Origin of the sequence: Roseomonas sp. CCTCC AB2023176 (genome assembly GCF_042259275.1) — a bacterium.
GTDB lineage: Bacteria > Pseudomonadota > Alphaproteobacteria > Acetobacterales > Acetobacteraceae > Roseomonas.
This window is the reverse complement of sequence record NZ_CP170086.1, coordinates 3,147,816-3,203,956: the sequence shown is the minus strand read 5'-3', so window position 1 is coordinate 3,203,956 and position 56,141 is coordinate 3,147,816. Positions and strand designations below refer to the sequence as shown.

At 70.7% G+C, this 56,141-nt stretch carries 55 protein-coding genes and 1 tRNA gene (2 of these 56 cut by a window edge); 32 read left to right on the top strand and 24 right to left on the bottom strand.

The features are described 5' to 3' along the window. The 3 genes in view from ACE7GA_RS16025 to ACE7GA_RS16015 are tightly spaced (at most 17 nt apart) and all read left to right on the top strand, a layout consistent with a single transcriptional unit that may run on beyond the window. Positions 1–938 carry the 3' portion of a beta-ketoacyl-ACP synthase gene (locus ACE7GA_RS16025; RefSeq protein ID WP_376088393.1) on the top strand. 316 nt of this gene lie to the left of the window's left edge, so only the last 938 of its 1,254 coding nucleotides appear in the window; its start codon lies off the left edge, out of view; its stop codon occupies positions 936–938. After that, positions 935–1,996, top strand: a complete 1,062-nt coding sequence (locus ACE7GA_RS16020; RefSeq protein ID WP_376088390.1) for a zinc-binding dehydrogenase — start codon at positions 935–937, stop codon at positions 1,994–1,996. The genes ACE7GA_RS16025 and ACE7GA_RS16020 overlap by 4 nt, the downstream gene beginning before the upstream one ends. Positions 1,997–2,013: 17 nt before the next feature. After that, positions 2,014–2,901: a lipid A biosynthesis lauroyl acyltransferase gene (locus ACE7GA_RS16015; protein ID WP_376088387.1), complete on the top strand. Its 888-nt coding sequence runs from the start codon at positions 2,014–2,016 to the stop codon at positions 2,899–2,901. A 69-nt stretch (positions 2,902–2,970) separates the two neighbouring features. On the opposite strand, the gene ACE7GA_RS16010 is transcribed toward ACE7GA_RS16015, so the two are convergent. The 4 genes from ACE7GA_RS16010 to ACE7GA_RS15995 all read right to left on the bottom strand — a co-directional run bounded on the left by ACE7GA_RS16010 (position 2,971) and on the right by ACE7GA_RS15995 (position 6,697). Then, on the bottom strand, positions 2,971–3,948 hold the full coding sequence (locus ACE7GA_RS16010; protein ID WP_376088384.1) for a dienelactone hydrolase family protein: 978 nt from the start codon (positions 3,946–3,948) through the stop codon (positions 2,971–2,973). A 44-nt stretch (positions 3,949–3,992) separates the two neighbouring features. Then, on the bottom strand, positions 3,993–4,883 hold the full coding sequence (gene mmsB, locus ACE7GA_RS16005; RefSeq protein WP_376088380.1) for a 3-hydroxyisobutyrate dehydrogenase: 891 nt from the start codon (positions 4,881–4,883) through the stop codon (positions 3,993–3,995). A gap of 70 nt (positions 4,884–4,953) precedes the next feature. After that, the gene (locus tag ACE7GA_RS16000) at positions 4,954–6,048 is read right to left on the bottom strand and encodes an FkbM family methyltransferase (RefSeq protein WP_376088377.1); all 1,095 of its coding nucleotides are present in this window, start codon (positions 6,046–6,048) and stop codon (positions 4,954–4,956) included. A gap of 175 nt (positions 6,049–6,223) precedes the next feature. Then, positions 6,224–6,697 carry an Lrp/AsnC family transcriptional regulator gene (locus tag ACE7GA_RS15995; RefSeq protein WP_376088374.1) on the bottom strand — a complete coding sequence of 158 codons (474 nt, stop codon included), beginning with the start codon at positions 6,695–6,697 and terminating at the stop codon, positions 6,224–6,226. 124 nt (positions 6,698–6,821) lie between these two features. Between ACE7GA_RS15995 and phhA the strand changes: the two genes are divergently transcribed. Next, positions 6,822–7,685, top strand: a complete 864-nt coding sequence (phhA, locus tag ACE7GA_RS15990) for a phenylalanine 4-monooxygenase (RefSeq protein ID WP_376088371.1) — start codon at positions 6,822–6,824, stop codon at positions 7,683–7,685. A gap of 37 nt (positions 7,686–7,722) precedes the next feature. Next, positions 7,723–8,832, top strand: coding sequence for a 4-hydroxyphenylpyruvate dioxygenase (gene hppD, locus ACE7GA_RS15985; RefSeq protein ID WP_376088368.1), 1,110 nt, complete (start codon positions 7,723–7,725; stop codon positions 8,830–8,832). Between the two features lie 45 nt (positions 8,833–8,877). Here hppD and ACE7GA_RS15980 read toward each other — a convergent pair whose 3' ends face one another. After that, complete coding sequence (locus ACE7GA_RS15980) at positions 8,878–9,855, bottom strand: Bug family tripartite tricarboxylate transporter substrate binding protein (protein WP_376088365.1); 978 nt, start codon at positions 9,853–9,855, stop codon at positions 8,878–8,880. A gap of 162 nt (positions 9,856–10,017) precedes the next feature. On the opposite strand from ACE7GA_RS15980, the gene ACE7GA_RS15975 reads away from it, so the two are divergent. Further along, positions 10,018–11,061: a Gfo/Idh/MocA family protein gene (locus ACE7GA_RS15975; RefSeq protein ID WP_376088362.1), complete on the top strand. Its 1,044-nt coding sequence runs from the start codon at positions 10,018–10,020 to the stop codon at positions 11,059–11,061. Here the strand turns inward: ACE7GA_RS15975 and ACE7GA_RS15970 are convergent. The 3 genes from ACE7GA_RS15970 to ACE7GA_RS15960 form a co-directional block, all read right to left on the bottom strand. After that, positions 11,051–11,725, bottom strand: coding sequence for a TetR/AcrR family transcriptional regulator (locus tag ACE7GA_RS15970; protein ID WP_376088359.1), 675 nt, complete (start codon positions 11,723–11,725; stop codon positions 11,051–11,053). The genes ACE7GA_RS15975 and ACE7GA_RS15970 overlap by 11 nt on opposite strands. 528 nt (positions 11,726–12,253) lie before the next feature. Beyond that, positions 12,254–12,691, bottom strand: a complete 438-nt coding sequence (locus ACE7GA_RS15965) for a hypothetical protein (protein ID WP_376088356.1) — start codon at positions 12,689–12,691, stop codon at positions 12,254–12,256. Positions 12,692–12,693: 2 nt separating this feature from the next. After that, positions 12,694–14,007, bottom strand: a complete 1,314-nt coding sequence (locus ACE7GA_RS15960) for a FliI/YscN family ATPase (RefSeq protein WP_376088353.1) — start codon at positions 14,005–14,007, stop codon at positions 12,694–12,696. Positions 14,008–14,147: 140 nt separating this feature from the next. Here ACE7GA_RS15960 and ctrA point away from each other — a divergent pair, with 140 nt between their 5' ends. Next, the gene (gene ctrA, locus ACE7GA_RS15955; protein ID WP_376088350.1) at positions 14,148–14,867 is read left to right on the top strand and encodes a response regulator transcription factor CtrA; all 720 of its coding nucleotides are present in this window, start codon (positions 14,148–14,150) and stop codon (positions 14,865–14,867) included. A gap of 29 nt (positions 14,868–14,896) precedes the next feature. Here ctrA and ACE7GA_RS15950 read toward each other — a convergent pair whose 3' ends face one another. Continuing rightward, a complete protein-coding gene (locus ACE7GA_RS15950) occupies positions 14,897–15,487 on the bottom strand; it encodes a histidine phosphotransferase family protein (protein ID WP_376088346.1) in 591 nt (196 codons plus the stop codon). A gap of 178 nt (positions 15,488–15,665) precedes the next feature. Between ACE7GA_RS15950 and ACE7GA_RS15945 the strand changes: the two genes are divergently transcribed. The 6 genes from ACE7GA_RS15945 (at position 15,666) to crcB (ending at position 19,995) form a co-directional block, all read left to right on the top strand. Then, positions 15,666–15,860: a DUF3553 domain-containing protein gene (locus ACE7GA_RS15945; RefSeq protein WP_376088343.1), complete on the top strand. Its 195-nt coding sequence runs from the start codon at positions 15,666–15,668 to the stop codon at positions 15,858–15,860. Then, complete coding sequence (locus ACE7GA_RS15940; protein ID WP_376088340.1) at positions 15,857–16,612, top strand: sulfite exporter TauE/SafE family protein; 756 nt, start codon at positions 15,857–15,859, stop codon at positions 16,610–16,612. The genes ACE7GA_RS15945 and ACE7GA_RS15940 overlap by 4 nt, the downstream gene beginning before the upstream one ends. A 91-nt stretch (positions 16,613–16,703) precedes the next feature. Continuing rightward, the gene (gene moaA / locus ACE7GA_RS15935; protein WP_376088337.1) at positions 16,704–17,690 is read left to right on the top strand and encodes a GTP 3',8-cyclase MoaA; all 987 of its coding nucleotides are present in this window, start codon (positions 16,704–16,706) and stop codon (positions 17,688–17,690) included. 5 nt (positions 17,691–17,695) lie between these two features. Then, positions 17,696–18,172: a hypothetical protein gene (locus ACE7GA_RS15930; RefSeq protein WP_376088334.1), complete on the top strand. Its 477-nt coding sequence runs from the start codon at positions 17,696–17,698 to the stop codon at positions 18,170–18,172. 111 nt (positions 18,173–18,283) lie between these two features. Beyond that, positions 18,284–19,618, top strand: a complete 1,335-nt coding sequence (locus ACE7GA_RS15925; protein WP_376088331.1) for a replication-associated recombination protein A — start codon at positions 18,284–18,286, stop codon at positions 19,616–19,618. Beyond that, a complete protein-coding gene (gene crcB / locus ACE7GA_RS15920; protein ID WP_376088328.1) occupies positions 19,615–19,995 on the top strand; it encodes a fluoride efflux transporter CrcB in 381 nt (126 codons plus the stop codon). Before ACE7GA_RS15925 ends, crcB begins: the two co-directional genes overlap by 4 nt. A 31-nt stretch (positions 19,996–20,026) precedes the next feature. On the opposite strand, the gene ACE7GA_RS15915 is transcribed toward crcB, so the two are convergent. Together ACE7GA_RS15915 and ACE7GA_RS15910 are read right to left on the bottom strand one after the other, a co-directional pair. Continuing rightward, positions 20,027–20,686, bottom strand: coding sequence for a hypothetical protein (locus ACE7GA_RS15915; protein WP_376088325.1), 660 nt, complete (start codon positions 20,684–20,686; stop codon positions 20,027–20,029). 105 nt (positions 20,687–20,791) lie between these two features. Then, the gene (locus ACE7GA_RS15910; RefSeq protein ID WP_376088322.1) at positions 20,792–21,169 is read right to left on the bottom strand and encodes a hypothetical protein; all 378 of its coding nucleotides are present in this window, start codon (positions 21,167–21,169) and stop codon (positions 20,792–20,794) included. A gap of 108 nt (positions 21,170–21,277) precedes the next feature. Here ACE7GA_RS15910 and ACE7GA_RS15905 point away from each other — a divergent pair, with 108 nt between their 5' ends. From ACE7GA_RS15905 to ACE7GA_RS15895, 3 genes are read left to right on the top strand one after another with little or no spacing between them, the layout of a single operon-like run. Next, positions 21,278–22,246: an RluA family pseudouridine synthase gene (locus ACE7GA_RS15905; protein WP_376088319.1), complete on the top strand. Its 969-nt coding sequence runs from the start codon at positions 21,278–21,280 to the stop codon at positions 22,244–22,246. Between the two features lie 46 nt (positions 22,247–22,292). Continuing rightward, entirely contained in the window at positions 22,293–23,867 is a 1,575-nt protein-coding gene (locus tag ACE7GA_RS15900) for an AsmA family protein (RefSeq protein ID WP_376088316.1), read from the top strand. Beyond that, complete coding sequence (locus tag ACE7GA_RS15895; RefSeq protein WP_376088313.1) at positions 23,831–24,775, top strand: AsmA-like C-terminal region-containing protein; 945 nt, start codon at positions 23,831–23,833, stop codon at positions 24,773–24,775. Before ACE7GA_RS15900 ends, ACE7GA_RS15895 begins: the two co-directional genes overlap by 37 nt. Positions 24,776–24,796: 21 nt before the next feature. On the opposite strand, the gene ACE7GA_RS15890 is transcribed toward ACE7GA_RS15895, so the two are convergent. Continuing rightward, positions 24,797–24,869, bottom strand: a tRNA-Ile gene (locus tag ACE7GA_RS15890). Between the two features lie 101 nt (positions 24,870–24,970). Beyond that, a complete protein-coding gene (locus ACE7GA_RS15885; RefSeq protein ID WP_376088310.1) occupies positions 24,971–26,197 on the bottom strand; it encodes a homoserine O-acetyltransferase in 1,227 nt (408 codons plus the stop codon). A gap of 181 nt (positions 26,198–26,378) precedes the next feature. Here ACE7GA_RS15885 and ppa point away from each other — a divergent pair, with 181 nt between their 5' ends. From ppa to ACE7GA_RS15870, 3 genes are all read left to right on the top strand, one after another. Next, positions 26,379–26,924: an inorganic diphosphatase gene (gene ppa, locus ACE7GA_RS15880; RefSeq protein ID WP_376088307.1), complete on the top strand. Its 546-nt coding sequence runs from the start codon at positions 26,379–26,381 to the stop codon at positions 26,922–26,924. 102 nt (positions 26,925–27,026) lie between these two features. Then, a complete protein-coding gene (locus ACE7GA_RS15875; RefSeq protein ID WP_376100299.1) occupies positions 27,027–29,147 on the top strand; it encodes a sodium-translocating pyrophosphatase in 2,121 nt (706 codons plus the stop codon). An 87-nt stretch (positions 29,148–29,234) separates the two neighbouring features. Further along, on the top strand, positions 29,235–29,483 hold the full coding sequence (locus ACE7GA_RS15870) for a hypothetical protein (RefSeq protein ID WP_376088304.1): 249 nt from the start codon (positions 29,235–29,237) through the stop codon (positions 29,481–29,483). A 6-nt stretch (positions 29,484–29,489) separates the two neighbouring features. On the opposite strand, the gene ACE7GA_RS15865 is transcribed toward ACE7GA_RS15870, so the two are convergent. From ACE7GA_RS15865 to ACE7GA_RS15845, 5 genes are all read right to left on the bottom strand, one after another. After that, a complete protein-coding gene (locus ACE7GA_RS15865) occupies positions 29,490–30,668 on the bottom strand; it encodes an MFS transporter (protein ID WP_376088301.1) in 1,179 nt (392 codons plus the stop codon). 72 nt (positions 30,669–30,740) lie between these two features. Then, complete coding sequence (locus ACE7GA_RS15860) at positions 30,741–31,301, bottom strand: GNAT family N-acetyltransferase (RefSeq protein WP_376088298.1); 561 nt, start codon at positions 31,299–31,301, stop codon at positions 30,741–30,743. 13 nt (positions 31,302–31,314) lie between these two features. Then, complete coding sequence (gene rpoD / locus ACE7GA_RS15855; protein WP_376088295.1) at positions 31,315–33,255, bottom strand: RNA polymerase sigma factor RpoD; 1,941 nt, start codon at positions 33,253–33,255, stop codon at positions 31,315–31,317. 70 nt (positions 33,256–33,325) lie between these two features. After that, positions 33,326–35,149, bottom strand: coding sequence for a DNA primase (gene dnaG / locus ACE7GA_RS15850; protein WP_376088292.1), 1,824 nt, complete (start codon positions 35,147–35,149; stop codon positions 33,326–33,328). 35 nt (positions 35,150–35,184) lie between these two features. Beyond that, complete coding sequence (locus ACE7GA_RS15845) at positions 35,185–35,643, bottom strand: GatB/YqeY domain-containing protein (protein WP_376088289.1); 459 nt, start codon at positions 35,641–35,643, stop codon at positions 35,185–35,187. 89 nt (positions 35,644–35,732) lie between these two features. On the opposite strand from ACE7GA_RS15845, the gene carA reads away from it, so the two are divergent. From carA to ACE7GA_RS15805, 8 genes are all read left to right on the top strand, one after another. Then, positions 35,733–37,154, top strand: a complete 1,422-nt coding sequence (gene carA, locus ACE7GA_RS15840; RefSeq protein ID WP_376100296.1) for a glutamine-hydrolyzing carbamoyl-phosphate synthase small subunit — start codon at positions 35,733–35,735, stop codon at positions 37,152–37,154. A gap of 1 nt (position 37,155) precedes the next feature. Further along, positions 37,156–37,791: a LysE family translocator gene (locus ACE7GA_RS15835; protein WP_376088286.1), complete on the top strand. Its 636-nt coding sequence runs from the start codon at positions 37,156–37,158 to the stop codon at positions 37,789–37,791. A gap of 10 nt (positions 37,792–37,801) precedes the next feature. Next, positions 37,802–38,050, top strand: a complete 249-nt coding sequence (locus ACE7GA_RS15830; protein WP_376088283.1) for a hypothetical protein — start codon at positions 37,802–37,804, stop codon at positions 38,048–38,050. Continuing rightward, entirely contained in the window at positions 38,047–38,322 is a 276-nt protein-coding gene (locus ACE7GA_RS15825; RefSeq protein WP_376088280.1) for a hypothetical protein, read from the top strand. Before ACE7GA_RS15830 ends, ACE7GA_RS15825 begins: the two co-directional genes overlap by 4 nt. Positions 38,323–38,324: 2 nt before the next feature. After that, on the top strand, positions 38,325–41,570 hold the full coding sequence (gene carB, locus ACE7GA_RS15820; protein WP_376088277.1) for a carbamoyl-phosphate synthase large subunit: 3,246 nt from the start codon (positions 38,325–38,327) through the stop codon (positions 41,568–41,570). A 187-nt stretch (positions 41,571–41,757) separates the two neighbouring features. Beyond that, entirely contained in the window at positions 41,758–42,234 is a 477-nt protein-coding gene (gene greA, locus ACE7GA_RS15815; protein ID WP_376088274.1) for a transcription elongation factor GreA, read from the top strand. 26 nt (positions 42,235–42,260) lie between these two features. Beyond that, complete coding sequence (locus ACE7GA_RS15810) at positions 42,261–43,460, top strand: threonine ammonia-lyase (protein ID WP_376100293.1); 1,200 nt, start codon at positions 42,261–42,263, stop codon at positions 43,458–43,460. 204 nt (positions 43,461–43,664) lie between these two features. Then, positions 43,665–45,779 carry a PBP1A family penicillin-binding protein gene (locus tag ACE7GA_RS15805; RefSeq protein WP_376088271.1) on the top strand — a complete coding sequence of 705 codons (2,115 nt, stop codon included), beginning with the start codon at positions 43,665–43,667 and terminating at the stop codon, positions 45,777–45,779. On the opposite strand, the gene ACE7GA_RS15800 is transcribed toward ACE7GA_RS15805, so the two are convergent. Together ACE7GA_RS15800 and ACE7GA_RS15795 are read right to left on the bottom strand one after the other, a co-directional pair. Then, positions 45,780–46,892, bottom strand: a complete 1,113-nt coding sequence (locus tag ACE7GA_RS15800; protein ID WP_376088268.1) for a sterol desaturase family protein — start codon at positions 46,890–46,892, stop codon at positions 45,780–45,782. It lies immediately after the preceding gene. Between the two features lie 69 nt (positions 46,893–46,961). After that, positions 46,962–47,456, bottom strand: a complete 495-nt coding sequence (locus ACE7GA_RS15795; protein WP_376088265.1) for an Lrp/AsnC family transcriptional regulator — start codon at positions 47,454–47,456, stop codon at positions 46,962–46,964. Positions 47,457–47,595: 139 nt separating this feature from the next. On the opposite strand from ACE7GA_RS15795, the gene trxB reads away from it, so the two are divergent. From trxB to ACE7GA_RS15780, 3 genes are all read left to right on the top strand, one after another. After that, the gene (trxB, locus tag ACE7GA_RS15790) at positions 47,596–48,630 is read left to right on the top strand and encodes a thioredoxin-disulfide reductase (RefSeq protein WP_376088262.1); all 1,035 of its coding nucleotides are present in this window, start codon (positions 47,596–47,598) and stop codon (positions 48,628–48,630) included. Further along, positions 48,630–49,523 (top strand): LysR family transcriptional regulator, encoded by an 894-nt coding sequence (locus ACE7GA_RS15785; RefSeq protein WP_376088259.1) that lies wholly within the window; start codon positions 48,630–48,632, stop codon positions 49,521–49,523. The genes trxB and ACE7GA_RS15785 overlap by 1 nt, the downstream gene beginning before the upstream one ends. Before the next feature lie 277 nt (positions 49,524–49,800). Further along, entirely contained in the window at positions 49,801–50,136 is a 336-nt protein-coding gene (locus ACE7GA_RS15780) for a DUF6481 family protein (RefSeq protein WP_376088256.1), read from the top strand. 19 nt (positions 50,137–50,155) lie between these two features. Here the strand turns inward: ACE7GA_RS15780 and ACE7GA_RS15775 are convergent, their stop codons facing one another. Both ACE7GA_RS15775 and ACE7GA_RS15770 read right to left on the bottom strand, forming a co-directional pair. Next, entirely contained in the window at positions 50,156–51,088 is a 933-nt protein-coding gene (locus tag ACE7GA_RS15775) for an NAD-dependent epimerase/dehydratase family protein (RefSeq protein ID WP_376088253.1), read from the bottom strand. A 22-nt stretch (positions 51,089–51,110) separates the two neighbouring features. Further along, positions 51,111–52,094: a Bug family tripartite tricarboxylate transporter substrate binding protein gene (locus ACE7GA_RS15770; RefSeq protein WP_376088250.1), complete on the bottom strand. Its 984-nt coding sequence runs from the start codon at positions 52,092–52,094 to the stop codon at positions 51,111–51,113. Positions 52,095–52,214: 120 nt separating this feature from the next. Between ACE7GA_RS15770 and ACE7GA_RS15765 the strand changes: the two genes are divergently transcribed. Both ACE7GA_RS15765 and ACE7GA_RS15760 read left to right on the top strand, forming a co-directional pair. Then, entirely contained in the window at positions 52,215–53,096 is an 882-nt protein-coding gene (locus ACE7GA_RS15765; RefSeq protein WP_376088247.1) for an alpha/beta fold hydrolase, read from the top strand. Positions 53,097–53,112: 16 nt separating this feature from the next. Continuing rightward, the gene (locus ACE7GA_RS15760; RefSeq protein ID WP_376088244.1) at positions 53,113–54,423 is read left to right on the top strand and encodes a tetratricopeptide repeat protein; all 1,311 of its coding nucleotides are present in this window, start codon (positions 53,113–53,115) and stop codon (positions 54,421–54,423) included. A gap of 84 nt (positions 54,424–54,507) precedes the next feature. Here ACE7GA_RS15760 and ACE7GA_RS15755 read toward each other — a convergent pair whose 3' ends face one another. Then, positions 54,508–55,323 (bottom strand): NAD kinase, encoded by an 816-nt coding sequence (locus ACE7GA_RS15755; RefSeq protein ID WP_376088241.1) that lies wholly within the window; start codon positions 55,321–55,323, stop codon positions 54,508–54,510. Continuing rightward, on the bottom strand, positions 55,320–56,141 hold the 3' portion of the coding sequence (locus ACE7GA_RS15750) for a carbon-nitrogen hydrolase family protein (protein WP_376088238.1). The gene runs 12 nt beyond the window's last position; the window shows 822 of its 834 coding nt (coding positions 13–834); its start codon lies off the right edge, out of view; the stop codon is at positions 55,320–55,322. Before ACE7GA_RS15750 ends, ACE7GA_RS15755 begins: the two co-directional genes overlap by 4 nt.

Below are 56,141 nucleotides of genomic sequence, written 5' to 3'. Positions count from 1 at the left end.
TGCCGCCCGTCGAGGTGGAGTGGCCGAACCGCTTCGACCTGGCCCGCCGCGGTGGCGGCACGACCTACGGACACCTCGTCGAGGCGGCGGGGCCGGAGATCTACGAGACCTTCTTCTTCGGCGGGGTCGGCGAGCGGCTGTCGGCGCGCTTCGGCACGCGCGGGGCACCGATCTCGCTGACAACGGCCTGCGCGACGGGAGCCTCCGCGATCCAGTTGGGTGTCGAGGCGATCCAACGCGGTGAATGCGACGCCTGCATCGCGGTCGGCGCCGACGCCTCGGTGCATCCGGAGGCGCTGATCCGCTTCTCGCTGTTGTCGGCGCTGTCCACGCGCAACGACGATCCGTCCAAGGCGGCGCGGCCCTTCGAGAAGTCACGCGACGGCTTCGTGATGGCGGAGGGCGCGGCGGCGCTGGTGCTCGAGGATTACGACGCGGCGCGGGCACGCGGGGCGACGATCATCGGGCTGGTGTCAGGCTGCGGGGAGCGGGCGGATTCCTTCCACCGCACCCGGTCCAACCCGGACGGCCGCGCCATCGTCGGGGCAATGCGGAACGCGCTCGCCGATGCGGGGCTGGAGCCAGGGCAGATCTCCTATGTCAACGGCCACGGCACCGGTACGCCGGAGAACGACAAGATGGAGAATTTCGGCATGCGCGCCGTATTCGGCGATGCGGCACCGCCGATTTCCTCGAACAAGTCGATGATCGGGCATACGCTCTCCGCCGCGGGGGCGCTGGAGGCCGCGTTCTCACTGCTGGCGATCCGCGACGGGCGACTGCCGCCGACGATCAACTACGAGGATCCGGATCCGAACATCACGCTCGACGTCGTGCCGAACGTCGCGCGCGACGCGGATGTTCGGCACGTGCTGTCCAACTCCTTCGGCTTCGGCGGGCAGAATGTCTGCCTGGTGCTGTCGGGGGAGCCGCGGTGAACGAACTTGCCGCCCCGCCCGTCTCCGCGCGCCTGATGCGGGCGCTGCGCCTGCATGGCGACCGTGATCTTCGGCTGGAAGACGTTGCGGAACCGCCGCCGCCCGCGCCGGGCGAGGTCCGCCTGCGGATGCACGCGATCGCGCTGAACCATATCGACGTCTGGGGCTGGCGTGGCATGGCCTTCGCCCAGCGCAAGCTGCCGATCTGCGTCGGCGTGGAAGCCGTGGGCGAGATCGTGGCGCTGGGCGACGGCGTCGAGGGCTGGATGATCGGCGACCGGGTCGCGCCGTACGGCGCGCAGACCTGCGGCGTGTGCCCGGCATGCCGCGACGGGCGCGACAATCTCTGCGAGAACGTCTCGGGGGTGATGGGCTTCCACCTCGACGGCTTCGCGCGGGAATACGTGAACCAGAAGGCGCGGCTGATGGTGCGCGTGCCGGACGCGGTGGGCACGGAGGACGCGGCCTGCGCGGCCGTCACGTTCTCGACCGTCGAGCACATGCTCTTCGACAATGCGCGGCTTCAGCCGGGCGAAGTCATCCTCATTCAGGCCGCCGGATCGGGCATCGGCACCGTCGCGATCAAGCAGGCGAAGGCGCTGGGCTGCACCGTCGTCGCGACCGCCGGCGATGACGAGAAATGCGAGAAGGCGAAGGAGCTCGGCGCCGACCACGTCGTGAACTATTCGGAGAAGAATTTCGCCTCCGTCGCACGGCGGGTCACGGACAAGCGCGGGGTGGACGTTGTGTTCGAGCACGTGGGCGCCACGACCTGGGCCGGGTCGCTGCTGTCGCTCCGGATGGGCGGGCGTCTCGTGACCTGCGGTTCGACCTCCGGCGTCTCGGCCGAGACGAACCTGATGATGATCTTCCAGCGGCAACTGCGGATCTTCGGATCCTTCGGGGCGTCCATGCGGAACGTCGCGGACGGGCTCGCGAAGATGGCGGGCGGGATGACGCCGGTGCTGGATCGCGTGATCCCGCTGGATCGCTTCGCGGACGGCCTGGACCGGCTGGAGAGCCGGCGGGTCTTCGGCAAGATCGTTGTCACGATCTAGCGCCGGAGGGCGGGGCGATGAGCGCGGCGGATCCGATCCTCGGCGCGCTCACGCGCTCCGGCTTCGCCACGCTGCGGGCGCTCGGGCCGGAACGCGGACCGGCGCTGGGCGCCTCGCTCGCTAGGCGGCTCGGGCCGCTGACGAAGGCGCATCGGATCGCGATGGAGAACATCGCGGCTGCCTTCCCCGACCGCGACGCGGCTTGGCACCGCGACGTGGCGGAGGAGGCCTGGGACAATCTGGGCCGGACCGCATGCGAATACGTGCACATGGACCGCATCTGGAACCTGACGGAGGCGCGGGCGCCGGGCGAGAACATCCAGGTTGACGATGCCACGCTCGCCGGCTTCCTGGACCTGCGCGACAACCCGCGACCGACGCTCGTCTTCGCGGCGCACCTGGCGAACTGGGAGTTGCCTGCCGTCGCCGCGGCAAAGCACGGCCTGAAGGCCGCGGTGCTCTATCGGACGCCGAACGCGAAGCCGGTGGCGGAAGCCATCCTGGCCCTGCGGCGTGAGATGATGGGGGAGTTGATCCCCGCCGGGATCATGGCGCCGACGCGGCTGGCGAAGGCGCTGGACCGCGGTGCGGTCGTCGGGATGATCGTGGACCAGCGCTTCGGGCGGGGACCGACGGTGAACTTCCTCGGCAGGCCGGCGCAGGCGAACCCGCTGCTCGCGAACCTCGGGCGGCGGCACGACTGCGAGGTGCGGGGCTGCCGCGCGATCCGCCTGGGACGGTCCAGCCGGTTCCGGATGGAACTGACAGCGCCGCTGGCCTTGCCGCGCGACGCGGAGGGGCTCGTCGACGTCCCCGCCGCGACGCAGGCCATCAACGACGTGATCGCGGGATGGATCCGGGAACACCCGGGGCAGTGGCTTTGGATGCACCGTCGCTGGCGGTGAGTCTGGTCGGGATGCCGCCGGGGCGATCGGCCACGACACGACCGAAGGGTTTGCTGGCGGCAGCCGCACTTACCGCAGAAGGACTTCCTGGAGGAACCGCTTCACCGAAGCCTTGACGGCGGCCTCGCCCTCCGGGTCGTGGCCCACATGCGCACCCACGGCGACGCAGGCCGAACCACGCTGGGAAAAGGTTTCGCTCGTTCCCGCGACGCGGATGATGCCACCCTCCCCTTCCTCGAGGCGGCAGTTCCTGGTGCTCTGTGCCGTGGGCACGGGGACGAGCCGGGCGGAGAGCGGGCTGTCGAAGCCGTGCTGGCCGTTCGGGTATTCGTCCAGCGTGGCATCCACGCCCGCCGCTCGCAGGCGCGCGACGTATTCGCGGCACGGCGCGATCGAGACGTAGTCGTCGACGACGCCGTGGTGGAAGCGCATCGGTGCGCCCGTGACCTGCGCGTCGGCTAGGTAGCGGACGTTGCAGGGCGTGTAGAGGCCGATATGGGCGGCGAAGCGGCGTTCGGGATTGCCGTGCATGCGGCGGAACCGCTCGCTCGCCGAGTAGATCGAGGCCACCGCGCCCTTCGAGAAGCCCATCACGGCAATGCGATCGGCACGTATCCGCGGGTGGTCGGCCAGCCGGTCGAGGGCCCGGTAGGCATCTACCATCATGGCGAGGGAGTGGAGCTGGTCCTGGTCCTCCACCGTCGAGACGATGCCGCGGCCTGAGAAGGTGTCGAGGATGAAGGCGGCGACGCCCACGCTGTTCAGCTCGCGCGCCCAGAGGTCGGCGGAACCGGAGATGCCGCCGGAACCGTGGACCAGGATGACCGCGGGGACCCGGCCGGTCGCGCTGGGCGGAAGGCGGAGCTCACCACCGAGGAGGGCCTCCCGGCCCGAGGACCCGCGGAGGAACTCCTCGCCGGTCAGGGTCGTGCTGCTGATCGGCAGGACCTCGATCCGGCTGGGTGGCCGTTCGGGTGTCTGCGCGGCAGCCCCGAAACAGACGACGGCGCCGAGCACGGCGCCCAGCATGGTCAGGCGGCGGTTCATGGGCGTTTCCTCCGCGGCCAGGCTCCGCCCGCCGCCCGGTGGGGTCAATCGCCCGCCCCGTTCACGCCTCCGCGCAGCAGGCGGATGATGCCGGAGAAGTCGCTCCCCTCCCCGCCCTGCGCCAGGAAGTCGCGATAGAGTTCCAGGGCCCGCGCGCCCATCGGCGTCGACGCGCCGTTCGCCGTTGCGGCTTCCTGCGCCAGGCCGAGGTCCTTCACCATCAGTTCCGCCGTGAAGCCCGGCTTGTAGTCGCGGTTGGCGGGGGAGCCGGGGACCGGGCCAGGCACCGGGCAGTACGTCGTGAGCGACCAGCACTGGCCCGACGACTTCGACGCGACGTCGAAGAGGGCTTCGTGCGAGAGGCCGAGCTTCTCGGCAAGGACGAAGGCCTCGCAGGTGCCGATCATCGAGATCGCGAGGAGCATGTTGTTGCAGGCCTTCGCCGCCTGGCCCGCACCGGCGTCGCCGCAATGGACGACGGTCTTGCCCATGCAGCGCAGGATCGGCTCCGCGCACGCGAAGGCGTCCGCCGGGCCGCCGACCATGAAGGTGAGGGTGCCGGCTTCGGCACCCATCACGCCGCCCGACACCGGGGCGTCCAGGAAAGGCCGGCCGGCGCCGGCCGCGATTTCGCGTGCGGTCGCGACGTCGATGGTAGAGCAGTCGATCAGGATGGTTCCGGTGTCGGTGGCGCCCGCAACCCCGCTTGGGCCGAGAACCGCCTCGCGCACGTGCCGGCCCGCCGGCAGCATGGTCACGACGAATGCCGCACCGCGCGCGGCGTCGGCTGCGGACGTCGCCATGCGCACGCCTTCAAGCCGCTCCATCGCATCGGTCGAAACGTCGTACACGGCGATCACGTGCCCGGCCTTGAGGAGGTTCCTCGCCATGGGTGCACCCATGTTGCCGAGGCCGACGAAACCGATGGTCGTCATGATCCGTCCTTGTCCTCTCCACTCTGCCGAACCGACGCATCGGCATCATCCGGCGAGCAGCACCGGTGGTCTAGCCTGGGAAAGGATCGTGTCGGGAGACGAGGATATTCCGGACTCCTTCCCGAAGCGCGGCAAGGTCGCTCCACGATGCCACCTCCAGGGTCGCGTCGTCACGGATCGTCCAGGCCCGGAAACCGAGACCTGCGAGAAGCGCGGTCACGTCCGGCGCCGGCGTTCCCATCCCCGCCAGCATCTCGGGGGCGAACTCGATCATCATGACGACGCCGACCGAGCGGGTCAGCAACTGCCGCATGCCGCGGAGCGCCCGGCCCTCGCTTCCCTCCACGTCCATCTTGATCACGTCAACCGTGAAGGAACCATCAGCAAAGACGTCGTCGAGAGCCACGACCCGGCAGGCCGTCGTACCACCGCCTCCAGCGTCCCGGACGGAGCCGCCCCCGGACCAGGCATCGTCGAAGGACAGGTGGGCGACGCCTTCCGCCTCGCCCACCGCCAAGGCGTGTACGTGGGCGCGGGCACCGTGTCCGTTGATCTGCACGGAACGCGTAGTCAGCTGCGCCAGATGGGGGTTCGCTTCGAACGCATGCACCTCGCCTCCTGGCGCGGAGGCCGACGCAGCGATAAGCGTGTAGACGCCCTGATTGGCCCCGAGATCCAGCACCCGCGCACCCGGGCGCACGAGGCGGCGGAACAGGGACACGTATTGCGGTTCCCACCGTCCATAGGACAGCAGGTGCGAGGAAATGCCGACGTCACGTGTGTCGACGTAGATCCGCTGTCCGTCATCGAGGAAGGTGAGCGCCACGTGGTCGCCGAGGTAGATGGAGTGCGCCCCCACGAGCGTATTCAGGCGCGCCGCGAGGTAGGCGAGGATTTCCTCCTGCCGCCGGGCGACCTGATTCAACTCGGCCTTCAGTTCCGCCACCTGTGCCGAAAGGTTCGCGACGGGGGCTTGGCGCTCTAGGACGCCCCGGACGTCTCTCGCCAGGGTACCGATCTGCTCGCGGGCTTCGGACTGCGCGGCCCCGCTCCGATGGCGGACATCGTCGATGGCCCGTTCCAGAGCCGTCAAGCGCTGCCCGACGCTCTCGTCCAATGCCTCGATCCGCTGCACCAGACGCTGGGCGCCGACCACCACTGACATGCGCAGCACTCCTTCGGACCCCGGCGCTCACGGCCGTCACGCGGTGGCTACGGTCGCAGCCGGCGCCTGCCTCCGACCTGCGGCGGACGGACGGGCTCCGTTCGATGTGCCCGCATCACGCCGCTCCTGTCCAGTGCGGCGCCGGTCCGACAGGCCGGCCCGACAAACCCGCGCATCACACCGGCACGTCGCCGGGCGGCTTGAGCGCCGTGAGCACGAAGGATGACCGCGTCTCCTTCACCCCGGGCATGCGCAGGAGCGCCTTCAAGGCGAACTCAGCGTAGCCTTCGAAGTCCGGCGCAAGGATGTGGAGGAGGTAGTCCATCTCGCCGCTCATCGCGTAGGCGGCCAGGACCTCCGGGCGGGCGGAGAGGGCCTTGTGGAAGCCGGCGACCACGTCCTCGGCATGGGATTGGAGTGCCACCATGACGAAGGCCTGGATCGGCAGGCCGACGCGCGACGGGTCCAGCACGGCGGCATAGCGGCTGATGATCCCGCCATCCTCAAGCCGCTTCACGCGTCGCTGGCAGGGTGTGGGGGAGAGGCCGACCTTCTCGGCCAACGCGACGATTGGCAGGCGACCGTCCCGCTGCAGGGCACGCAGGATTCGCCGGTCCGTGGCATCCAGGATCGGAGTGTCTTTCGCCAAGATCAGGGCTCCACAGCCCAAGCTTTCGCTAAGCCGGCGGGTTGTCGCGCCCATCTTTGCCGCTTTTCACCCGAACGTCACGCCTATCCTCTGCGTTGACGGGCGAGACATCAGGAGACGGTTGATGGACGGCATGACGGCCACCCCGCCCGAGGGGATCCTCGGCACCGCTTCCTTGCCCCAGGGGCTGCGCGGCAACTACGCCCGGGCGCTGCCCGACGGGACGCTGCCGGCCGACGCCGTCTGCTTCTCCGAGGCGGACCACGCGACCTGGCGGACGCTGGTTCAGCGGCAGCGCGCGATCTTCCCGGGCCGTGCCGCGACGGCGTGGCTCGCGGGGCTGGACCGGCTGGATTGCGACGACGCGGCGCCGGACTTCGCCAAGGCCTCGCGCATCCTCGGCGGCGCGACGGGATGGTCCATCGTCCCTGCCCCCGGGCTGATTCCCGACGCGCAGTTCTTCGCCCTCCTTGCGCAGCGGAAGTTCCCGGTGACGCACTGGATCCGTCGTCCCGAGGAACTGGACTACATTGTCGAGCCCGACATCTTCCACGACTTCCTCGGCCACGTTCCGCTGCTGACCGACCCGGCCTATGCGCGCTTCCTGGAGGCCTATGGGCATCTCGGGCTGGAGGCCGAGCGGAAGGGGCAGCTCGCCCCGCTCGCCCGCTTCTACTGGTTCATGGTGGAGTTCGGGCTGATCCAGCAGGCGGACGGGCTGCGCGCATATGGCGCGGGCATCCTCTCCTCCCGCGCCGAGACGCTGCACGCGGTGGACGGCGAACCCGCGCGGTTGGTTTTCGACATGGGACGCGTGCTCCGCTCCACCTACCGGATCGACGACCTGCAGCCCACATACTTCGTCATTCGCGACTACGCCGAGTTGTTCGACGCCATCCGGACCGCGCCGGCCATGCTCGACGCAGCGGTCCGGGCGCCGACCATCGCGCCCGGCGGTTCCGATCCCGCCGACACGCCCCACCGCTGACGTTCCCGGACGCCCACCCAAGGAAGGCCTGACGCCCATGGACATCCCGCCCGACAAGACCGCCTATGCCGGCCTGATCTCGCCCGAGAATCCGATGGGAACGGACGGGTTCGAGTTCGTCGAGTTCACCGGCCCGGACCTGCAAGCGCTGGAGCGGCTCTTCGCCGAGATGGGATTCGCGCGCGTCGCGCGGCATCGGTCGAAGGCGGTGACGCTGTGGCGGCAGGGCGACGTCAACTTCATCCTGAACGCGGAGCCGGACTCCTTCGCGCAGGCCTTCCAGAAGGTGCACGGCCCCTGCGCCTGCGCCATGGCGTTCCGCGTGGCGGATGCGGCGAAGGCCTATGAGCGCGCGATCTCGCTCGGCGCCAAGTCCGTCACGGGCAAGGTCGGGCCGATGGAGCTGAACATCCCGGCAATCGAGGGGATCGGCGGGTCGCTGCTCTACCTTGTGGACCGCTACGGGCCGAAGGGCAGCATCTACGACGTGGATTTCGTGTGGGAGGGCCACCCCAACCCGAAGCCCAGCGGCCAGGGCCTGACCGTCATCGACCACCTGACGCACAACGTGCATCGCGGCCGCATGGACGTGTGGTGGCAATTCTATGAGAAGCTCTTCAACTTCCGCGAGATCCGCTACTTCGACATCGAGGGCAAGTTGACCGGCCTGAAGTCCCGGGCCCTGACGTCGCCCTGCGGTCAGATCCGCATCCCGATCAACGAAAGCAGCGATGACAGGTCGCAGATCGAGGAATACCTGCGCGCCTACAACGGCGAGGGCATCCAGCACATCGCGCTCGGTACGACCGACATCTTCGCGAGCGTCGAGGGCATGCGCGCGTCGGGCATCCAGTTCATGGACACGCCGGACACCTACTACGAGCTGCTGCCGCGCCGGATGGCCGACCTGACACCGGAGAAGGTCGCGCGGCTCGCGAGGAACCGCATCCTGACCGACGGCGCGCCGACGCCGGAAGGCGGGCGCCTGCTGCAGATCTTTACGGGCACGGTCATCGGCCCGATCTTCTTCGAGCTGATCCAGCGCGAAGGTGACCAGGGTTTCGGCGAGGGTAACTTCCGCGCGCTGTTCGAGTCGATCGAGCTCGACCAGATCCGCCGCGGCGTGCTGGAGCCCGCGGCCGAGTAGCGCGTCAACGCCCGGCCGCTGTTCAGCCGGCCGGGCGTGCTTCCTTCAGTCCAGCCGGATGTTGCGGCTGGTGATCACGCCGCGCCACTTCGCGTTCTCGCGTTCGTTGTAGGCCACGAACTCCTGCGGCGTGCTGCCGACGGGCTCGATCGCAAGCGGCTCCATTCGCCCTCGCGCCTCGCTGGAAGTCATGACCTTCTTCGAGGCCTCGGCCAGGCGGTTCAGCACCTCCGTGGGCGTGCCGGCCGGGGCGAACAGGGCGAAATCTGTGGAGGAGGTGAAGCCCTGCAGGCCGCCTTCGCCCACCGTCGGAACGGTCGGCGCCTGGCGCGACCGCTCCGCACCCGTGAACGCCAGCGCCCTCACTTGGTTCGCCTGGATGAAGGGCAGCGCCGTGACGGCGTCCACCATGGACATCTGCACCTCGTTCGTCAGCAGCGCCTGGGCCGCCGGCGCGCCACCACGATAGGGGACGTGCGTCAGGTCGAGCCCGGCCTGGGCGATGAACAGCTCCGCCGCGAGGTGCGCGGAGGAGCCCGCGCCGGAGGAGGAATAGGTCAGTCGCCCCGGCTGCGCCTTCGCCAGGGCGACGAACTCCCCGAGCGTGTTCGCGCGGGTCTGCGGCGAGACGCAGAGGAACTGGCCGTTCGTGGCCAGCAGCGACACGGGCGTGAGCATGTTCGTCTCGTAGGGCAGCCGCATCATGTGCGGCACCATCGCGTAGTTCGTGTTGGGCATGACGAGCAGCGTGTAGCCATCGGGCCGCGCACGGGCGACTGCGTTGGTGCCGATCGTGCCGACGGCGCCGGCGCGGTTGTCGATGACGAATTGCTGCCCGAGTTCGCCGGACAGTCCCTGCGCCAGCAGCCGCGCCGTGAAGTCGGTTGAGCCACCCGGTGCGTAGGGGACGATCACGGTGACGGCGCGGGTGGGGTAGCGTTCCTGCGCCGTGGCCGCGCGGGCGAGGGCCGTCGCGCCGAGGACGGCACCACCCATGAGACGCCGCGTGATGAGATGGACCATGATGCGTTTCCTCCGCTGGACGACGAGACGCCCGCTCGCGCATTAAGCGTTTACTACATTCGGGGGGCAAGCACGGGGCGTGTAGCCCGCTCGCGCTCCGCCCGGCAGACGGGAAGGTTGGCACAACCTAGCCCTGACAAACACCGACCTTTGGAGAACCCCTTGCGCCCGACACCTGTCCGGATCGCCGTCGTAGGGGCGGGGTTGATCGGCCGAGCGCATCTGGCCCGGATCGAGGCGTCGCCAAACGCCACCCTGGCCGGGATCGCCGACCCCGCTGCCGACGCGGCCGGGCTGGCCGCGTTGGCGGGCGCGCCGCACGCACCGGACCTCGCTTCCCTGCTCCGCGCGGCGCCGGTGGACGGCGTGGTCGTGGCCACGCCCAACCGGCAACACGTCACGGACGTGATGACGGCGCTGGAAGCCGGGCTCCCCTGCCTCGTCGAGAAGCCTCTGGCCGAGGATGCACCCGGGGCGGAGCGCCTCGTCGAGGTCGCGGCGCAGCGTCGCATCGCCCTCCAGGTCGGGCATCACCGCCGCCACTCCGGCGCCTTGCGGGGCGCGCGGGAGATCGTCGCGTCCGGCCGTCTCGGCCGCATCACCGCCGCGAACGCGCTCTGCCTTTTCAGGAAGCCCGACGACTACTTCGAGGGCGCAGGGTCCTGGCGCCGGCGGGCCGGGGGAGGGCTGGTCCTCATCAACCTCGTCCATGTGGTGGACGACCTGCGCACCCTGCTCGGGGAAGTGGAGGAGGTGCAGGCCGTGACGACCAACCGCGCCCGCGGCTTCGACGTCGAAGACACGGTCGGGGCGCTCCTGCGATTCCGCTCGGGTGCGCTGGCCACGCTCGCCGCGTCCGACGCCGCGGCCGCGCCCTGGTCGTGGGAGATGACGGCAGGCGAGAATGCGGCCTACCCCCGCACGGACGAGGCCTGCTACGTCGTCGCGGGAACGGACGCCTCCCTCTCCGTTCCGCGACTCGAGCTCTGGTCGCATGGTGAGGCGCGCTCCTGGTTCTCGCCGTTGTTGCGCGAGCGGCGCGTCGCGCCGGCTACGGACCCGCTGACGTCGCAGATGGATCATTTCATCCGGGTGGTGCGCGGGGAGGCAGCGCCCTATCCCGACGGGACGGAGGGGCTGGCGACTCTGCGGGCAACCCTCGCCATCGCCCGGTCCGCCGCATCGGGCCGCCCGGTCAATCCCTGACCGCGCGAAGGTATCCCAGCACCGCCTCGACGCTCATTCGCCGCTGCGCCTCCCGCAGGGTCGGATCGAGCGGATCCCGCCCGAAGAGCACGCCGAGCGTATGGCGATTCGCGACCCGAAAGAACGGGAAAGCCGTGATCAGCAGGTGGACGGATAGGGCGTCCGCATCCGCCCTGAACACGCCGGCCGCGCGGCCGCGGGCCAGGATGCCCTCCAGCGTTTCGATGACCGTCGCATTCACCGCGGCCATGTCCCGCGATCCCGACAGATGGCCGGCACGGTGGATGTTCTCGATCGAGACGAGCCGATTGAAGGCCAGATTCGCCTCATGATAATCGAAGACGAACCGAACGAGCCGGGCGATCGCCTCCTCGGGCGGGAGGGCGTCGAGGCCGAGGCCGCGTTCGGCGGCGCGCATGGCCGTATAGGCCCGTTCCAGGGCGGCGCAGTAGAGGCCCTCCTTGGACCGGAAGTAATAGTAGATCATCCGAACGGTCGTTCGCGTCCGCGCCGCGATCGCCTCGACCCGTGCGCCCGCCAGCCCGTGTTCCGCGAACTCTTCCGTCGCGACGTCGAGGATGTTCTGGCGCGTCGCCCCGGGGTCGCGGGGCCGGCGCGGTGGATCGGGTTCGCGACGTTCCTGCGTGCTGTCCAGCGCGTCCATCGGCCGATCCTATCGCGGGTGCTGGTGCGATGTCGTCCCGCAGCGGCAATGCGGCCGTGTCAGTCGCGGCCCGAGGATGCGCGGTGACGGGCTTTCGTCATCCGTGACCGCCCCGGCCTACTCGACGCGTGCTCCGGCCTCGCGGATGAGTCCGGCCCAGCGTGACGTGTCGCGGGCCTGGATTGTCGCCAGTTCGTCCGGCGAGGAGGCGACGGCAGTTCCTCGCCGGGCGCCCGGACGGCCCGGGGCATGGCGCCCGCGTCCTCGGCCTTGCCGACCGGGTGCCAGTAGCGGCTAAGCATCTTGCCCATGGGGGTGCCGGGCCCGACCTCGGTCAGCGGCGGATCGTGCGGAGCCACCCTGCACTCGTAGACCGTGCCGAGAACTGCCGCACCGCTCACGAGGGCAGCCGGACCGGGAGGGGCCGATCTCGGCGGCCTTGGGGCGGCCGGAAGGTGGCCGCCCTGGGTGATCGCCGGCCTGGACGACGGATGCCGCTGTATAGCGCTCCCCTGCCCTTCCCCGAGCTTAATCGGCGGACGGAACGGCGGGCGACGGGGCCTTCCTGATGCGGGGACGCAGATCACCGAGCCGGACGGACTCTCGGCGCATCGCGTCCCGCCGTTCCTCCGCAGCCCGGCGCAGGAGTGCGGTCTCCACGAGGCGTTCCGCAGCCCGGGCGGCAGCCACCTCCGCGCGGGCGGACGCGACGGCGGCCGCTGCCGCGTCGGCCTGCCGCGCCGCGGCGTCCCGCTCGGCCAGCGCGCGCCGCACCCAGTCCGGGAAGGCCGGATCGGCAGGGCCTTCGGCCCGAAGCTGAGCCTCGGCGCGCAGGGCCGCTACTGTTCCCGCGACTGCTGCCTCGGCGCCCGCGAGCGACGATGCCGCGCCGGACAGAGCGCGCCGGGCGAGGAGCGTCTCGGCCGCCCGCATCCGGGCGAGCGCCGCGAGCGGGTCCCGCCGCATCCCTATCCGTCGAGCGCAGCGGCGAGTGCGGCGAAGGCGCCCTCAACCCCGCCCGAGTCCTCGTGCTTGTCCTGCCGCAGCACCGCTTCGATCCGCGGCTGCAACCGCACCGCGTCATCCACGGCGGGGTCGCTGCCTGGCCGGTAGGCACCGAGCCGCACGAGGTCGGCGACCTCGGCATGGGTCGCGAGCAGCGCCCGGGCCTGGAGCGCTAGGCTACGCTCAGGCGGCATGAGGCAGCTGGGGACCGTTCGCGACAGGCTCCGGAGCACGTCCACCGCCGGGTACCGGCCGCCCTCTCCGATCCGCCGATCGAGGACCACGTGGCCGTCGAGGATGCCGCGGACCGCGTCCGCCACTGGCTCGTCATGGTCGTCGCCTTCGACCAGCACCGTCAGCACGGCCGTGATGGATCCCGGACGGCCCTCGGGCCCGGGCCCCGCGCGTTCGAGGAGGCGGGGAAGGCTGGCGAAGACGCTGGGCGGATACCCCCGGGTTGCCGGCGGCTCGCCCGCGGCGAGGCCGAGTTCGCGCAGGGCGAGGGCGAAGCGGGTGATGCTGTCGATCAGGAGGAGGACCCGCCGTCCTTCGTCCCGGAAGGACTCGGCCACCGTCGTGGCGGCGAGCGCGGCGTTCCGGCGTTCCAGAGCGGAAGCGTCGGAGGTGGCGCAGATGACCACGCTCCGCGCCATGCCCTCACGGCCGAGGTCGTCCTCCACGAATTCGCGGAGCTCCCGGCCACGTTCCCCGACGAGGCCGACGACCGTGACGTCGAAGCCGGGGGCGCGGGCGAGCATCGACAGCAGGCTCGACTTCCCGACGCCGGACGCCGCGAAGAGGCCGAGGCGCTGCCCTTCCCGGCACGTCGTGAAGGCATCGAGAGCCCGGACGCCGAGGCTGATGCGCGGTCCCAGCCGGGCGCGAAGTCCGGGCGGCGGCGGGGAGGCCTGCAACGGCCGCGCGTACCGGCCCGGTTGTGGCGGAGGCCGCCCGTCGAGCGGTCGGCCGGCGGGGTCCAGGATGCGGCCGAGCCAGCCGGGTCCGGGCCGCAAGGGCGATTGGTCGGCGATGCGGACCATCGCACCCACGCCGGGAGCGGAAGCAGAACCCCAGGCGACCGTCGCCGCATCACCATCCACCGCTATAACTTCGCCACCGTCCCCATGCATTAAACTTTCTCTCATCATGATACGGGAGGCGAGCTGAACGAATCCGCGGGTACCGCGCAGCGTTACCACCTGTGGTTGCACTGCATGCACCCGGGCCGATCTTGTTAACAGGCTGATATTGCCCAGGCATCCTGCTGCCGTCCGCATTCGGGAGGCGCGTTCGGAGTGGCCGGGAGGGGAAAGAGAGCACTGCATGCCTCACTTTTTCGCGCGATAGGTGTAAAAAACCGCTTCACAACTCGCGTAACGGTTGTCTAAATACACGCATCACGTGTGAGGAAGAGCCGATGCGTGTCCTTCTGATTGAAGACGACCTCAACGCCGCCCGAGGCATCTCCCTGGTCCTGAAGGCTCAGGGGATGATCGTCGAGACGGCCGACACCGGGGAGGAGGCGCTGGAGCTGGCGCGCCTCTACGACTACGACATCCTCGTCCTGGACCTGATACTGCCGGACATGGAGGGGTATGAGGTCGTCCGGCGGTTGCGCGCCGCCCGTTGCAGCACGCCCGTCCTGATCCTCTCCGGGCTCTCGAAGCCCGGGGCGAAGGTGAAGGGTTTCGGCCTCGGGGCAGACGACTTCCTCATGAAGCCATTCGACAGCGCGGAACTGGTCGCTCGGATCGGGGCCATCGTCCGCCGCTCCAAGGGCATCTCGCACCCGAGCGTTTGCATCGGGCGCCTCACGCTAGACCTGGGCGCGCGGGAGGCGACCGTGGCGGGGCGCCCGGTGCACCTGACGGGCAAGGAATACGCGATCCTCGAACTGCTGGCCCTGCGCAAGGGCATGGTGCTGACGAAGGAAGCCTTCCTGAACCACCTGTACGGCGGCATGGACGAGCCGGAGGCGAAGATCATCGACGTGTTCATCTGCAAGCTCCGAAAGAAGCTGTTGCAGGCGGGCTGCGACGAACTCATCGGCACGGTCTGGGGCCGCGGCTATGTCCTGCGGGAGCCTCCGTCCGCGGTCCGGCTCGCGCCCCAGCACCAGGCCCTGGCCGCGGCCTGACGGGGACGCGACCAGCGGTCGTCACGCAGTCAAGTGGCGGACAGGATCAGGGGGCCAGGTGCGGAGCCCGCGCCGAGCGCGAGCGCGGGACGGATGCCCGTGGCCCCCGTCAACGCGACAAGCAACGTGGGCAGGACGTGCCGGGAACCCCCGACGTCCTGGCCCGACAGGCTTGCCGTGAGGGAGGCCGGCCAGGCAGCGCCGCGCCCATCGGGCAGGATCGCTGCCTGGCGCGCGTCGCCGGCGATCCGCACCTCCCCGCCCCGTGGCAGCGCCTCCGCCGCGATCATCGCGCCGAGGAGGACGGCGCGAGCCATCGCGACCGGCACGACGGCGGCCAGCCCCGAGGCTTCGGCGAGAACGCGGCCGCCCGACCAGGCGCCGTCGAGAAGCGCGGCCAGCATGGGTCCGTCCATCGGCTCGCCCCCGCCGCCGGCGACGGTGCGCCAAAGGCGGAGCCTTGCTTGCAGGGCCGCCGCACCCTCGCGGAGCACCGCGGCCGCCTCGCCCGCGGCGTCGGCGCCAAGGTAGTCGAGCGCCGCCATCATGCCGGCGAGCGGCGTGCTGAGGTCGTGGCAGACGCGCCCACAGGCGTCCTCCAGCAGCGTCAGGGTGGTCATCAGGCCTCTCCCAGGCAGGTCAGTCCGCGCCGTTTCCCTTCCCCGGCACCGGTGAAGGAGCCCTTCCCCGCGGGACGAGGAGGTTTCGACGTTGCGCGCAACGCAGCCTGACGCCCGGCGACCCTTCCGGCCAGGGGTAGGAAGGCCCATCCTGGCGGCGCGCGGACGGCAGGACGGAATGCCCCTTTCCCACGACCCATCCGAGTTCGAGCCGGGCCAGTATGTCCGTCACCCCGGACGTCCGGATTGGGGGCTCGGGCAGGTTCAATCGGTCATCGGAAGCCGGGTGACCGTCAACTTCGAGAATGCGGGGAAGGTGCTCGTCAACGCGGCGGCCGCTCCGCTCGAGATCGTCGGGGTGTCCGGGACGTGACGGACCTCTCGGGCCCCGTTCTCCAGACCTTCGGTGACCCGCTCCTGCTCCTGGCAGCGCTTGCCACGGGGATCGCTGGCATGATGCGGGGCTATGCGGGGTTCGGCACCGCCATCCTTCTCGCTCCGGTCTTCTCAACCCTCTGGGACCCGAGGACCGGGGTGCCGATCATGCTGCTGATGGAGCTGGTCGTCTCCGCCCAGCTCTTGCCGAAGGCCCTGAAAGAAGCCGACCGCCGCGTGATCCTCCCGATCGGCCTCGCGGCGGTGATCGGGACGCCGATCGGTGCCTGGGTGCTCATCCATGCGGACGGGGAGACGCTCCGGCGTTCCATCGGCGTGCTCGTGCTGACCTTCGGCCTCGCCCTGATGTCGCCATGGCGCTACCACGGAGCACGGCCGCTCCCGCTCAACCTCGCGATCGGCGGGGTCTCGGGACTGATGAAGGGCGCTACCGGCATGTCCGGGCCGCCGGTCATCCTGTACCTCCTGTCGGGGCCGGAGGAGGCGAAGCGGCATCGCGCCAATCTCATCCTCTTCTTCGGGTTGATCGGGATCGTCGCGGTGATCCCGCCGCTCTGGGCCGGGCTGATCGGCATCGCGACGCTTCTCCGCACGCTGATCCTGCTGCCCGTGATGGTCGTCACGGTCCGGATCGGCGCCTCGCTGTTCCACGTCATTCCGGTCCGCTGGTACAGGCGCTTCGCCTTCGGGGCGCTCGTCGCCGCAGGCCTTGTCGCCGCGCTGGCCTGACGGGGCTTGCGGAACCCCCGCCTGCCCGCCCAAATCGGCGGGAGGCGCGGCGGCCCTGACGCCGGTGCGCGCCCCTGGAGTGCCCCCATCCATGCTCGATCCGTTCGGCCGACGGATCTCCTACCTCCGGGTCTCGGTGACCGATCGTTGCGACCTCCGCTGCACCTATTGCATGGCCGAGGACATGACTTTCCTGCCGAAGGCGAAGGTCCTCACGCTGGAGGAGATCGACCGCCTCTGCGGTGCCTTCGTGTCGCTCGGCGTGGAGCGCATCCGGCTGACCGGCGGGGAGCCGCTGGTGCGGCGCGGCGTGCTCTCCCTCTTCCGCTCGCTCGGCGCGCGCATCGGCGACGGCCTGAAGGAACTGACCGTCACGACCAACGGCAGCCAGCTCGCGAAGATGGCGGACGACCTCTTCGCGGCCGGCGTGCGGCGCATCAACGTGTCCATGGACACGCTGGATCCCGCGACCTTCACCGCCGTGACGCGCTGGGGGAAGCTGGAACAGACGCTCGACGGCATCTTCGCCGCGAAGGCGGCGGGGCTACAGGTGAAGATCAACGCGGTCGCACTAAGGGGCGTGAACGACGGGGAATACGATCGCCTGCTCGCCTGGTGCGGCCAGTACGGCTTCGACCTCACGCTCATCGAGACGATGCCGATGGGCGAGATCAGCGCCGACCGGACCGACTACTACCTCCCGCTGTCCGAGGTCAGGCGCGACCTCTCGCGGCGTTGGACCCTGACGCCGAGTGCGCACGCGACTGGCGGGCCGGCACGCTACTACGACGTGGCGGAAACGGGCCAGCGGCTCGGCGTCATCACGCCGATGACCCACAATTTCTGTGAATCCTGCAACCGCGTGCGCCTGACCTGCACGGGCACGCTCTACATGTGCCTCGGGCAGGAGGACGCGGCGGACCTGCGGGCGCCCCTGCGTGATCCGGAACTGGGTGACGTGGGGCTGCGCGACGCCATCCTCTCTGCCATCTCGCGCAAGCCGCGCGGCCATGACTTCGTCATCGGACGGAACGCCGGCCCGGCCGTGTCGCGCCACATGAGCGTCACCGGGGGCTGACGGACGTGAATCTCGCGGACCTGACGACCCGCCTTGCCGTCCCCGGCCTGCCGGAGTGGAGCGGCCTCGTGGTCCTGCTCCTCCTCCTGCTCATGGTCGTGGCTTTCCTCGCCATGCCCTTTTCCGTGTTCGGCGTGAAGTCGCGGCTGGACGCGCTGGAGGTGCAGCTGGACGAGATCCAGGCCGAGATCCGGTCGCTCGCCCTGCGGCTGCCGGAACCTGCGGCGCCGCGGCGCATGACCGTGTCGGACGATCACTGGGAGCCGCCGCCGGCACTCCAAAGGGGGAAGCCGGTCCGCGCGACGACCGCTCCCTGCGCGCGACGCCACCGATTCCGCCGGCGGCCGCCTGGCCGGAATCGGGGCGTGAGCCGCGGCGGACGGAGCCGAGGCTGGGTCAACCCCGCCGTTAGCCTGGACGGGGCGATCTGGCCCCGCTTCCCGGCGCGTCAGGACGCATCGGCGCTCTGCTTCGCCCAGTGACCGGGCCGTCCTCATGCGGTTGATCGGGCCGCACCAGCTCGCGCCCGATGACGCGGGGCCGCGCGTGCGGGGCGGTTTCCCGCGGCCGCGCACCGGGCGTATGTGTCGGGCATGCCCTCGCGCCCGCCCGCGCCCGATCTCTTCGGCCAGGCCGACCTGCCGTCCGCCGCGTCGGGCGCGCCGCGGCCCCTAGCCGACCGTCTCCGCCCACGGGCGCTGCCGGAGGTCGTGGGCCAGGACCACCTGCTGGGCTCGGATGGCGCGATCACGCGGATGCTCGCGCGCGGGTCGCTCGCCTCCCTCATCCTCTGGGGACCGCCGGGGGTGGGGAAGACCACGATCGCCCGACTCCTGGCGGAGGCGGCGGGGCTGCGCTTCGCCGCGCTGTCGGCCGTCTTCTCGGGCGTCGCGGACCTGAAACGGGCCTTCGACGAGGCGCGGGCTCGCCGGGCCAACGGCACGGCGACGCTGCTCTTCGTGGACGAGATCCACCGCTTCAACCGTGCGCAGCAGGATGGCTTCCTGCCGGTGGTGGAGGACGGCACCGTCGTCCTCGTCGGCGCGACGACGGAGAACCCGTCCTTCGCGCTGAACGGCGCGCTGCTGTCGCGGTGCCAGGTGATGGTGCTGAAGCGGCTGGACGACGACGCGCTGGAAGCCCTGCTCACCCGTGCCGATCGTGAGGACGGGAGGCCGCTCCCGCTCACCCCGGACGCCCGGGTCACGCTGCGCGCCATGGCGGATGGCGACGGGCGCTACCTGCTTAACCTCGCGGAGCAGTTGCAATCCCTGCCGGCCGGGACGCCGCCGCTTGACCCGGCCGGGCTGTCCACACTCCTCGCGCGCCGGGCCGCGCTCTACGACCGCGACCGGGAAGAGCACTTCAACCTGATCAGCGCCCTGCACAAGTCGCTGCGCGGCTCCGATCCCGACGCGGCGCTCTACTGGTTCGCCCGCATGGTCCGTGGCGGCGAGGACCCACGCTACATCGCCCGGCGCCTCGCCCGCTTCGCGTCGGAGGACGTGGGCGCGGCCGACCCCGCCGCGCTCCCCCTCGCCCTGGCCGCCTGGGAGTCCTACGAGCGGCTCGGGTCGCCGGAGGGCGAGTTGGCGCTGGCGCAACTCGTGCTGCACCTCGCCGCAGCGCCGAAGTCGAACGCGGCCTACGCGGCCTGGAAGGCGGCCCAGGCGCTGGCGGCGACGACCGGGTCGCTGGCACCGCCCGCCCATATCCTGAACGCGCCGACGCGGCTGATGAAGGATCTCGGCTACGGTCGGGACTACGCCTACGACCATGACGAGGAGGACGCCTTCTCCGGCGCGGACTACTTCCCCGACGGGATGACGCGTCCAAGTCTTTACGTGCCGACCGACCGCGGCGCGGAGGCGGCTGTGCGCGAGCACCTCGTGCGGCTCGCCACTCTCAGGGACGCGAAGCGCCGATGACGCCGGTGGGTCTGGCTCTCGTCGCGTTGGGTGGTGCGCTCGGTTCGGTCGTCCGCTACGCGGCGGGCGTGTGGCTCCTCGGGGCGCTCGGGGCGTCTTTCCCGTGGGGAACGCTCGCGGTGAACGTGGTGGGCTCCGCGGTGATCGGCGTGATCGGCGGGCTGGCCGCGGCGGGAACGGTGACGTCCAACGAGCTTCGCCTGTTCGTCGTCACCGGCGTGCTCGGGGGCTTCACGACCTTCTCGGCCTTCTCGCTCGACACGGGGACGCTGTTCGGGCGCTCGCCGGCGCTGGCGGCGCTCTACGTCGGCGTGACGGTTGCGGGAGGCCTGGCGTCCTTCGCCGCGGGTTTCTGGGCCGGTCGCGCCGTGGCCTGAGCGAAGGGTTGAGGGCCGGCGCGCCGCGGGCTCAGGTACCCGCCTCGCGACCCGTGTGCTTGCCGAGCGTGTCGTAGGGCCACCACAGCGCGTGCGCCCGGTAGAAGTTCTCGCAGTACACGGGATCGCGCAGGTACGTGCCGTGGCCCATGCGGATGGCGAGGAAGTGGTCCGCCATCTTCACGCCGGGATTCTTCTCCCGGTTGAGGAAATCGTCCTGGCAGCCGTGCTGCAGCCTCGTGACGAGGTATTGGTTCATCGCACGGACGAGGTCCCGCGCCTCCTCCGACCACTTGCCGCGCGGCGCGCCAGGGGCGAGTGCGGAGGTGAAGATCTTCTGGAAACCCGATCCGGTCGAACGCCAGATGCTCATCATGTCGTAGTCGCTGACCATGAGCGTGCCGCCATGCCCGTAGACGGTGCCGGAATCGTTCGTCTTCGCCTTCGTGGCGAAGGTCTTGCCGGGAAGGTCGCCGTGAAAGGCCCGCGCCGACGGCTTGGGGCAGCGGAAGACGATGAGCAGCTTCCGCTGCGCCGTGAAGTCGCGGAGGAAGTTGATGTCCCGCGCATCCATGCCGGAGTCGCGGGACAGCGCGATGTCGAGGCTCGTGGCTCCGCTCGCGCGGGACTCACGCTCCTTCGCCGCCATGCGGTCCCGCAAACCGCCTTCGCTGAGACTCAGCCCGGCCATACCGATCCTCCAGGGTCGGCGGCCGTCATGCCACCGCCGGAGGCGCGACGTCAGGCCCCGGTTCGTCGCGTCCGTCGCCCGGCCGAAGCCCGGGCGCCGCGCCCATCAGCTCGCGCGCAGGCCGCCATTGGTGACGGTGATCTGGCTCGCCGCGCAAACGTTGACGCCGCGGAGCTCGGCGGCGCGCCCGTTTGCCCAGACCACGCGGAAGTCGTAGCGGCCGGTATTCGCTGCGCGGTAGCTGACGGTGCGGCCGGGCGGCAGGACGGACTGGCCGAGCTGGTCGGAGCCCCAGCCGCCGAGGCTCGAATGGCTGAAGTAGAGCTGGTCCACCCGCAAGGAGGAGGCGTTGTACACCCGGAACGAGGTATCGCAGGCGGGCCGGACGACGGTTGCGGGTTGCTGCACGACGACGACCCGCTGCGGTTCCTGGGCGCAGGCCGCGAGAAAACCCAGCCCACCAAGCAGCATCGTGCGACGCATTGTCGTTCCTCTTCGATTCGCACCGTGAGATTACGGACACCTGACGGAGCGGGGCAACCTGGGTTAACCCGGCTCGACTCCGATGCCGCCACGCCCCACCTCCCCCTCATGACCGTCCGTACCGCGCGCGTCGCCCCGGACGAGGCCGACCTCCGCCTCGACCGCTGGTTCCGGCGCCATCATCCCGCCCTGACCCAGGGTGCGCTGCAGAAGATGCTCCGGACCGGTCAGGTCCGGGTGGACGGGCGGCGGGCTGAGGCGAACACGAGGCTCGCGGAGGGGCAGGAGATCCGGATTCCTCCCCTGCCCGACGCGCCCGCACCGCGGCCGGAACAGGCCGTGTCCGACCGCGACGCGGCGATGCTGGAGCGGCTGATCCTGTACCGGGACGACAGCGTCATCGTGCTGGACAAGCCGCACGGGCTGCCGGTGCAGGGCGGGCCGGGGATCACGCGGCACCTGGACGGGATGCTCGACGCGCTGCGCTTCGGGTCGCCGGACCGGCCGCGCCTGGTGCATCGGCTGGACCGGGATACGTCGGGCGTGCTGCTGCTGGCGCGGACGCCGGGGGCGGCAGCGAGGCTGGCGGCTGCCTTCCGCGGGCGCGACGCGCACAAGACGTATTGGGCGCTCGTCGCGGGGCGGCCGCATCCGCTGGAGGGCCGGATCGACATGGCGCTGGCCAAGACGGGCGGACCGCGGGGCGAACGGACGGCTCCTGCGGAGGACTCGGACGGGACGCGGGCCGTCACGGACTACGTCGTGAAGGACGCAGCGCGGAAGGTCGCGTCGTGGCTGGAACTGAATCCGCTGACGGGACGCACCCATCAGCTACGGGTTCACTGCGCCTCGGCACTCGGGACGCCGATCCTGGGGGATGGGAAGTACGGCGGGGCCGGCGCGCATCTGGAGGGCATGTCGCCGCTGCTGCACCTGCACGCGAGGGCAATCGCCTTGCCGCATCCGCAGGGCGGGACGTTGGAAGTCTCGGCCGCGTTGCCGCCGCACATGGTCGAGTCCTTCGCCTTCCTCGGCTTCGAGCGGCCCCGCACGCCCGCGCCGCGGTGGTCTCGCTGATGGGCGCGCGCGCGCGCGCTGGGGGCTCGGAGTCGCCGCTGTCGTCGTGGCGCTGCCGCTTCTCGGCTACGCCGCGCTCTTTGCTGTGATGCGGTCGGACGCGATCCGGCCGCGGGTGCAGGAAGCGGTGCACGCCGCGACGGGACGGGCCTTCACGCTGTCGGGGCCGATCGGGCTGACCACCTCGCTCGTGCCGCGGATCACGCTGGATGGGCCGAGCCTCGCCAACCTCCCGGGCGGGTCGCGCCCGGAGATGCTGCGGGCGCGGCGGATCGAGGCGGAGGTGGCGCTGCTGCCGCTCCTTTCGCGCCGGGTCGAGGTGCGAAGCCTGCGGATCATCGGGCCGGACCTGCTGCTGGAGAGCGACGCGGACGGCAGACCGAACTGGCAGCTCGGCCCGGCGGCGCGGCCGGATGCGGTGGCGCGCCAGCCCGATCGGGCCCCGGCGACGCCATCCCAACCCCTGGTGCTGGATGTTGCGTCCCTCACGATCGAGGACGGGCGCGTCACCTGGCGCGGCGCCACGACCGAGGTGGTGGAGATCCCCCGCCTCTCGGTCAGGGCGGCCGGTGCCGAGACGCGGGCGGAGGGGAGCATCGCTGCCCGCGGAATCGCGGCGCGCCTCGGCGCGACGATGGGACCGCTTACGCCCGTTCTCCGCGGGGCCGGGGACCCATGGCCGGTCCGTGTGGCCCTGTCTGCCGAGGGCGTGAACATCGAGGCGAACGGGACGCTGGACCTGCCCGTCGCCCCGACTGGATGGCGCGGGCGGCTGGCCGTGACGGCGGATTCGACCGGGCGCTTCGCGGCGCTGGCGCCCGGAGTGGCATTCCCGCCGGCGCAGGGCCTTTCGGCCGTAGTCGAGGGCGACGGGGCCGCGGGGCTTCGCTCCCTGCACGTCGCGGTGACCCGGGTGGCGCTGCCACCGGCCTTCGGCAACGCGGCATTGGAGTCGGTTCAGGCATCGGCGCCGGCGCCCGACGCGCCGACGACCATCACGGGGTCGCTTCGCGTCCGCGAGTTGTCGCTGGCCCTCAACGCCGTCGGGCCGAACCTCGCGACGCTGCGCGACGCCGCGGTGGCCTGGCCGGTCTCGGGGAGTCTGGCGGCGGAGGGGCTTTGGGTCGAAGCGGCCGCGACGCTGCCGCCAGGGTTCCGGGCGGGGCGGCAGGGCCCGGTCGAGGGGACGCTCGTGTTGCGGGTGACGGACCTGCAGGCATTGGGTGCGCGCTCGGGCGCCGCGGTGCCGCCGCTGCACGACGCTGCCCTGGATGCGCGGTGGAGGATCGCGCCGGAGGGGACGGAGGTTCCCGAATTCACCCTTCAGGCGCGGGAAGGAGTGGGGCGCGGGTCGTTCTCTGTCCGACGGGCCGACCCTGTCCCGGCGGTTCAGGCCCGTCTGGCTTTCGACCGACTTGACCTAGACGGCCTGCGCCCCGGGCCGACGGCAGCGGGACCGGGAGCAGGAGCCCCCGAAGCGCCGGCTCCGGCTGCGGAAGCTCCGGCTCCCGGGGCGCTGGCCCCCAACGCACCGTCCCCTGGCAGCACGCCAGGGCCAGCGCCCGCCCCCCGACGACGCGGCGAGTGCTTCCGGACGTTCCGCTTTCCCTATCCGTGCTGAGGACGCTGCCCGTTTCTGTGGACGTCGCCGCGACAGTCGGTACGCTGCGGGTGCGCGGGCATGACTGGCGTTCGGTGTCGGTCACTGCGCTGGCTGCGGGCGGTCGTCTGGCCGTGGAGCCGGCCTCCGCCGAAAGTCCGGGCGGGCCGCTGGCGGGGGCGCTGTCGGCGGATGCGACGGGACCGCGGCCGACTCTCGCCCTGGCGCTCCGGAGTTCCGGGGCGGGCGTGGATCTCGCGCCCTTGCTCGAGGCACTCGGCGCGTCGGCGCCGTTGCGGGGCCGGGCGCGGCTCGACTTTTCGCTGCGCGGCGGGGGGAACGACCTGAGAACCTACCTCGGCTCGCTCGAAGGGCATGCCGCCCTGTCCATGGGAGCCGGCACGCTCGATCCGGCGCTCGTCGGCCGGCTGACGGCGCCGCTGCGAGGGGTGGTACCGGAAGGGGCACTCGGCGGCGCGGCAACGCTGCGGTGCCTGGACCTGCGCTTCGCGGCGGCGGACGGCACCGCGCGGGCGGAGACGGCCCTGCTGCGAACCGGGTTGGGCGGTGCGACTGCGACAGGCAGCGTGAACCTGCGGGACGAGACGCTCGCCCTCCGGCTCAACCCGGTGGTGCGGGTAGGCAGCGTCTCCGTGACGACGCCCGTCACGGTCGGCGGCACCTTCGCGGCGCCGACAGTCTCAGTGGACCGTGGAGGTGCGGCCGCGGCGGCGGCCGGCGCCCTCGGCGCGATCGCGCGGGGATCGCGGGACGAGGAGACGGCGGCGCTGGGCGCGCTGGCCGAGGCGCTCTCGGGCGGGACGGATACGGCGGTGCCAGGTTGCGACGGAACACCAGCGCCGGCCGCACCGCGTCCGCAACGCGCGCCTGGGGTGGGGGACGTGCTGCGCGGCCTGCTGGGGCGTTGAGCCAAGGGATGGGTCGGGGGATGGGCCGGGCAGGAATCGAACCCGCAACCAAGCCGTTATGAGCGGCCCGCTCTGACCGTTGAGCTACCGGCCCCCGGCGCGCCTTCTACACCCGCCGGTGCAGGCTGTCGTGGGGAGAGGGCGGGCGGCGGTCGCCGCTGACCCGATCCGTCGCGCGGGATCGGGTCCACCTCGTCACTCCGCGAGGAAGGCCTGCACCTCGGCTTCGATCTTGTTCATGCTCGCCACGCCCTCGAGGTGGCCGAGGCCACCGCGCAGGTCGGCGGTGCGGACGGGGCGCCCGACCTTTCGGAGGGTTTCGGCAAAGACGCGGTTGTATTCGATCGGGAAGATGCGATCGCCCGGCGCGGCGGCGACGAACCACTTGGCGCGGGAGCGGGAGAGCGCGGCCTCCGAGCTCGGGTACTCGTGGAGGAAGAGCTGGTTGGCGCGGGTGAGGTAGAGGAAAGCGTTGGCATCGGCCGTGCGGGCCCGGGCGGTCGCGGCATCGTCCAGGAACTTTTCGGCCGCGAAGGAGTCGCCGATGCGCTTGGCCGGGTCCTGGCCTTCGACGGGACGGCGGCCGAACTGGGACATCGAGCCGAAGTCGCGGGCCTGGAGGGTGACGATCTTCAGCGCCTCGGCCAAGCCGCGGATCGGGGCTTCCCGGCCCTGCCCGTAGTAGTCCCCGTTGCGCCAGTTCGGGTCCATGCGGATCGGGACCTCCCAGAGCTCCATCCAGCCCATGAGGAAGGCGTCGAATTCGCTCGTGCCGACGACGGACAGGACGCGGTCGATCATCTCGGGGTAGGCGCATGCCCATTCGATGGATTGCAGGGCGCCCATGGAGGGGCCGGCGACCATCGCGAGCCGGCGGACGCCGAGGCTGTCGAGGAGCTTCTTCTGGACCTCGACGAAATCACGCATGGCGACGACGGGATAGGTCATCCCGAACGGTCGGCCGGTCGAGGGATCCAGCGTCGCAGGACCGGTACTGGTCGTCGAGGCGTCGTTCAGGTTCAGGTTCACGAAGGTGTCGGAGGACACGACGAAGTAGCGATCGGTGTCGATCGCCTTGCCCGGGCCGACGATGTTGTCCCAGTAGCCGGCGGCCCCGCCCGGCGCGTAGCGGCCGAAGGCGTGGGAATTGGCAGAGAAGAAGTGGTTGATCAGGACGGCGTTGTCGCCGGCCTGGTTCAGCGTGCCGGCGGTCTGGTAGCCGACGCGGACGTTCGGGACGACGCCGCCGGACCGGGTGCGGATCTCGCCGGCCTCGAAAATCTGCTTACGGACGATCAGCTCGCCGCCGGAGGGGGCGGGCGCCGCGGTCTGCTGCGCGGCGGCGGGTAGGGCGGCGGGCAGGGCGGCGAGGAAGGTCGCGGCGAGGGCGAAGGCATCGCGGCGCGAGGCTTCGATGGACATGGCGTTTCCCCGGTTGGTTGACCCCATGCTGCGGGGCGGGCCCGGCCGCCGCAAGGCCGGCGTGAAGAAGCGGCGGCGTGATCCGCGTCGCGTTGCAGCAGCCCCGCCGCGCTGCTACAGCCAAGGGCGACCAAGGGGCGCCCCCGACCTCAACCAGGGCGTGCGCCCGACAGGACTGCTCATGACCCCGAACCTGATCCCGACGGGGAAAGCCCCGCCGTACGACATCAACGTCGTCGTGGAGATCCCGCAGGGCGCCCAGGTCAAGTACGAGATCGACAAGGACAGCGGCGCCGTCGTTGTCGACCGCTTCCTGTTCACGCCCATGGCCTATCCCGCGGCCTACGGCTTCATCCCCGGGACGCTCGCGGATGACGGCGACCCGACGGACGTGCTGGTTCTGACCCCCGTTCCCGTCGTCCCCGGCTGCGTCATCCGCTGCCGGCCGATCGGGGTGTTGATGATGGAGGATGAGGCGGGCGGCGACGAGAAGCTCGTCGCCGTACCGCACGAGAAGGTCCACCCCTACTTCGCGGACATCGAGGGCTGCGAGGACCTGCCGGAGATCACGCGCCGGACGATCGAGCACTTCTTCAGCCGCTACAAGGACCTGGAGCCCGGCAAGTGGGTAAAGGTCCTGGGCTGGGGGACGAAGGACGACGCGCACCGGCTGATCCGCGAGGGCATCGCCGCGGCCGCTTCCCAGAAGGCCGACGCGGCGGCCTGATTACGGCCGGGGGGGCCGGTTGCGCGGCCCCCTACCCCTTGGCACGCTCCCCGGGCAACCGGCGCGGATCCGCGCCGGGCCAAAGGGGGGAGTCCACACTTGATCACCACATGGCTGCTGGTGGTCATCGTGCTGGGGGCGCTGTCCGTCGCCTACGGCGTGGTGACCGCGAAGGAGGTCCTGGCGCGCGACGCCGGGTCCGCACGGATGCAGGAGATCGCTGCGGCGATCCAGGAAGGCGCGCAGGCCTACCTGCGGCGCCAGTACACCACCATCGCGATCGTCGGCGTCGTCCTCTTCGTCCTGGTCGCCTGGCGGCTGGGCTTCGCGGTCGCGATCGGCTTCCTGCTCGGCGCAGTGCTGTCGGGGCTGGCGGGCTTCCTCGGGATGAACGTGTCGGTCCGCGCCAACGTGCGGACGGCCCAGGCCTCCCTCGGCTCGCTCGCCGCAGGGCTGGACGTTGCGTTCAAGTCCGGCGCGATCACCGGAATGCTCGTGGCCGGCCTCGCGCTGCTCGGGGTCGCCGGCTACTTCTTCATCCTCGTCATCCTCGGCGGGAACCCCATGAACTCCCGCGTGGTCATCGACAGCCTTGTCGCACTGGGCTTCGGCGCTTCGCTCATCTCGATCTTCGCGCGGCTCGGCGGAGGCATCTTCACCAAGGGTGCGGATGTCGGCGGCGACATGGTCGGCAAGGTCGAGGCCGGCATCCCCGAGGACGACCCCCGCAACCCCGCGACGATCGCGGACAACGTCGGGGACAACGTCGGCGACTGCGCGGGCATGGCAGCGGACCTGTTCGAAACCTACGCTGTGACGATCGTCGCCACGATGGTGCTGGCGGCCATCGCCTTCACCGGCGAGGCGTCACGGGTCCAGGGCATGCTCTACCCGCTGGTGATCGGCGGGGCCTGCATCCTGACCTCCATCGTCGGCACCTACTTCGTGAAGCTGCCGGCGAACAACTCGATCATGGGGGCGATGTACCGGGGCTTCATCGTCACGGGCGTGCTGTCGCTCGTCGTCCTGCTGCCCCTGACCTTCCTGGTCTTCGGGTCGCAGCCGCTAACGGCGGGTGGCGTGACCTTCACGCGCATGTCCCTGTTCTGGTGCGGCGTCATGGGTCTCGCCGTCACGGCGGCCATCGTGTGGGTCACCGAATACTACACCGGCACGAACTACCGGCCCGTCCAGGCCATCGCGGAGAGCAGCGTCACGGGCCACGGAACCAACGTGATCCGCGGCCTTGCCGTGAGCATGGAGAGCACGGCGCTGCCGGCGCTCATCATCATCGCCGGCGTGCTGGTGACCTACAACCTCGCCGGCCTCTACGGCATCGCGATCGCGACGACGACGATGCTGGCGCTCGCGGGCTTCGTCGTGGCACTCGATGCCTTCGGGCCGGTGACGGACAATGCGGGCGGCATCGCGGAGATGGCGGAGCTTCCGAAGGAGGTCCGGGTCACGACCGACGCGCTGGACGCGGTGGGCAACACCACGAAGGCCGTCACGAAGGGCTACGCCATCGGCTCGGCCGGTCTCGGCGCGCTCGTGCTCTTCGCGGCCTATACGCAGGACCTGCAGTACTTCCAGGCGAACTCGAACATCTATCCCTACTTCGCGGGGATTCCGCCGCTGACCTTCAGCCTCGCCGACCCCTACGTCGTGGTGGGGCTGCTGTTCGGGGGACTGCTGCCTTTCCTGTTCGGCGGCATGGCCATGACCGCGGTCGGTCGCGCGGCCATGTCGGTCGTCGAGGAGGTGCGACGCCAGTTCCGGGAGAAGCCGGGTATCATGCAGGGCACGGAAAAGCCGGACTACGCCCGCGCCGTGGACCTGCTGACGAAGGCGGCGATCCGGGAGATGATCATTCCCTCGCTGCTGCCGGTGCTTTCGCCGCTCGTGGTGTATTTCGGCATCCAGGCGATCGCGGGGAAGGCGGCGGCCTTCTCGGCGCTCGGCGCGATGCTGCTGGGCGTGATCGTCACCGGGTTTTTCGTCGCGGTGTCCATGACGACGGGCGGTGGCGCCTGGGACAACGCGAAGAAGTACATCGAGGACGGGCACCACGGCGGCAAGGGCTCCGACGCCCACAAGGCCGCGGTGACCGGCGACACGGTCGGCGATCCCTACAAGGACACGGCCGGGCCTGCGGTGAACCCGATGATCAAGATCACGAACATCGTGGCGCTGTTGCTGCTTGCGATCCTCGCCCATTCCTGAGGGCGGGCCGGCCGGCGGGGACCTCCCCCGCCGGCCACGCCGCGCCGGTCCGCGCGGTTCTGGTACGGGGTCGCGGCCGTCGCGACTTTGGTCGGCTGGGCGCCGATCCTCTCTGTCATCTTCACCGGCATCGCGGCGGACGCGCTGGGTTGTCGTGTGAACGAAGGCGGGGTCACGCCTTGCACCGGGCCGGGCGGCACGGATTGGGGGCCGCTCCTCTACACCACGGGCATGATGGGCTGGTTCATGCTGGTCACCTGGCCCCTGATCCTCGCGACGACGCTGCTCTGGGCCGTCCTGCTGATCCGCGGGGTCGGTCGGCTGGTCCGCCGGTAGCGCGCGTCAGGCGGGCTTCGGAACCGGCGCCGGGGCGGGCGCCGCGAAGACGCGGCGGGAAGCGAGGAGCGCCGCCAGCACCACCGCTGCCCCGACCAGGCCCGCGCCGGCGAAGCCCACCGAGTCCTTCACCCCGCCGCCGATCGCCGCCCCCGCCCCCTGTCCGAGCGAGACAAGCGAGCCGTTGAGCGCGAAGGCGAGCGGCGTGGCCGCGCCGGCGACCGCGGCAAGGCGGTTCTGCAGCACGGGCACCATGGCGAAGAGCGTCGCAGAGTTGACGAGGATGGCGAGGCCGAGGAGCGGCACGGCCCAACCGCGCGCCCATCCCGCGATCAGCGCGGCGAAGCCGAGCAGGCATGCAGCTAGGACCAGCAGCGAGATCGGAAGCACGCGGCGCGCGGCGCTCCCGTCCGCGGCCTTCCCGCCGAGCGCGAGGCCGAGAAGCGATCCGACACCGATGCAGGCCTGGAAGGGGCCGACTGCCGCGCCGGCATAGCCGGTGACCGCGTTCACCAGCGGCCCAGTGAAAGCGACGACGCAGAAGGAGCCGGCGAAGGCGAGGAAGTTCGTCGCGAAGGCCGACCGGACCGCGGGGATGGCGAGCAATGCCGTCGGGCTGGGCCGCGGCCCCGGCATCGGCTGTACCCGCGGAAGGACCAGCAGCAAGGCAGCGATCGCGCCGAGCGTCAGGACGATGCTCAGCACGAAGCAGGCGCGCCAGCCGAAGGCGCCGCCGGCGGCGGAGCCCAGCGGCAAGCCGAGGGTGAAGGCGAGGGTCAGGCCGCCCAGGACAAGAGCCAGCGCCTGTCCGCGCTTCTCCGGCGGTGCGATCTGCGCGGCCGTGGCGCCGCCAACCGCCCCGACTAGCCCGGCGCCGAGGCCCGTCAGCACGCGGAGGGCGAAGAGCGCCGCGAAGTTCGGCGCGAGGGCGCATCCGATGTTGCCGAGCAGGAGGACCGCGAGGCCGGCCAGCAGGACGGTCCGCCGCTCGGCCCGGCCGAACAGAACGGCGAACACCGGAGACCCCACCGCGAAGGTGACCGCGGACGCGGTGATGGCCAGGCCCGCCGTGCCCGTCGTGACACCCAGGTCGGCGGCCAGCTCGGCCAGGACCCCGCCGAAGACGAAGCCCTGCGTTCCCACGGCGAAGTTCACCAGGAGAAGGGCGTAAATGCCGGGCGGCATGCGGCGTGGTCCTTGACGGGAGACCGGACGGTGGGGGCGCGGTGCGGCCCTGTCCAGCACGCGACGCGCGGGTCAGCCCGGCGGGAGCGACGCGGGGAGGCGCAGGTCCAGTTCGGCGGGGATTGGCCATTCCTCCCGCACGCGGCGGGTGACCGTGAAGCCGGCGGCGAGGTAGTTCGGCATCGCCCGCGGGTGGTCGGCGGTGCAGGTGTTCACCGTCAGGCCATCCGGGCGTTCGGCCCAGGCGGTGTCCACCGCATCCCGCAGGAAGGGACGGCCGAGCCCGGCGCCGATGACGTGGGGCATGAGGCCGAAATAGCCGAGGTTGATCGTGCGGTCCGGGCGGCGTTCCAGTTCGTAGAAGCCGGCGGGCTCCCCGTCCCGGTAGAGGACGTGGATGGACACGGCGGGGTCGGCCAGGATCCGCCCGAGCCGCCCGTCGGACACGGTGCGACGCAACCACCAGCAATAGTCTCGGCCCACCGTGTCGTAGAGGTAGCGGTAGAAGCCGACCGTCGGGCGCGGCAGGCGGAGCACGCCGACGCCATCGGGTAGCGGCGGCGCCGGGTCGGCCGGCGGCGCCTCCATCCGCAGGAACGTCACCTCGACGGTGACGGGGATGGTATCTGGCATCCCGCGTCGGCCGTCAGTTGTCGAGGAAGGACCGCAGCTTCCGGGACCGGGTCGGGTGCTTCAGCTTGCGCAGCGCCTTCGCCTCGATCTGGCGGATGCGCTCGCGCGTTACGTTGAACTGCTGCCCGACCTCTTCCAGCGTATGGTCCGTGTTCATGCCGATGCCGAAGCGCATCCGCAGGACGCGTTCCTCACGCGGCGTCAGGCTCGACAGCACGCGGGTCGTCGCCTCGCGCAGGTTGGACTGAATCGCTGCATCCAGCGGGATGATCGCGTTCTTGTCCTCGATGAAGTCGCCGAGGTGGCTGTCCTCCTCGTCGCCGATCGGCGTTTCGAGGGAGATCGGCTCCTTCGCGATCTTCAGGACCTTTCGCACTTTCTCCAGCGGCATCCCCAGCTTCTCAGCGAGTTCCTCCGGCTGTGGCTCCCGCCCGATCTCGTGCAGCATCTGGCGCGACGTGCGGACCAGCTTGTTGATCGTCTCGATCATGTGGACGGGGATGCGGATGGTCCGCGCCTGGTCGGCGATGGATCGCGTGATCGCCTGCCGGATCCACCACGTGGCGTAGGTGCTGAACTTGTAGCCGCGGCGGTACTCGAACTTGTCCACGGCCTTCATCAGGCCGATGTTGCCCTCCTGGATCAGGTCCAGGAACTGCAGGCCGCGGTTCGTGTACTTCTTGGCGATGGAGATCACGAGGCGCAGGTTAGCCTCGATCATCTCCTTCTTCGCCTGGGTCATGTCGCGTTCGCCGCGCGACACCGTCGAATAGACTCGCTTGAACTCGGCGACGGGCAGGCCGGTCATGCCGGCGACCTTGCCGATCTCCGCGCGGATGGCCTCGGCGTCGTTGCGCGCGACGCCGACGAAGTTCTGCCAGGCCTTGCCCTTGAGCTTGCCGACGCGGTCGAACCAGGCGGGGTCCAGCTCGCTGCCGCGCCAGTGTTCCAGGAACTCCTCGCGCTTGACCTTTTGGCCCTCGGCGAGGCGCAGGACTTGGCCCTCGAGGCCCGTCAGGCGGCGGTAGAGGCCCTTGATCTGGTCAACGAGTTCCTCGATCCGGTTGTTGTGGAGGTGAACCTTCTCCACCAACGCGACGAGTTCCTGCCGCTGCTTCTCGTAGGTCTTCTCGGAACGGGACGCGAGCTCGCCGCCGGAGGTATAGGCCTCCATGCGCTTGTTCGACATCTTCTCGAGCTTGCCGTAGGCGGCCTCGATCGCCTCGAAGGCGGCGAGCGCCTCGGGCTTCAGCTTTTCCTCGAGCGCGGAGAGGGAGAGGCCGACGCCCTCGCCCTCCTCACCCTCCTCGAACTCTTCCGCCTCGGGCGGCGGGCCGTCGGGCATGTCGGCGTTGTTCGTGGCTTCCAGGTCGATGACGTCGCGCAGCAGCATCTTCCCGTCGCGGACGGACTCGTGCCACTTCACGATGGCCTGGAAGGTCAGCGGGCTCTCGCAGAGCCCGCCGATCATCATGTCACGGCCGGCCTCGATGCGCTTGGCGATCGCGATCTCGCCCTCGCGGGAGAGGAGCTCGACCGACCCCATCTCGCGGAGGTACATGCGGACGGGGTCGTCCGTGCGGCCGAGGTTAGCCTCGTCCACGTTGCCGCCGGACTCCTCGTCCTCGGCCTTCTCCTTCGGCTCTTCTTCCTCATCGCCCTCGGCCTTGGCGACGACGGGCTTCTTCTCCGCGTCCTCGTCGGCGGATTCCTCGGCCTCGACGACGTTGACGCCCATCTCCGAGAGGTTCGCCATGACGTCCTCGATCTGCTCGGAGGACATCTGATCCTGGGGGAGAACGGCGTTGATCTCGTCGTAGGTGACGTAACCCCGCTCCTTGCCGCGGGCGATCAGCTTCTTCACGGACGCGACAAGGCTGTCCACGAGCGCGCCCTCGACCGCCTCGTCGCGGGTCTCCGTCGTCTCCGTGCCGTTCGCCGTCTTCGTGGCCATGCCGCTCTCCGAATGATTCGACGCCGGCGGGCGGGGTGAGCCACCACCGGGTCGGAAAACCGTCCCTACCCTATGCAGTTCCGGAGAGGGCGGTGCCTTCCGGTTCCGTCTCCCCCTGCCGGAGCGCGAGGAGCGCCTCCGTCAGGTGCCGCAGCCGGGCCTCGGCCGCGGGGTCGTTCGTCTCGGCCAAGGTGCGCGCGGCGGCCCGCTGGTCCCCGACCAGGTCCGCCTCGCCGCGCAACAGGCCGAAGAAATGCCACCAGCCGCTCAATGCCTCCCCGGGCTGGGCATCGCGGCGGGCGGCGGCCGGCAGGCCCGCCCCGCGGGAGGCCCAGTCACGCGCCTCCGCCAATCCGGTCGCCGTGAGGTGGTTGAGCAACACGTCGGAGTCAAGCGTTCGCGAGGAGTCCGGCCCTGCGTTGCCGGAATGCCACGCGAGCAGCGCGCCCTGAAGAGCCTCGGCGTGACCGGGCGGCATCGTCAGCAAGGCGAAGGCCTCCTCTGCCTCGCCGAGGATCCAGGGGTGGGCGATGGTGATGGCCAGGAGATGACGCGCCTGGTCCAGCCGTGCGGCTATGGCACTCGGCGGCGTGCGGGCTGGACGCGGGCGGAGGGATGCGGGCGGCGCGCCGCGGCGGGGACGGGACGCGAAGAAGCGGTCGAGGAGGAGGGAACGGTATTCCGCGGCAAGCGACCTGTCCTTGACCTGAGCAGAAGCGCTGACGAGGTCGTTGCGGAGTGCGGCGCGGCCTTCGGGCGAGGCTAGGTTCTTCCCCTCCGCGGCCGCATCGTAGATCAGGTCGGGCATTCCACGAGAACCGGCCATCAGCGCTTCGAAGGCGGCGTTGCCGGACTTGGCGACGAAGGTATCCGGGTCTTCCCCGGCCGGCAGCGTCGCGAAGCGGAGGCGCCGTTCCGTTCCGACCAGCGGCAGGCCGACCGTCGCCGACCGCATGGCGGCCCGCGCGCCAGCCGCATCGCCGTCGAGGCAGAGGATGGGCTCGGGCGAGACGCGCCACAGTTCTTCCAGATGCTCCTCGGTCAGCGCGGTGCCGAGGGGTGCGACGGCGCCGCCGAAGCCGGCCTGGTGGAGGGCGATGACGTCCATGTATCCCTCGACCACCACGAGGCGGGCGCCACGGAAGACGGCCTCCCGCGCCATGTCCAGGCCGTAGAGGGTCCGGCGCTTGGAGAAGACCGGCGTCTCCGGGCCGTTCAGGTACTTGGGCTGACCGTCGCCGAGGATGCGGCCGCCGAAGGAGACGATGCGTCCCCGCCGGTCGCGGATCGGGAACATGACCCGGTTGAAGAAGAAGTCGCGGTCGGCACTGCCGTCCTCGGCCGGCTTGGTCAGGCCGGCCTCGGCCAGTTGCGCCGGCTCGATCCCCAGCGGCTTCAGGTCGGCGGCGAGGGTGCCGCGGCCCGCGCCGGACCAGCCGAGGCCGAAGCGCGTGATGGTCTCGTCGGTCAGGCCGCGGCGGCGGAGGTAGTCCAGGGCCGGCCGCCCCTCCGGCAGGTGAAGCCGACGCTGCATCGCTTCCATCGCGGCGTGGAGCACGCCGTGCAGGTCGCGGGCCCTGGCCTCCCGCGCCGCCTGCTGGGGTGTTTCCTTCGGCAGGTCGAGGCTGGCCTCGGCGGCGAGGCGCTCCACTGCCTCGCGGAAGGGAAGGCCTTCCGTCTGCATCGTGAAGCCGATCGCGTCGCCATGCGCGCCGCAGCCGAAGCAGTGGTAGTGGTCGTCGTAGACGTAGAAGGACGGCGTCTTCTCGTTGTGGAAGGGGCAGCAGCCCTTCCAGTTCCGCCCGTTCTTTGCCAGCCGGACCTTGCGGCCGATGACGGAGGCGAGCGGCGTTCGGGCGCGCAGTTCGTCCAGGAAGGCGGGCGGGAGGGCCATTCAGCCCCGAAGGTAGTGCGCCGCCCCCTCCGCGGTCACCCGCCCAGCGCTGCCTTCACCATCGGGCCGGCCTTGGCCATGTCGAGCGTCGCGGCGTGCTTCGCCTTCAGGGCGGCCATGACCTTGCCCATGTCCTTGATGCTGGCGGCGCCCGTGTCGGCGACGGCGTCGCGGACCGCGGCCTGCATCGCTGCCTCGTCCATCTGCTGCGGCAGGAAGGATTCGATGACGGCGATTTCCGCCTCCTCCTTCGCGGCCAGTTCCTCGCGGCCGCCCTGGCGGTAGAGATCCGCGCTCTCTCGCCGGCTCTTCACCATGCCGCGGAGCATCGAGACGATGCCCTCCTCCCCCACCTGCTGCACGCCGGAGGGTCGGGCGGCGATGTCGGCCTCCTTCATCTTCGCGATCATCATGCGGATGGTGGAGGTGCGGGCGGTGTCACCGGCGCGCATGGAGGCCTTCATCTCCTCGGTGAAGCGGGTGCGCAGGTCCATCAAGTGTCTCCGGCGGGGCAGCGCCTGGGAAATTTCTTCCCGGGCCAGCGTTTCGGGTTGGAGTGGGAAATTCGTTCCCCTATTCTGGGATCATGCAGTCGGTTGAGCAAATCCTGACCCTGATGGGGGGAGCGGCCGCGGCCGCCTCCCGCCTCGGCGTGGGGACGGAGGCCATCCGCAAGTGGCGGCAGGCCCGGGCCATCCCGGCGAAGCACTGGCCCGCCGTGCTGGGGGCGACCGGCCTGGCCCTGGCCGACCTGCCCCGCGGCGATGCCGCCTCGACCCCTGCCAATGCCCCCTCCCCCGCTCCGGAGAGCCCGATGCCGACCACGACCGATCCTGACGCGGTGCCCGAGGGGGCGACCGCCGCCCTGATCCTGTCGAGCGGCGCGGTGATCTGGGGTCGCGGCTTCGGCGCCGCCGGGTCGCGGGTGGGCGAGGTCTGCTTCAACACGTCGATGACCGGGTACCAGGAGGTGCTGACCGATCCCTCCTACGCCGGGCAGATCATTACCTTCACCTTCCCGCATATCGGCAATGTCGGCGCGAATCCGGAGGACGTGGAGAGCATCACCCCCGCCGCGCGCGGGCTGGTGGTGAAGCAGGACTTGACCGACCCGTCCAACTACCGCGCGACGCGGCACCTGGATGACTGGCTGAAGTCCTTCGGCATCCCTGGCATCTGCGGCGTGGACACGCGCGCGCTGACGGCGCTGATACGCGACGGCGGCGCGCCGAACGGGGTGATCGTGAACTTTGGCCCGGGGGCGCCGGACGGGCGCGTCGACCTCGCCGCGCTGCGCGCCGAGGCGGCGGGATGGCCGGGGCTCGAGGGGATGGACCTCGCGAAGGAGGTCTCGACGCGGCAGACCTATTCCTGGGTCGATGGCGGGACCTGGGAATGGAACCGGGGCTATGACCCCGCGCCGGCGACGCGGCACAAGGTCGTGGCCGTGGATTACGGCGCCAAGCGCAACATCCTGCGCTGCCTCGCCCAGGCCGGGTGCGAGGTTACGGTGGTCCCGGCAACGGCAACGGCGGAGGACATCCTGCGGCACGAGCCCCACGGGGTGTTCCTCTCCAACGGGCCGGGTGACCCCGCGGCAACGGGGGAATACGCGGTGCCGGCAATCCAGGGCGTGCTGGAAGCCGGGAAGCCGGTCTTCGGCATCTGCCTCGGTCACCAGTTGCTGGCCCTGGCGCTGGGGGCGAAGACCTACAAGCTGGACCGGGGACACCGCGGCGGGAACCAGCCGGTGAAGGACTTGGTCACCGGGCGGGTCGAGATCACGTCGCAGAATCACGGCTTCGCGGTGGATGAGGCAACGTTGCCGGAGGGCGTGACGGTGACGCACCGGTCGCTGTTCGACGGGTCGAACGAGGGGATCGCGGCGGAGGGGCGGCGGGCCTTTTCCGTGCAGTACCACCCGGAGGCGTCGCCGGGGCCGTCGGACAGTTTCCACCTCTTCCAGCGCTTCACGCGACTGATCGAGACGACCAAGGCAGGCTGAGGTGCCCTCCGCCGATACGCTGCTGGTCTTCGCGGCCCTGTCGCTCGGCCTCGCGCTGACGCCGGGGCCGAACCTGTTCTATCTCGTCTCGCGCACGCTCTCGCAGGGAACGCGCGCCGGGCTCTGGTCGCTCGCGGGTTGCCAGACCGGGTCGCTTCTCATCGCGGTCGGCGCGGCGGCCGGGGTGACGGCGGCGCTGCTCGCGGTCCCCTATGCGTTCCAGACCATGCAATATGGGGGCGCGGCCTACCTGCTGTGGTTGGCTTGGCAGAGCGTGCGGCCGAACGGGGCGCCGCTGTTCTCCCCCCGGCCGATGCCGAGGGAGGGAGCCGCGCGGCTGTTCGGGCTAGGGCTGGCGACGGCGGCGCTCAATCCGAAGGTCGCGCTGTTCTACGTGGCGGTGCTGCCGCCCTTCATGGATCCGGAGCAGGGATCGCTGTTCTGGCAGGGCGTGACGCTCGGCGCGGTGCAGATCGGGGTCTGCACGGCCTTCGACGCGGTGATGGTCGCGGGCGCCGGCGGGGTGGCGCGTTTCCTCGCGACGCGGCCGGCGTGGTTGGCGGCGCAGCGCTGGGTATTGGGGATCGGGCTGGTGGCGCTGGCGGTCCACCTCGCGACGACGCGGCGCGCCGCGTGACGAGGGTCGCGTGATCCGACTCCTGGTTCTGGCACTGCCCCTGTCGCTCGCCGCGCGCTGGGTGCTGCGGCGCATGGGGTGGGAGGCCGGGCGCGCCTGGACGGGTGGCGTGGGCGTTTCCGCGCTGCTTCTCGGCCTCCTCGTCGTCTTCGGTGACGTCGACGATGCGCGCGGACGGCTGGTGCTGGCGGCGCTGTGGCTCGGCGTTCACGCGGCGCTCTATCTCCTGCTGCGCCCCTTTCTCGGACGCGTGGCATGACCCTCGATCCGCAGGACTGGGCGTTCGCCATCGCCGTCGCCGTGGGTGTGTTCGGCACGCCGCTGGCGTGGCGCATGACGCGCGGGGCGGCGCGCCTGCCACGCATCGCCGCGGTCAGCCTCGCCTGCATCGGCTTCGCCGCCTTGTTCTCCGTTGGCCCCACGTTTCTGCGTGCGGGGCTCACCGAGACGCCGCTTCTCGCGACTCTCTGCTCCCTCATCGTCCAGGCGTTCGTGCTTCCTTTTCTCCTCTTCCTGCCCCGTAAGGCCTGACCATGCCCAAGCGCACCGACATCCAGTCCATCCTCATCATCGGCGCGGGACCGATCATCATCGGGCAGGCCTGCGAGTTCGATTATTCCGGCGCCCAGGCGTGCAAGGCGCTGCGCGCCGAGGGCTACCGGGTGATCCTGGTGAACTCGAATCCCGCCACGATCATGACCGACCCCGGTCTGGCCGATGCCACCTACATCGAGCCGATCACGCCGGAGGTGGTCGAGAAGATCATCGCGAAGGAGCGGCCCGACGCGATCCTGCCGACCATGGGCGGCCAAACCGCGCTGAACACCGCGCTGAAGTTGGACGCCGCCGGCGTTCTCACGAGATACGGCTGCGAGCTGATCGGCGCGAAGGCCGACGTGATCGACAAGGCGGAAGACCGGCTGAAGTTCCGCGACGCCATGTCAAAGATCGGGATCGAGAGTCCCCGCTCCGGCATCGCGCACACCATGCAGGAGGCTTGGGAGGCGCTGGATCAGGTCAAGCTGCCTTGCGTCATCCGCCCGTCCTTCACCCTCGGCGGTACGGGCGGCGGCATCGCCTACAACAAGGAGGAGTTCGAGCAGATCGTCACCGCGGGCCTCGCCGCCTCCATGACGACGGAGGTGCTGATCGAGGAATCCGTGCTGGGGTGGAAGGAGTTCGAGATGGAGGTGGTCCGCGACTGCGCGGACAACTGCATCATCGTCTGCTCCATCGAGAACCTGGACCCGATGGGCGTGCACACCGGGGATTCCGTTACGATCGCGCCGGCGCTGACGCTGACGGACAAGGAATACCAGCGGATGCGCGATGCTTCCATCGCGTGCCTGCGGGAGATCGGGGTGGATACCGGCGGGTCGAACGTCCAGTTCGGGATCAATCCGGTGGATGGCCGCATGGTCATCATCGAGATGAATCCGCGCGTCTCCCGCTCCTCCGCGCTCGCATCGAAGGCGACCGGCTTTCCCATCGCGAAGGTCGCGGCGAAGCTGGCCGTCGGCTACACGCTGGACGAACTGGCGAACGACATCACCAAGGTCACGCCGGCGTCCTTCGAGCCGACGATCGACTATGTCGTCGTGAAGATCCCGCGCTTCACTTTCGAGAAGTTCCCGGGCACGCCGGCGACGCTCACGACCTCGATGAAGTCGGTCGGCGAGACGATGGCGATCGGGCGGTCCTTCGCGGAGGCTTTGCAGAAGGGGCTGAGGGGGCTGGAGACCGGCCTGTCGGGCCTGGATGATCTGCCAGTGCCGGGCGACGGGTCCGAGGAAGCCTTCATCGCCGCGCTGGCCAGCCCGACACCCGATCGGTCCCTGACGGTCGCGCAGGCCCTGCGGGCCGGGTTGTCGGTCGAGACGATCCACGCCGCCTGCAAGTTCGACCCCTGGTTCATCCGGGAGATCGAGAAGATCGTGCGGGCCGAGGACAGCGTGCGCGCCGATGGGCTGCCGCGGGATGCGACGGGGCTTCGGCGACTGAAGGCGATGGGCTTCTCCGACCGGCGCCTCGCGACGCTCGCGGGCGTGAGCGAGCCGGAGGTCGACGCGGCGCGGCGGCGTCTGGGCGTGCTGCCGGTATACAAGCGCATCGACACCTGCGCGGCCGAGTTCGCCTCCGAGACGCCCTACATGTACTCGACCTACGAGGGCGGCTTCGGCACGCCTGTCTGCGAGAGCCGGCCGACGGACCGCCAGAAGGTCATCATCCTCGGCGGCGGGCCGAACCGCATCGGGCAGGGCATCGAGTTCGACTATTGCTGCGTCCATGCGGCCTATGCGCTGCGGGAGGCCGGGTTCGAGACCATCATGGTCAACTGCAATCCTGAGACGGTCTCCACGGACTACGACACCTCCGACCGCCTCTACTTCGAGCCGCTGACGGACGAGGACGTCATCGCTCTCGTCCGCAAGGAGCAAGAGCGGGGCGAGGTGCTGGGCTGCATCGTACAGTACGGCGGCCAGACGCCGCTGAAGCTGTCCCAGGCGCTGGACAAGGCGGGGATTCCCATTCTCGGCACCTCCGCCGAGGCGATCGACATCGCGGAGGACCGTGAGCGCTTCCAGCACCTGCTGAAGGGCCTCGGCCTCAAGCAGCCGCAGAACGGCACGGCCCGCACGCTGGACGAGGCGGCGCGGGAAGCCGAGCGGATCGGTTATCCGGTGGTCGTCCGTCCCTCCTACGTGCTGGGCGGGCGTGCAATGGAGATCGCGTACAACACGGAACAGTTGATGCGCTTCGGGCAGGAGGCGGTGCGGGTGTCCGGCGAGAACCCGATCCTCATCGACCAGTACCTGCAGGACGCGATCGAGGTGGACGTCGACTGCATCGCCGACAGCGCAGGCGAGGTCTATGTCGCCGGCGTCATGGAGCACATCGAGGAAGCCGGCATACATTCCGGCGATTCCGCGTGCTCCCTTCCGCCCTATTCCCTGCCACCGGCCATCGTGACCGAATTGAAGGCCGAGACGGAGGCGATGGCGCGCGCGCTGAAGGTGCGCGGGCTGATGAACGTCCAGTACGCCGTGAAGGACGGGGAGATCTACGTCCTCGAGGTGAACCCGCGGGCTTCGCGTACCGTGCCCTTCGTCGCGAAGGCCACGGGCGTGCCGGTCGCGAAGATCGGGGCTCGCGTCATGGCCGGAGCGTTGCTGCGCGAGTTCGACCTGGACGACAGCGCGATCTCGCGCCACGTCGCGGTGAAGGAAGCCGTCTTCCCCTTCAACCGCTTTCCCGGCGTGGACGTGCTGCTCGGGCCCGAGATGAAGAGCACGGGCGAGGTCATGGGCCTCGACCTCTCCTTCGAGCGTGCCTTCCTCAAGTCGCAGATGGGTGCGGGCGTGAAGCTCCCGGAAGCCGGCACGGCCTTCATCTCGGTGAAGGACTCCGACAAGACGGCCGCCGTTTCGCTGGCCCGCCGCCTGTCGGAGATGGGTTTCACCGTCATGGCCACGCGCGGCACCGCGGCGCGGCTGCGCGAGGCGGGGCTGGACGTCTCGGTCGTCAACAAGGTGTTGGAAGGCCGGCCACACTGCGTGGACGCCATCAAGTCCGGGGACATCCAATTGGTGATCAACACCACGGGCGGCGGACGTTCGGTCAGCGACTCCTTCGACATCCGGCGGGGGGCGCTGACGCAGGGCGTCCCGCATTACACGACGGTGGCGGGGGCGCGGGCGGCCGTTCACGCCATCGCGGCCCTCCGGGCCGGAACCCTTGATGTGGCGCCGCTGCAGTCGTACTTTCAGCATTCGTTCTAGCCGTACAGGCTCAGGGCGCGCGGGTCGGGTTCCGGTGGAACCCGGCCCGGTCCGTGCGCCGGCTCAACGCAGTTCGGGTAGGGCGGGTCCGGGTGAGCCGGTGCCCGCCCTTCCTCTTTCCGACCCTCACGAAAGCGTGCACGCTTCGTGACCGTCTATTCGTGACCCACTGGGGGATCGCCAGACCGTGCAGAAGTTTCCGATGACCGCCGAAGGCCTCGCCCGATTGGAGGAAGAGTTGCGCACGCTCCGCGCGGAGGAGCGCCCGGCCGTGATCCGCGCGATCGCCGAGGCGCGCGCGCACGGTGACCTGTCGGAGAACGCGGAATACCACGCGGCGCGCGAGAAGCAGTCGTTCATCGAGGGCCGGATCGCCGACCTCGAGGCCGTGATCCCCTCCGTCGAGGTGATCGACGTTTCCCGCCTATCCGGCGACATCGTGAAGTTCGGCGCCCGGGTCACGATTGTGGACGAGGAGACGGAGGACGAGAAGACCTACCGCATCGTCGGCGCCTATGAGGCTGACATGAAGAAGGGGTCGATCTCCATCTCGTCGCCGCTCGCGCAGGCGCTGATCGGCAAGAAGGTCGGGGCCAGCGTGGAAGTGCCGGCGCCCGGCGGCTCCCGCTCGGTCGAGATCACCGCCGTCTCCTACGCGTCCTGACCGTGTCCGCCGCGCTCCGCTTGCCGTTGGTCACGCTCGCCGACGTGCGAGCGGCGGCGGGGCGCATCCGCGGCGGCGTCCTCCGCACGCCACTGGTGGAGCCGGGCGCCATCGCGCAGGCGGCCGGCGCGAAGGTCCTCCTGAAACTCGACAACCTGCAGCCCACCGGTGCCTTCAAGGAACGGGGCGCGGCGAACCGCCTCGCGCTGCTCTCGGCCAACGAACGCGCGGCGGGCGTCATCGCCATGTCGGCCGGCAACCACGCGCAGGCGGTGGCGCGGCACGCATCGCTCCTCGGCATCCGCGCGACGATCGTCATGCCACGCTTCACGCCCGCGACGAAGGTCGTGCGGACGGAAGGCTGGGGCGCGACCGTCGTCCTGCACGGCGACACGCTCGCGGAAGCCGCTTCGCATGCGCAGGAGCTGGCCCGGCGCGACGGACTGGTCTTCATTCATCCTTACGATGACCCCGCCGTCATCGCGGGCCAGGGCACCGTCGCGCTGGAGATTCTTGAGGACGCAGGCGACCTTGACGCCCTGATCCTGCCGGTTGGCGGCGGTGGCTTGCTGGCCGGATGCGTCGCCGCGGCCGCCGAACTCCGCCCCGGCCTGAAGGTCTATGGCGTGGAGGTCGAGGGCTACCCGGCGATGGTGCAGCGCCTTGCGGGCCGTCCCATCCGGGTTGGCGGCCCGACGGTTGCCGAAGGCATCGCGGTGCGCGACGTCGGCGACCTGCCCTTTGCCATCCTCCGCTCGCACGGGACGGAGGTGCTGCTGGCGCCGGAAAGCGCTGTAGAGCAGGCGATAGCCGTTCTGGCGGAGAACGCGAAGATCGTCGCGGAGGGCGCAGGCGCGGCTGGGCTGGCCGCCGTGCTGGCGCATGGGGACCGGTTCCGCGGCAAGCGCGTCGCGACGGTGATTTGCGGCGGCAACATCGACCCGCGCATCCTCGCCAACGTCCTGCTCCGCAACCTGCTGCGGGACGGCCGCATCCTGCGCCTGCACCTCGACATCCCAGACCGCCCTGGCGTGCTGGCCGACATCGCGACCCGCGTCGCAGCAGCCGGCGGGAACGTGATCGAGGTCTCGCATCAACGGCTCTTCGCCGCACCGTCCGTTCAGACGGCCGAGCTGGAGCTGATGGTCGAGGTCCGCGACGCGGTCCAAGGGGCCGCGATCATCAAGGCGCTGGAGGATGGCGACTACGTGGTTCGGCGGGGATAGCCCCCGACCGGCGAAACCCGCCGCCCCCGCTCAGGGTTGTTGCCCCGGCCTTCACCGGAGGAGCTGCCCTGCGCCCGCATGCCGTCCGCCCACCCTTCGTCCCGCGTGAGGGGTCGATTGAACCCGCCCGCTGAACCGTCGGACGCACCGCGGGCCGGCAGCCGGGCGCGCCGGTTCCTGCGTGCGTTCTTCCGGCCCTCGCGCTTGCTCCTGGCCCTGACGGTGCCGCTGCTGGCGCTGTCGGGTTACCTGTTCTGGTGCCTGCTGCGCATTCCGGTGGACGGCGGCATGCACCCGGACACCAGCCCCGCCTCGATGGTGCTGGAGGGAAAGGACGCCGAGGCCTTCGCGACCCGGGGGGCGCTTCGCGGGGATCCGATCGAAGCGGCACGCCTGCCGCCCGCACTCCGCGATGCGGTCGTCGCGATCGAGGACCGGCGCTTCTACGACCACGCCGGCGTGGACCTGCACGGCATCATCCGCGCGACGCTGCGCAACACCCTGAACGGTCGCGCGCGCGAGGGGGCGAGCACCATCACGCAGCAGCTCGCGCGCCTCGAACACCTGTCCCAGGACCGAAGCCTGACCCGCAAGGTGCAGGAGGCAATGCTGGCCATCTGGCTGGAATCGCGCCTGTCGAAGGACGAGATTCTCGCCCGCTACCTGAACAATGCCTATTTCGGCGCGGGCGCGTGGGGCGCTGATGCGGCGGCACGACGCTACTTCGGCAAGGCGGCGTCGGATCTGACCTTGTCCGAGGCGGCTATGCTGGCCGGCCTTGTGCGGGCGCCCTCGACCCTCGCACCGAACCGGAATCCGGAGGGGGCGCAGCAGCGGGCCTCCGTCGTGCTGGACGTCATGCAGGAAACAGGGCGGGCGACGCCGGAACAGGTCGCCGGCGCCCGCGCCGCGCCGCCTGCGCTGCGTGCGCCGCCGGAGATGAGCGCGGGACGCGGCTGGTTCTCTGATTGGGCGGAGGCCGAGGCGCGACGCCTGATCGGCGCGCTGCCGGTGGACCTGAACGTTCGTACAACCCTGGATCCCGCGCTGCAGGACCTGGCGGAACGGACCGTCGCGACCTTGCTGGACCGGGAGGGGCCGCGGGTGAATGCGTCCCAGGCCGCGCTCGTCGCGATGTCGCATGACGGGTCGGTCCTCGCCCTCGTCGGTGGGCGGGACTATGCGGCGAGCCAATTCAACCGCGTCACCCAGGCCAGGCGGCAGCCAGGGTCACTCTTCAAGCTCTTCACCTACGCCGCGGCGATGGAATCCGGGATGTCTCCGGACGCGACGATCGTGGACCAGCCCGTCCGCATCGGCGACTGGGAGCCGGTGAACAGCGACGGGCGCTTCCGCGGGGCAATGACGCTTCGCGCGGCCTTCGCCCAGTCCGTCAACAGCCCGGCGGTACAGCTCTACCAGTCGCTCGGCCGGGACCGGGTGGTGGGGGTTGCGCGCCGCCTCGGCCTTCGATCCGAAGTGCCGAACGTACCAAGCGCCGCCCTTGGCAGCGGGGAGGCGACGCTGCTGGAAATGACCGCCGCCTATGCCGCGGTCGCGAACAACCGGGTGGTCGAGCCCTACGTGATCCGCAGCGTGCGGGCGCGTGATCGCACGCTCTACACGCGCCCGGACGCCATGGGCGGCACCCCCGCCCTGCCGGAACGGGCGCAGGCCGCGATGCTGGACCTGCTGCTGAGCGTGGTGCGCGAGGGGACGGGGCGCGAGGCGGCGCTCCCCCGCCCCGTTGCCGGCAAGACCGGGACGACGCAGGAGAACCGGGACGCTTGGTTCGTCGGCATGACCGCCGACGTGGTGGTGGGCGTCTGGGTTGGGAACGACGACAACACGCCGATGCGCGGCGTCTATGGCGGCGGCCTGCCCGCGCGGATCTGGCGCGACTTCGTGCGCGAGGCCGACCGGGCGAAGACGGCGGAAGCCCCGCAGCCTGCCCCGGCCGTGCCCACCCCAACGCAGCCTTCCGCCCAGCGCCAGCCACCGATCCGCGGCGTGCCCGTGGTGGCGGATACGGCAACGTTGCGCTTCGGCAACCGCGCGGTGCAGCTGGCCGGGGTGATCGGGTTGCGCGGCGACTATGCGCGGCAGATGTCGGACTACCTCGCAGGGCGAGAGGTGACCTGCGAGACGGTGTCCGACGCGCAGCACCGCTGCACCGTGGAAGGGCGGGACCTGTCGGATGTCGTGCTGTTCAACGGCGGCGGGCGGGCTTCGGCCGACGCGTCGCCGGCGCTGCGGGAAAGCGAGGCCCAGGCCCGCGCGGCCGGGCGTGGCATGTGGGCGGCCCCGCCGGGCGGCTGATCAGGTCGCGCGGCGCCGGAACGGATAGAGGAACTGCCGCACCATTCCCTTCGGCAGCGGTTCGCCGATCACGCCGTAGCGGTCGGGCCAGCGCCGCGAGGGCAGGTGATGCGTGCCGAACAGGCGGTCGATGATGGGCAGGTGCGCGGCGTAGTTCACGTCCACCGCCTCACGGTCGCTGGCGTGGTGCCAGTGGTGGTAGCGCGGCGTGGTGAAGACGTACTCCAGCAGGCCGAAGCGCAGGCCGACATTGGCGTGGATGAGCCCAGCCTGGAACCCGGCGAAGATGACGTAGCAGAGCAGCGGCCCGGGCTCGGCGCCCAGCACGAAGGCGGGCAGCATGACCAACGCCCGCGTCACCAGCGGCTCCAGCACGTGGAGGCGGGAGCCGGCGAGCCAGTCCATGTGCTCCGCGCTGTGGTGCACGGCGTGGATGCGCCAGAGCCAGGGAACCTCATGCATCGTGCGGTGGATCGCGTACTCGACGAGGTCGGCGAGGAAGAGGATCACGGCGAACTGCACGATCCCCGGCAGGTCGCGGAACCACGCCTGGAGGTCGGCATTGATGGACCAGGCGAACAAGCGGGGCATCATCACGTGCCCGATGAAGATAAAGATCCCGATCGTCAGGTGATTGAAGACGAAGTAGCGCGCGTCATGCCAGAAATCCGGTCGCAGCACGGGCTGCCCCGGCTCCCGCGGCACGATCTTCTCGATGAGCACGAAGATGAGGGCGGAGCCGAGCAGGTCCAGGATGAACCAGTCGAGGCCGATATAGCCCGGCGCGGTGTAGCGCGGCCCGACTTGCACGCCGGTCCCGCCGAGCCAGAAGGCCAGTCCCGTGAGCAACAGTCCGAGCGCGCCGAGGTGTCGCTGGCGCCCGAGGACGAAGGTCAGCACCCCGAAGCCGGCGGAGAACACCATCCCGACGCCGAGGAACACGCGCATCCAGCCGAGGTCGTAGCCCGCGCGCAGTTCCGGCGTCGTCAGGGCGTCGGGGAAGAGAAAGCAGAGCACCGCGAGGGTGCTGAGCACCCCGAGGGTTATCGAGAGGTAGCCGCTGATGCGGCCCTCCCCCACCACGAGCGGACGTCTCCTGCTGTCATGCTTCATGGGATGGGCCTCTAGGCGTCCGGCACGGGTCCCCGCCACAAAAGGTCCGTCGCGTCGGTCGCGCCTCGATCAGTCCTCGATGGGAACGCCCGCGTCGTCCTTCGATGTCCGGATCGTCTGCAGGGTCGTCACCCGCAGCACGTTCGGCGCTCCCGTCAGCCGTCCCGTCAGCTCGTTCTCGTGCGCCGCGTTCCGGGCCACCAGCCGCAGCAGGAAGTCGCCGCCGCCGCGAATCATGTGGCACTCCCGGACCTCCGGCCAGTCGCGGACCATGGCCTCGAAGGCGTCGAGGATCGCGCCCTTCTGGCTTTCCAGCCCGACGAGGGCGAAGAAGGTGATCTCCCAGCCCAGGGCGTTCGGCTCGACCTCCGCGTGGTAGCCACGGAGGACCCCTGTCTCCTCCAGCCGCCGGACTCGCCGGAGGCAGGGCGGGGCGGAGAGGCCGACGCGCTTCGCCAGTTCGACGTTGGTCATCCGCCCGTCCCCCTGCAGTTCGCGCAGGATCTGGCGGTCGGTCGCGTCCAGGCTGGCGGGTCCGGGGGCGGTCGGGCTCGTGCGGCGCATCTCGGGCGGGGGTCGGGGCGTGGTGGACCATGCGCGCCGGGGGCGGCGTCTTCAAGGCCAAGGAGGAGGTCGGGGTGGGGTGGCGCCCGACCCCCGGCCGCCGATATCCTGTAACCGAAGACTCTGACGGAACGGTAACGTGGCCCCCTCAGCGCAGACCACCCACCGCACGCGGTTGCTGATCATCGGTGCCGGCCCGGCCGGTTACACCGCGGCCATCTACGCGGCACGCGCGGGGCTGGAGCCGACCCTCGTCGCCGGCCTCCAGCCGGGCGGGCAGCTCACGATCACGACGGATGTCGAGAACTACCCGGGCTTCGCCGAGACCATCCAGGGCCCCTGGCTGATGGAGCAGATGGCGGCCCAGGCCGCCCATGTCGGGACGCGCATCGTCCAGGACGTCATCACCTCGGTGGACCTGAGCCACCAGCCGTTCCGGGCGGTCGGCGACTCGGGCGATACCTACGAGGGTTCGGCCGTGGTGATCGCGACGGGCGCCCAGGCCCGGTGGCTCGGCGTTCCCGGGGAAAGGGAACTCTCGGGCTTCGGCGTCTCGGCCTGCGCCACCTGCGACGGGTTCTTCTTCCGCGGCCGGGAGGTCGCGGTGGTCGGCGGTGGCAACACGGCCGTGGAGGAGGCGCTCTACCTCTCCGGCCTCGCGAAGAAGGTCACGCTGATCCACCGGCGCGACTCGCTGCGTGCCGAGCGGATCCTGCAGGAACGGCTCTTCGCCAGGCCGAATGTCGAGATCGTCTGGAGCACCGTCGTGGACGCGGCCCTGCCGACCGAGGGAAAGATGCGGACCCTCCGCGGCCTGGTCCTGCGCGATGCCGTGACCGGCGCGGTGCGGGAAGCCGCCTTCGACGGGATGTTCGTCGCCATTGGCCACGATCCGGCGACCGCCCTCTTCCGCGGGCAGGTCGCGACGGATGCGGACGGCTACGTCGTGACGGAGCCCGGCTCGACCCGGACCTCCATCCCCGGCGTCTTCGCCGCCGGCGACGTGCAGGACCGGATCTACCGCCAGGCCGTCACGGCGGCGGGGACGGGCTGCATGGCCGCGCTGGATGCGGAGAAGTGGCTCGCGCACATGCCGGCGGACGCGCCGGCGACGGCGGCCTACGACACATCCGCGGACATCCCCCTTCACGAACGACCGCGGGCAGCCGAGTGATGCCCTTGGACTGGGACAAGCTCCGGGTCTTCCACGCCGTCGCGGAGGCCGGCTCCTTCACCCATGCGGGTGACACGCTGAACCTCTCGCAATCCGCCGTGTCCCGGCAGATCCAGGCGCTGGAGGAAAGCCTCAACGTCCCCCTCTTCCACCGCCACGCGCGCGGCCTGATCCTGACGGAGCAGGGCGAGACGCTGAACAAGACGGTGCGGGAGGTCTTCGCCAAGCTCGCGATGACCGAGGCACTGCTGACGGAGAGCCGAGAGCGCGCGGCGGGACGGTTGAAGGTCACGACGACGACGGGCTTCGGCTCCACCTGGCTCGCGCCGCGGCTCCAGCGCTTCCTGGCCTTGAACCCTGAGGTGACGATCACCCTGCTGCTGGACGACACCGACCTCGACCTCGCGATGCGAGAGGCCGACCTGGCCATCCGGATGCACCCGCCGCGGCAGCCCGACCTGATCCAGCGGCACATCGCGACTTTCGGCTGGAAGGTCGTAGGCTCGCCCGAATACCTGAAGGAGGCGGGCGTGCCCCAGCGCGCGGAGGAGCTGGATGCGCACCGCCTCGTCATCTACGGCGACTACCGGCCGCCGGTGGAGGACATCAACTGGCTCGCCGAAGCGGGGCGTCGCCCGGGGAGCCCACGACGGGCGGCGGTGGAGGTCAACTCCCTTCCGGCCATGCTGCGTGCCGTGCGCTCCGGCCTCGGGCTTGCCGCCCTGCCGGACTACATGCGGGACGACATCCAGGACCTCGTTCCCGTCCTGCCGGAGCTGAAGACGCCGAAGGTCGAGGCCTACTTCGTCTATCCGGAGGAGATGCGGAACTCAAAGCGCGTGGCGGTCTTCCGGGACTTCCTTGTTGCCGAACTCGCCGTCCTGCACGCATGAAGGAAATATGAGACGCTGCATGCGCCGCGCGCATGGCGGCCTTCCGCACTTCCCGCAACGCAACGACACGGCACCGGCATAGCTTCCGTCCGTCCGAGATTTTGGTTCGGACGGGGTTCCGGTCTTCCGGTGATCCCGCGTCTCCCAGACGTGAAGCCTCCCTGTTTCACTTGCCCGGAAAACCCCGTGTTTTCCGGGCTTTCTTTTTCCGACGGCTGGTGCCACTTCCCCGCCGAAACCACCCTTAACCCTCTTTGAGGACGATCACCGGACCCGCATGCGCGTCTTAAAGGGCACCGATTTCAACGACCGCAGCAAGGCCTCGCTCGACGCGAAGAAGGCGCTGCTGGAACGCTTCAAGGCCCGCCCGCCGGCGGATGATCCGGCCGTACAGGCGAAGCAGGAAGAGCGCCGCCGGATCGTCGAGGCGCGCGAGGCCCGCGAGGCCGAGCGCCGCCGGCAGCGGGAGGAAGAGGAGGCACGGCGCCGCGCCGCCGAGGAGGAGGAGCGCCTCCTGAAGCTGAAGGAAGCCGAGGAGGCCCGCGCGGCCCTCCTCGCCGAGCAGAAGGCCGCCCGCGACCGGCGCTACGCGCTGCGCAAGGCGCGACGCTGAGGAATGGCGGCCGTGGCGATCAGGCCACGGCGTGCGCCGCCACGTGTCGCCGGATGACCTCGGCCAGCGACAACTCGGTCAAGCGCGCCGACCAGCCGGGGTAGAGCGTCGAAAGGCGCTTCGGCCATCCAGCCACGAGGCGGTCCACCAGCGGGTCCGGCGCCGCCGTCACCACCGGGTTTGCCGCGCAGAAGCGCGCGACGTCGTCGCGGGCCGATGCGGCGGAGACGGTAAGGGACGGGGCGTGCAGCACCCGTCCGGGCGCCGCGTGCAGCGCGGCTCGGACCGCCAGCGCGACGGAAGACGCGACCGATCCCACGGGCAGGCGGTGGTCGAGCGGGAGAGGCGCCGTGAAGGGCTCTCCCCGCAGAGCTTGCAGGATAAGGTCCGAAACGAAGCCCGCCCCCGGCTTTCCCGACCGCTCCGTCCGGATGGTCGAGATCGGCAGGCGCAGCACCACCCCGTCCACCGCCCCGCGGCGCGTGGCGTCGAGGACGAGGCGCTCGGCTATCAGCTTCGTCGTGCCGTAGGTCGTCCGCGGATCGGGTGGCGTCGCCTCGTCGGCCGCCTCCCCTCCCCCGCCGAAAACGGAAACGCTGGACAACAGGACGAGTCGCGGCGGGCGCCCGGTCCGCTCGGCCCAGGCCTGGCAGCGACCGAGGACGGCACGCGTGCCCTCGACGTTCACGGCGTAGGCGGCGTCGGGGTCGGCCTCGCTCGCCTGGCTCGTCAGCGCGGCGCCGTGCACGACGGCGTCGGCGACCCAGTCGCGTGGCAGGGCGTCGCCAAGGCGATTCAGGCCGGCGACCACGGGGCGCCAGGGTACGCCGGGCGGCGGTTCGGCGCGGTCGAGGCCCAGGACCTCCGCCACCATCGGCTCGGCCGCCAGCGCCGCCGCGATCCGGGCGCCGAGGAAGCCGGAGGCGCCCGTGACGAGGACGCGGTGATTCACCGCGCCGCCCCCGTGGCCGACGTCACTCCGGGCGGACGTTCGCGGTGCGGATGACCTCGGCCCAGCGGCGGATATCCTCGTCCAGGAACCGGCCAAGCGTTGCGGCATCGCGTACGTGCACGGTCATGCCGGCCCGCGTCGTCGCCTCTCGCACCGGCTCCCGCGACATGGCGGCCGCGGTGAGGTCGCGCAGTCGGGCCAGGGCCGGCGCCGGCGTTGCGGCCGGGGCGAAGAGGGCGAACCAGGCATCGGCCTCGACGCCCTGGACGCCGGTCTCCGCGAGGGTCGGCAGATCGGGCAGATGCGGCGACTTGTTGGGGGAGGCGACGGCCAGCGCCCGCAGCCGGCCCGCCTGGACCTGGGACAGGACCGTCGGTGTCGTTGCGAAGGACACGTCCACATGCCCGCCCATCAGGTCGTTCATCAACGGGGCGGAGCCGCGATAGGGCACGTGCACCATCTCGAGGCCGGTCTTGGCCTTGAACAGCTCGTAGGTCAGGTGCGCGGCGGAGCCCTGTCCGGTGGAGGCGCAGGTCAGCCGGCCCGGTTGGGCACGGAGCAGGGCCAGGAACTCAGGGACGCTGTGCGCCGCGATCTCGTTCCGGACGACGAGAATGTGCTGGAGGTCGGCGAGGCTCGCGATCGGCGCGAAGTCGCGGACGGGTTGGTAGCCGCCGCCATCGGGCAACAGCGAGATGTTCGTCGCGTGGGTCTGGTTCGACCCGAACGCGATTTGCGTGCCGTCAGCCGGACCCCGCGCCACGCGGAGGGTGCCGATGGCAGCGCCGCCGCCCGCGACGTTCTCGATGACCACGGGCGTGCCGAGGTCTTTCGTCATCTCCGCCGCGACCATGCGGGCCAGTGCGTCCGACGGACCGCCGGCGGGATACGGGACGACCATCGTGATCGGCCGCCCCGGCGACCAAGGGGCCTGGGCCGGAGTCTGGGCATGAGCGGCCGCCGGCAGCAGGGCCGCCGCGGCCAGGGTCTGGCGCCGGTTGATCACGTCGTTCGCTCCCGTCCCGATGGGCCCCGACGGATGGCACGGATCACCAGGGCGGGCCAGACTGGCGGGGTAGGGGGCCAGGGGCTGCGGCCCCGAGCGGTGGGAAGGGATCAACGCGGGATGGGCTTCTTCGACGGCTTCGCGCTGGCAACGCGGGAGGCGAACGGCCAGACGCTGCGCCTCCGCCGCGGCGGCGAGGGCCCGCCCTTGCTGCTGCTGCACGGCAACCCGCAGACGCACGCGATGTGGCATGCGGTCGCGCCGGCGCTGGCGCAGCGCTTCACCGTCGTGTGCCCCGACCTGCGGGGTTACGGCTTCTCGTCGAAGCCGGCGGTCTCGACGGGCGCCGCGGGCTACGCGAAGCGCGAATTAGCAGCCGACATGGCCGCGCTGATGGAGGGGCTGGGCTTCCCGCGCTTCGGAGTCGTCTCGCACGACCGGGGCGCGCGGGTGGCGCATCGGCTGGCGCTGGATTTCCCGGATCGGGTCGAACGGCTCTGCGTCATGGATATCGTGCCGACAGCCGTCCACTTCGAGCGCACCGACATGGCCTTCGCGCTGGGTTATTGGCACTGGTTCTTCCTCGCCCAGCCGCACCCGCTGCCCGAGCGGATGATTCGCCGCGACGTCGAGGACTGGTTCCGTCTGCAGACCTCACGCGAGCCGAAGGATGACGGCTTCTTCCACCCGGAGGCGCGGGCCGACTATGTCGCGGCGCTGCACCAGCCCGGAACGGTGGAGGCGATCTGCGAGGACTACCGCGCCGCGACGGGGCTGGACCTGGAGCATGACAGAGCGTCGCGCGCGACGGGGCAGCGGGTCGCGTGCCCGCTCTTGGTGCTCTGGGGCGCCAAGGGAAGGATCGGCACCTGGTACGAGCCGCTGAAAGTCTGGCGCGACTACGCGGACGGGCCGATCACCGGCCACGCCGTAAACAGCGGGCACTACCTGGCGGAAGAAGCGCCGGAGGAGGTTGTCGCGGCGCTGAGCGGGTTCCTTTGACGCGGAGGGCGTAACGATGCGCGAGGACGCGCGGGGCCTGCCGATCTCGACGGAGTCGGACGCGGCGGTGGCGCGGTACCGGGAGGGGGTGGACCTGCTGCTCTCCGCCTGGACCGGCACGGGGGATGCGCTGGAGGCGGCCTGCGCGGCAGATCCGGACTTCGCGCTGGCCCATGCTGCGCGCGCACGGGCCCATGCGGGGGCCGGCGAGGTGGCCGCCGCGAAGGCGCGGATCGCGATCGCGTCCGACCTCGTCGCGCGCCGCGGGAAGGAGCGCGAGAGGAGCCACGTTGCCGTCGTCGCCGCGGCGATCGAGGGGCGGTCGGCCGGGGCGCTCCCCGCGGCGCTCGACCATCTGGAGCGCTGGCCGCGGGACGCGGTGATCATGTCCCTGCCGCTCGGGGCTTTCGGCCTCTTCGCGTTCTCCGGCATGGCGGATCATGACCGGGCGCGGGTCGAGCTCTGCGAACGGCACGCCGCCGCCTACGGCGAGGACTGGTGGTTCCTGACGTATCGCGGCTGGTCGCATGCCGAGAACGGTGACCCCGTGCGCGGCCAGGGCTATGCGGAACGGGCCCTGGTCCTGCGGCGCGCCAACGCGAACGTCGCGCATGTCCTGGCCCACGCGATGTTCGAGCGCGGCGCCCTGCGCGAGGCCGACACCTTCATCGAGGACTGGCTGCCAGGCTACGACCGAGCGGGACCGTTGCACGGGCACCTGTCCTGGCACCAAGCCCTCGGCGCGTTGGAGGAGGGGGACACCGCTCGGGCCATCGCGATCTACGAGGCGCGAGTCCGCCCTGGGCGTTCGGCCGCGGCGCCGGTCGTTGCGATGAGCGACGGTCCGTCGTTCCTCTGGCGCCTCGACGCCTACGGGCACGGTGCGTCGCGAAAGATGTGGGAGGAGGTTGCGGAGGCGGCTGCCCGGCTGTTCCCCGGCGTCGGGCCGTCCTTCATCGACGTGCATCTCGCTCTCGTCGCGGCGGCGGCCGGGGATGCGGACGGGGTGCTGCGCCGCGTCGAGGCATTGGATTCCCTGCTGGCCACGGGGGCGCTGCCGGCAGGGCGGGTCGTGCCGGCCGTCTGCCGGGCGGTGCGGGCCTTCGCGGAGGCGGATTACCCGGGCTGCGTGGGTGAACTGGAGCCGGTCATGGCCGATGTCGTGCGTCTCGGCGGCAGCGGCGCGCAGCGGCGGATGATCGAGGACATGCTGCTCATCGCGCTGATGCGGGCCGGCGATACGACGCGGGCGCGGGCGCTGGTCGACCGGCGGCTCCACCGGCGTCCCTCGCCCTGGGATGCGGCGCGGCGGGCGGAGCTGGCGTAGCGGACGAGCCGAATCGCACCCCTTGCGCGGCCCCTGGCACCTGCTCGACGGCAGTTCGATTGCTCAGCCACGGATGCCGGCGCGTCAGACCGTGAACTGCTCCGCGATGATCCGCTCCGACAGCCCATGGTCCGGGTCGAAGAGCATCGTCAGGTTCAGTTTACGGTCCTCGCAGATGTCCACGCGTCTGACGTCGCGGATTTCCGTGTAGTCGGCGACCGCGGCGACCGGGCGCTTCGGCGCTTCCAGGATCTCGAAGGTCACGCGCGCGCTCGAGGGTAGCAGCGCGCCGCGCCAGCGCCGCGGGCGGAAGGCGGAAATCGGTGTCATCGGCAGCAAGTCCGCGCCGATCGGCACGATCGGGCCATGGGCCGAAAGATTGTAGGCCGTGCTGCCGGCTGGGGTCGCGACGAGGATGCCGTCGCAGATCAGTTCAGGCAGGCGTTCCTTGTCGTCCACGAGGATACGGATTTTCGCAGCCTGGCGGGTCTCCCGCAGAAGGGAGACCTCGTTGATGGCGGGGGCCGAGTGGACCTCCCCGTCCGGCGTGGTCGCGCGCATGCGCAGCGGGTGGACCGTGGTGGCGAGGGCGGCGCGCAGGCGCTCGACCAGATCGTCCTCGCGGTAGACGTTCATGAGGAAGCCGACAGAGCCGCGGTTCATGCCGTAGACCGGCATGTCGCGGCCGAGTTGCCGGTGCTGGATCTCCAGCATGGTGCCGTCGCCGCCAAGGGCCACGATTACCGCCGCGTCCTCGAGCGGCGCGTCGCCGTAGCGGGATGTCAGGCGGGCGCGTGCGATCGCGGCTTCATCCGTGGAGGCGGCATGGAAGGCGATGCGGCCGGCGAGATCGTGCGGCAGGTCGCGGCCGTCATCGGCGCCGAACAAGGCAGCGGTCACGCCAGACGCCGATGGTCCAGGACGGGCATGTCGCGCCGGACGCGGGCCGTCACTTCCTGGTCGAGCCGCGCCGTGCACCAGCCCGTGCCGTCCGAGGCCTTGGCGACGACGTGGCCCCAGGGGTCGCAGATGAGGGAGTGGCCGTAGGTCTGGCGCTCGCCCTTCGGCTCGCTGTGGCGGCCCCAGGTGGCGGGGGCGGCGAACCAGCACTGCGTCTCTATGGCGCGGGCGCGGATCAGGACCTCCCAGTGGTCCTTGCCGGTCTGCAGCGTAAAGGCGGAGGGGAGCATGATGAGTTCGGCGCCTTCCCGACGCAGGCGCAGAAAGAGTTCGGGGAAGCGCACGTCGTAGCAGACGGCGAGGCCGACGGTGGTACCGGAGACCTCGAAGGTCACGACGCGGTCGCCGGCGCCGTAGGTCGAGGATTCGCGGTAGCCCATGCCGTCCGGCGCGACGATATCGAAGAGGTGGATCTTCCTGTACCGCGCGGCCTCTCGTCCATCCGGGGTGAAGACGACCGTGGTGTTGTAGAGGCGGTCGCCCTCGCGCTCCGCGATGCTGCCGCCATGGACCGTGATCCCGTGGGCGCGGGCGAGGTCGCGGAGGGCCTCGTAGGCCTCGCCGCCATGGGCATTGGAGCGCTCCTCCGGCAGCAGTTCGGCAGCCTCGAACTTCGTCGCACGGTCGCCGCCGAGGCAGGACCACATCTCGGGGAAGGCGATGAGGTCCGGGCGGTCCGCTTCGATCGCCGCGGTGGCGAGGCGCCGGAGCTGCGCGATGTTGGCGGCCTTGTCGGCGCCGGGATTCATCTGGACGGC

Coding starts and splice junctions, on each gene's coding strand:
- ACE7GA_RS16015 (WP_376088387.1), top strand. CDS start 2,014: ATGAGCGCGGCGGATCCGATCCTCGGCGCGCTCACGCGCTCCGGCTTC.
- ACE7GA_RS16010 (WP_376088384.1), bottom strand. CDS start 3,948: ATGAACCGCCGCCTGACCATGCTGGGCGCCGTGCTCGGCGCCGTCGTC.
- mmsB (WP_376088380.1), bottom strand. CDS start 4,883: ATGACGACCATCGGTTTCGTCGGCCTCGGCAACATGGGTGCACCCATG.
- ACE7GA_RS16000 (WP_376088377.1), bottom strand. CDS start 6,048: ATGTCAGTGGTGGTCGGCGCCCAGCGTCTGGTGCAGCGGATCGAGGCA.
- phhA (WP_376088371.1), top strand. CDS start 6,822: ATGGACGGCATGACGGCCACCCCGCCCGAGGGGATCCTCGGCACCGCT.
- hppD (WP_376088368.1), top strand. CDS start 7,723: ATGGACATCCCGCCCGACAAGACCGCCTATGCCGGCCTGATCTCGCCC.
- ACE7GA_RS15980 (WP_376088365.1), bottom strand. CDS start 9,855: ATGGTCCATCTCATCACGCGGCGTCTCATGGGTGGTGCCGTCCTCGGC.
- ACE7GA_RS15970 (WP_376088359.1), bottom strand. CDS start 11,725: ATGGACGCGCTGGACAGCACGCAGGAACGTCGCGAACCCGATCCACCG.
- ACE7GA_RS15965 (WP_376088356.1), bottom strand. CDS start 12,691: ATGCGGCGGGACCCGCTCGCGGCGCTCGCCCGGATGCGGGCGGCCGAG.
- ACE7GA_RS15960 (WP_376088353.1), bottom strand. CDS start 14,007: ATGCGGACGGCAGCAGGATGCCTGGGCAATATCAGCCTGTTAACAAGA.
- ctrA (WP_376088350.1), top strand. CDS start 14,148: ATGCGTGTCCTTCTGATTGAAGACGACCTCAACGCCGCCCGAGGCATC.
- ACE7GA_RS15950 (WP_376088346.1), bottom strand. CDS start 15,487: ATGACCACCCTGACGCTGCTGGAGGACGCCTGTGGGCGCGTCTGCCAC.
- ACE7GA_RS15945 (WP_376088343.1), top strand. CDS start 15,666: ATGCCCCTTTCCCACGACCCATCCGAGTTCGAGCCGGGCCAGTATGTC.
- moaA (WP_376088337.1), top strand. CDS start 16,704: ATGCTCGATCCGTTCGGCCGACGGATCTCCTACCTCCGGGTCTCGGTG.
- ACE7GA_RS15925 (WP_376088331.1), top strand. CDS start 18,284: ATGCCCTCGCGCCCGCCCGCGCCCGATCTCTTCGGCCAGGCCGACCTG.
- crcB (WP_376088328.1), top strand. CDS start 19,615: ATGACGCCGGTGGGTCTGGCTCTCGTCGCGTTGGGTGGTGCGCTCGGT.
- ACE7GA_RS15915 (WP_376088325.1), bottom strand. CDS start 20,686: ATGGCCGGGCTGAGTCTCAGCGAAGGCGGTTTGCGGGACCGCATGGCG.
- ACE7GA_RS15910 (WP_376088322.1), bottom strand. CDS start 21,169: ATGCGTCGCACGATGCTGCTTGGTGGGCTGGGTTTTCTCGCGGCCTGC.
- ACE7GA_RS15905 (WP_376088319.1), top strand. CDS start 21,278: ATGACCGTCCGTACCGCGCGCGTCGCCCCGGACGAGGCCGACCTCCGC.
- ACE7GA_RS15885 (WP_376088310.1), bottom strand. CDS start 26,197: ATGTCCATCGAAGCCTCGCGCCGCGATGCCTTCGCCCTCGCCGCGACC.
- ppa (WP_376088307.1), top strand. CDS start 26,379: ATGACCCCGAACCTGATCCCGACGGGGAAAGCCCCGCCGTACGACATC.
- ACE7GA_RS15865 (WP_376088301.1), bottom strand. CDS start 30,668: ATGCCGCCCGGCATTTACGCCCTTCTCCTGGTGAACTTCGCCGTGGGA.
- ACE7GA_RS15860 (WP_376088298.1), bottom strand. CDS start 31,301: ATGCCAGATACCATCCCCGTCACCGTCGAGGTGACGTTCCTGCGGATG.
- rpoD (WP_376088295.1), bottom strand. CDS start 33,255: ATGGCCACGAAGACGGCGAACGGCACGGAGACGACGGAGACCCGCGAC.
- dnaG (WP_376088292.1), bottom strand. CDS start 35,149: ATGGCCCTCCCGCCCGCCTTCCTGGACGAACTGCGCGCCCGAACGCCG.
- ACE7GA_RS15845 (WP_376088289.1), bottom strand. CDS start 35,643: ATGGACCTGCGCACCCGCTTCACCGAGGAGATGAAGGCCTCCATGCGC.
- ACE7GA_RS15825 (WP_376088280.1), top strand. CDS start 38,047: ATGACCCTCGATCCGCAGGACTGGGCGTTCGCCATCGCCGTCGCCGTG.
- carB (WP_376088277.1), top strand. CDS start 38,325: ATGCCCAAGCGCACCGACATCCAGTCCATCCTCATCATCGGCGCGGGA.
- ACE7GA_RS15800 (WP_376088268.1), bottom strand. CDS start 46,892: ATGAAGCATGACAGCAGGAGACGTCCGCTCGTGGTGGGGGAGGGCCGC.
- ACE7GA_RS15795 (WP_376088265.1), bottom strand. CDS start 47,456: ATGCGCCGCACGAGCCCGACCGCCCCCGGACCCGCCAGCCTGGACGCG.
- ACE7GA_RS15785 (WP_376088259.1), top strand. CDS start 48,630: ATGCCCTTGGACTGGGACAAGCTCCGGGTCTTCCACGCCGTCGCGGAG.
- ACE7GA_RS15780 (WP_376088256.1), top strand. CDS start 49,801: ATGCGCGTCTTAAAGGGCACCGATTTCAACGACCGCAGCAAGGCCTCG.
- ACE7GA_RS15765 (WP_376088247.1), top strand. CDS start 52,215: ATGGGCTTCTTCGACGGCTTCGCGCTGGCAACGCGGGAGGCGAACGGC.
- ACE7GA_RS15760 (WP_376088244.1), top strand. CDS start 53,113: ATGCGCGAGGACGCGCGGGGCCTGCCGATCTCGACGGAGTCGGACGCG.